The organism is Corynebacterium kozikiae, from assembly GCF_024580965.1.
In the GTDB taxonomy this organism is placed as follows: domain Bacteria; phylum Actinomycetota; class Actinomycetes; order Mycobacteriales; family Mycobacteriaceae; genus Corynebacterium; species Corynebacterium kozikiae.
Map to the genome: position 1 here is coordinate 1 of NZ_JANIKJ010000009.1, position 55,270 is coordinate 55,270.

General features: G+C 61.5%; 54 protein-coding genes and 3 pseudogenes (1 of these 57 cut by a window edge). 34 read left to right on the forward strand and 23 right to left on the reverse strand.

What is annotated here, in order from left to right; translation table 11 throughout:
- Positions 1 to 169: 169 nt before the first annotated feature.
- From NQ018_RS06850 to NQ018_RS06860, 3 genes and pseudogenes are all read right to left on the reverse strand, one after another.
- Positions 170 to 393 (reverse strand): annotated as a pseudogene (locus tag NQ018_RS06850) (IS6 family transposase); the annotation flags it as partial.
- Between the two features lie 70 nt (positions 394 to 463).
- Positions 464 to 1,078 (reverse strand): YdhK family protein, encoded by a 615-nt coding sequence (locus NQ018_RS06855; protein ID WP_257059870.1) that lies wholly within the window; start codon positions 1,076 to 1,078, stop codon positions 464 to 466.
- Between the two features lie 47 nt (positions 1,079 to 1,125).
- The gene (locus NQ018_RS06860) at positions 1,126 to 3,150 is read right to left on the reverse strand and encodes a copper-translocating P-type ATPase (protein ID WP_257059873.1); all 2,025 of its coding nucleotides are present in this window, start codon (positions 3,148 to 3,150) and stop codon (positions 1,126 to 1,128) included.
- A 9-nt stretch (positions 3,151 to 3,159) separates the two neighbouring features.
- Here NQ018_RS06860 and NQ018_RS06865 point away from each other — a divergent pair, with 9 nt between their 5' ends.
- A complete protein-coding gene (locus tag NQ018_RS06865; RefSeq protein WP_257059875.1) occupies positions 3,160 to 3,363 on the forward strand; it encodes a hypothetical protein in 204 nt (67 codons plus the stop codon).
- A gap of 48 nt (positions 3,364 to 3,411) precedes the next feature.
- On the opposite strand, the gene NQ018_RS06870 is transcribed toward NQ018_RS06865, so the two are convergent.
- The 3 genes from NQ018_RS06870 to copR all read right to left on the reverse strand — a co-directional run bounded on the left by NQ018_RS06870 (position 3,412) and on the right by copR (position 5,700).
- Positions 3,412 to 3,738, reverse strand: coding sequence for a heavy-metal-associated domain-containing protein (locus tag NQ018_RS06870; protein ID WP_257059878.1), 327 nt, complete (start codon positions 3,736 to 3,738; stop codon positions 3,412 to 3,414).
- A gap of 115 nt (positions 3,739 to 3,853) precedes the next feature.
- Positions 3,854 to 4,981, reverse strand: a complete 1,128-nt coding sequence (gene copS, locus NQ018_RS06875) for a two-component system sensor histidine kinase CopS (RefSeq protein ID WP_257059880.1) — start codon at positions 4,979 to 4,981, stop codon at positions 3,854 to 3,856.
- Positions 4,978 to 5,700, reverse strand: coding sequence for a two-component system response regulator CopR (gene copR, locus NQ018_RS06880; protein ID WP_257059883.1), 723 nt, complete (start codon positions 5,698 to 5,700; stop codon positions 4,978 to 4,980). Before copR ends, copS begins: the two co-directional genes overlap by 4 nt.
- A gap of 403 nt (positions 5,701 to 6,103) precedes the next feature.
- Between copR and NQ018_RS06885 the strand changes: the two genes are divergently transcribed.
- Positions 6,104 to 6,679 carry a CueP family metal-binding protein gene (locus NQ018_RS06885; RefSeq protein WP_257059888.1) on the forward strand — a complete coding sequence of 192 codons (576 nt, stop codon included), beginning with the start codon at positions 6,104 to 6,106 and terminating at the stop codon, positions 6,677 to 6,679.
- 71 nt (positions 6,680 to 6,750) lie between these two features.
- Positions 6,751 to 8,232 carry a multicopper oxidase family protein gene (locus NQ018_RS06890; RefSeq protein WP_257059891.1) on the forward strand — a complete coding sequence of 494 codons (1,482 nt, stop codon included), beginning with the start codon at positions 6,751 to 6,753 and terminating at the stop codon, positions 8,230 to 8,232.
- On the opposite strand, the gene NQ018_RS06895 is transcribed toward NQ018_RS06890, so the two are convergent.
- Positions 8,210 to 8,488: an exonuclease domain-containing protein gene (locus NQ018_RS06895; protein ID WP_257059893.1), complete on the reverse strand. Its 279-nt coding sequence runs from the start codon at positions 8,486 to 8,488 to the stop codon at positions 8,210 to 8,212. The genes NQ018_RS06890 and NQ018_RS06895 overlap by 23 nt on opposite strands.
- A gap of 221 nt (positions 8,489 to 8,709) precedes the next feature.
- On the opposite strand from NQ018_RS06895, the pseudogene NQ018_RS06900 reads away from it, so the two are divergent.
- Positions 8,710 to 9,959: pseudogene (locus NQ018_RS06900) on the forward strand (IS256 family transposase).
- Between the two features lie 252 nt (positions 9,960 to 10,211).
- On the opposite strand, the gene NQ018_RS06905 reads toward NQ018_RS06900, so the two are convergent.
- Positions 10,212 to 10,547 (reverse strand): hypothetical protein, encoded by a 336-nt coding sequence (locus NQ018_RS06905; RefSeq protein WP_257059896.1) that lies wholly within the window; start codon positions 10,545 to 10,547, stop codon positions 10,212 to 10,214.
- A 512-nt stretch (positions 10,548 to 11,059) separates the two neighbouring features.
- Here NQ018_RS06905 and NQ018_RS06910 point away from each other — a divergent pair.
- The 3 genes from NQ018_RS06910 to NQ018_RS06920 all read left to right on the forward strand — a co-directional run bounded on the left by NQ018_RS06910 (position 11,060) and on the right by NQ018_RS06920 (position 14,015).
- Positions 11,060 to 12,133, forward strand: coding sequence for an acyltransferase family protein (locus NQ018_RS06910; RefSeq protein ID WP_257059898.1), 1,074 nt, complete (start codon positions 11,060 to 11,062; stop codon positions 12,131 to 12,133).
- A 7-nt stretch (positions 12,134 to 12,140) separates the two neighbouring features.
- On the forward strand, positions 12,141 to 13,469 hold the full coding sequence (locus NQ018_RS06915) for a glycosyltransferase family 87 protein (protein WP_257059901.1): 1,329 nt from the start codon (positions 12,141 to 12,143) through the stop codon (positions 13,467 to 13,469).
- A gap of 72 nt (positions 13,470 to 13,541) precedes the next feature.
- Entirely contained in the window at positions 13,542 to 14,015 is a 474-nt protein-coding gene (locus NQ018_RS06920; protein WP_257059903.1) for a hypothetical protein, read from the forward strand.
- Here NQ018_RS06920 and NQ018_RS06925 read toward each other — a convergent pair.
- A complete protein-coding gene (locus tag NQ018_RS06925; RefSeq protein ID WP_257059904.1) occupies positions 14,012 to 15,373 on the reverse strand; it encodes a M20/M25/M40 family metallo-hydrolase in 1,362 nt (453 codons plus the stop codon). The genes NQ018_RS06920 and NQ018_RS06925 overlap by 4 nt on opposite strands.
- Before the next feature lie 135 nt (positions 15,374 to 15,508).
- On the opposite strand from NQ018_RS06925, the gene bioB reads away from it, so the two are divergent.
- From bioB to NQ018_RS11745, 5 genes and pseudogenes are all read left to right on the forward strand, one after another.
- Complete coding sequence (bioB, locus tag NQ018_RS06930; protein WP_257038579.1) at positions 15,509 to 16,504, forward strand: biotin synthase BioB; 996 nt, start codon at positions 15,509 to 15,511, stop codon at positions 16,502 to 16,504.
- An 83-nt stretch (positions 16,505 to 16,587) separates the two neighbouring features.
- Positions 16,588 to 16,842: a biotin synthase auxiliary protein BsaP gene (bsaP, locus tag NQ018_RS06935; RefSeq protein ID WP_257060041.1), complete on the forward strand. Its 255-nt coding sequence runs from the start codon at positions 16,588 to 16,590 to the stop codon at positions 16,840 to 16,842.
- 267 nt (positions 16,843 to 17,109) lie between these two features.
- Positions 17,110 to 17,271 carry a hypothetical protein gene (locus NQ018_RS06940; RefSeq protein WP_257059906.1) on the forward strand — a complete coding sequence of 54 codons (162 nt, stop codon included), beginning with the start codon at positions 17,110 to 17,112 and terminating at the stop codon, positions 17,269 to 17,271.
- 10 nt (positions 17,272 to 17,281) lie between these two features.
- Complete coding sequence (locus NQ018_RS06945) at positions 17,282 to 18,028, forward strand: hypothetical protein (RefSeq protein WP_257059908.1); 747 nt, start codon at positions 17,282 to 17,284, stop codon at positions 18,026 to 18,028.
- A gap of 114 nt (positions 18,029 to 18,142) precedes the next feature.
- Positions 18,143 to 18,214: pseudogene (locus tag NQ018_RS11745) on the forward strand (biotin synthase auxiliary protein BsaP); the annotation flags it as partial.
- Between the two features lie 32 nt (positions 18,215 to 18,246).
- On the opposite strand, the gene NQ018_RS06950 reads toward NQ018_RS11745, so the two are convergent.
- The gene (locus tag NQ018_RS06950; RefSeq protein ID WP_257059911.1) at positions 18,247 to 18,606 is read right to left on the reverse strand and encodes a hypothetical protein; all 360 of its coding nucleotides are present in this window, start codon (positions 18,604 to 18,606) and stop codon (positions 18,247 to 18,249) included.
- Between the two features lie 260 nt (positions 18,607 to 18,866).
- On the opposite strand from NQ018_RS06950, the gene NQ018_RS06955 reads away from it, so the two are divergent.
- The 3 genes from NQ018_RS06955 (at position 18,867) to amn (ending at position 22,814) form a co-directional block, all read left to right on the forward strand.
- Positions 18,867 to 19,787, forward strand: a complete 921-nt coding sequence (locus tag NQ018_RS06955) for a Sir2 family NAD-dependent protein deacetylase (RefSeq protein WP_257059914.1) — start codon at positions 18,867 to 18,869, stop codon at positions 19,785 to 19,787.
- A gap of 264 nt (positions 19,788 to 20,051) precedes the next feature.
- Positions 20,052 to 21,314, forward strand: a complete 1,263-nt coding sequence (locus NQ018_RS06960) for an ATP-binding protein (protein WP_257059916.1) — start codon at positions 20,052 to 20,054, stop codon at positions 21,312 to 21,314.
- Positions 21,315 to 21,419: 105 nt separating this feature from the next.
- The gene (gene amn, locus NQ018_RS06965; RefSeq protein WP_257059918.1) at positions 21,420 to 22,814 is read left to right on the forward strand and encodes an AMP nucleosidase; all 1,395 of its coding nucleotides are present in this window, start codon (positions 21,420 to 21,422) and stop codon (positions 22,812 to 22,814) included.
- A 42-nt stretch (positions 22,815 to 22,856) separates the two neighbouring features.
- On the opposite strand, the gene NQ018_RS06970 is transcribed toward amn, so the two are convergent.
- Together NQ018_RS06970 and NQ018_RS06975 are read right to left on the reverse strand one after the other, a co-directional pair.
- Positions 22,857 to 23,696, reverse strand: a complete 840-nt coding sequence (locus NQ018_RS06970) for a PhzF family phenazine biosynthesis protein (RefSeq protein WP_257059920.1) — start codon at positions 23,694 to 23,696, stop codon at positions 22,857 to 22,859.
- Between the two features lie 92 nt (positions 23,697 to 23,788).
- Positions 23,789 to 25,150 (reverse strand): dicarboxylate/amino acid:cation symporter, encoded by a 1,362-nt coding sequence (locus NQ018_RS06975; RefSeq protein WP_257059923.1) that lies wholly within the window; start codon positions 25,148 to 25,150, stop codon positions 23,789 to 23,791.
- A 292-nt stretch (positions 25,151 to 25,442) separates the two neighbouring features.
- Between NQ018_RS06975 and NQ018_RS06980 the strand changes: the two genes are divergently transcribed.
- From NQ018_RS06980 to NQ018_RS07000, 5 genes are read left to right on the forward strand one after another with little or no spacing between them, the layout of a single operon-like run.
- Positions 25,443 to 26,477, forward strand: a complete 1,035-nt coding sequence (locus NQ018_RS06980) for an iron-siderophore ABC transporter substrate-binding protein (RefSeq protein WP_257059926.1) — start codon at positions 25,443 to 25,445, stop codon at positions 26,475 to 26,477.
- Positions 26,440 to 27,468, forward strand: coding sequence for a FecCD family ABC transporter permease (locus NQ018_RS06985; protein ID WP_373566911.1), 1,029 nt, complete (start codon positions 26,440 to 26,442; stop codon positions 27,466 to 27,468). The genes NQ018_RS06980 and NQ018_RS06985 overlap by 38 nt, the downstream gene beginning before the upstream one ends.
- 35 nt (positions 27,469 to 27,503) lie before the next feature.
- Positions 27,504 to 28,478 carry a FecCD family ABC transporter permease gene (locus NQ018_RS06990; protein WP_257059929.1) on the forward strand — a complete coding sequence of 325 codons (975 nt, stop codon included), beginning with the start codon at positions 27,504 to 27,506 and terminating at the stop codon, positions 28,476 to 28,478.
- Positions 28,479 to 29,276: an ABC transporter ATP-binding protein gene (locus tag NQ018_RS06995; protein WP_257059931.1), complete on the forward strand. Its 798-nt coding sequence runs from the start codon at positions 28,479 to 28,481 to the stop codon at positions 29,274 to 29,276.
- Positions 29,254 to 30,096 carry a siderophore-interacting protein gene (locus NQ018_RS07000; RefSeq protein WP_257059933.1) on the forward strand — a complete coding sequence of 281 codons (843 nt, stop codon included), beginning with the start codon at positions 29,254 to 29,256 and terminating at the stop codon, positions 30,094 to 30,096. Before NQ018_RS06995 ends, NQ018_RS07000 begins: the two co-directional genes overlap by 23 nt.
- Before the next feature lie 39 nt (positions 30,097 to 30,135).
- On the opposite strand, the gene NQ018_RS07005 is transcribed toward NQ018_RS07000, so the two are convergent.
- Entirely contained in the window at positions 30,136 to 31,902 is a 1,767-nt protein-coding gene (locus NQ018_RS07005; RefSeq protein WP_257059935.1) for an NAD(P)-binding domain-containing protein, read from the reverse strand.
- Positions 31,903 to 32,044: 142 nt separating this feature from the next.
- Positions 32,045 to 33,115 (reverse strand): inositol-3-phosphate synthase, encoded by a 1,071-nt coding sequence (locus tag NQ018_RS07010; RefSeq protein ID WP_257059945.1) that lies wholly within the window; start codon positions 33,113 to 33,115, stop codon positions 32,045 to 32,047.
- A gap of 230 nt (positions 33,116 to 33,345) precedes the next feature.
- On the opposite strand from NQ018_RS07010, the gene NQ018_RS07015 reads away from it, so the two are divergent.
- Positions 33,346 to 34,764 (forward strand): hypothetical protein, encoded by a 1,419-nt coding sequence (locus NQ018_RS07015; RefSeq protein WP_257059947.1) that lies wholly within the window; start codon positions 33,346 to 33,348, stop codon positions 34,762 to 34,764.
- On the opposite strand, the gene NQ018_RS07020 is transcribed toward NQ018_RS07015, so the two are convergent.
- Positions 34,730 to 35,596: an esterase/lipase family protein gene (locus tag NQ018_RS07020; RefSeq protein ID WP_257054594.1), complete on the reverse strand. Its 867-nt coding sequence runs from the start codon at positions 35,594 to 35,596 to the stop codon at positions 34,730 to 34,732. The two genes, NQ018_RS07015 and NQ018_RS07020, sit on opposite strands and share 35 nt — an antisense overlap.
- Positions 35,597 to 35,659: 63 nt before the next feature.
- On the opposite strand from NQ018_RS07020, the gene NQ018_RS07025 reads away from it, so the two are divergent.
- The 4 genes from NQ018_RS07025 to NQ018_RS07040 all read left to right on the forward strand — a co-directional run bounded on the left by NQ018_RS07025 (position 35,660) and on the right by NQ018_RS07040 (position 38,190).
- Positions 35,660 to 36,325, forward strand: coding sequence for a DUF1801 domain-containing protein (locus NQ018_RS07025; RefSeq protein WP_257059949.1), 666 nt, complete (start codon positions 35,660 to 35,662; stop codon positions 36,323 to 36,325).
- A gap of 85 nt (positions 36,326 to 36,410) precedes the next feature.
- On the forward strand, positions 36,411 to 36,989 hold the full coding sequence (locus NQ018_RS07030) for a nitroreductase family protein (RefSeq protein ID WP_257038800.1): 579 nt from the start codon (positions 36,411 to 36,413) through the stop codon (positions 36,987 to 36,989).
- 40 nt (positions 36,990 to 37,029) lie between these two features.
- On the forward strand, positions 37,030 to 37,626 hold the full coding sequence (locus NQ018_RS07035; RefSeq protein WP_257059951.1) for an HAD family hydrolase: 597 nt from the start codon (positions 37,030 to 37,032) through the stop codon (positions 37,624 to 37,626).
- A gap of 9 nt (positions 37,627 to 37,635) precedes the next feature.
- A complete protein-coding gene (locus NQ018_RS07040; RefSeq protein WP_257038802.1) occupies positions 37,636 to 38,190 on the forward strand; it encodes a gamma carbonic anhydrase family protein in 555 nt (184 codons plus the stop codon).
- Here the strand turns inward: NQ018_RS07040 and NQ018_RS07045 are convergent.
- Entirely contained in the window at positions 38,187 to 39,242 is a 1,056-nt protein-coding gene (locus NQ018_RS07045) for an ROK family protein (protein WP_257059953.1), read from the reverse strand. The genes NQ018_RS07040 and NQ018_RS07045 overlap by 4 nt on opposite strands.
- 199 nt (positions 39,243 to 39,441) lie before the next feature.
- Between NQ018_RS07045 and NQ018_RS07050 the strand changes: the two genes are divergently transcribed.
- Together NQ018_RS07050 and NQ018_RS07055 are read left to right on the forward strand one after the other, a co-directional pair.
- Entirely contained in the window at positions 39,442 to 40,608 is a 1,167-nt protein-coding gene (locus tag NQ018_RS07050; protein WP_257059956.1) for a TIGR00730 family Rossman fold protein, read from the forward strand.
- A gap of 102 nt (positions 40,609 to 40,710) precedes the next feature.
- Positions 40,711 to 42,378, forward strand: a complete 1,668-nt coding sequence (locus NQ018_RS07055) for a DUF885 domain-containing protein (protein ID WP_257038805.1) — start codon at positions 40,711 to 40,713, stop codon at positions 42,376 to 42,378.
- Positions 42,379 to 42,396: 18 nt separating this feature from the next.
- Here NQ018_RS07055 and NQ018_RS07060 read toward each other — a convergent pair whose 3' ends face one another.
- On the reverse strand, positions 42,397 to 42,750 hold the full coding sequence (locus NQ018_RS07060) for a DUF1304 domain-containing protein (RefSeq protein ID WP_257038806.1): 354 nt from the start codon (positions 42,748 to 42,750) through the stop codon (positions 42,397 to 42,399).
- A 128-nt stretch (positions 42,751 to 42,878) separates the two neighbouring features.
- Here NQ018_RS07060 and NQ018_RS07065 point away from each other — a divergent pair, with 128 nt between their 5' ends.
- On the forward strand, positions 42,879 to 43,295 hold the full coding sequence (locus NQ018_RS07065) for a MarR family winged helix-turn-helix transcriptional regulator (protein WP_257059958.1): 417 nt from the start codon (positions 42,879 to 42,881) through the stop codon (positions 43,293 to 43,295).
- Positions 43,296 to 43,303: 8 nt separating this feature from the next.
- On the opposite strand, the gene NQ018_RS07070 is transcribed toward NQ018_RS07065, so the two are convergent.
- Entirely contained in the window at positions 43,304 to 44,380 is a 1,077-nt protein-coding gene (locus NQ018_RS07070) for an AbrB family transcriptional regulator (RefSeq protein WP_257059960.1), read from the reverse strand.
- A gap of 68 nt (positions 44,381 to 44,448) precedes the next feature.
- Here NQ018_RS07070 and NQ018_RS07075 point away from each other — a divergent pair, with 68 nt between their 5' ends.
- Complete coding sequence (locus NQ018_RS07075) at positions 44,449 to 45,243, forward strand: TSUP family transporter (RefSeq protein WP_257059962.1); 795 nt, start codon at positions 44,449 to 44,451, stop codon at positions 45,241 to 45,243.
- 10 nt (positions 45,244 to 45,253) lie between these two features.
- Here NQ018_RS07075 and NQ018_RS07080 read toward each other — a convergent pair whose 3' ends face one another.
- A complete protein-coding gene (locus tag NQ018_RS07080; protein ID WP_257059964.1) occupies positions 45,254 to 47,746 on the reverse strand; it encodes an ATP-dependent helicase C-terminal domain-containing protein in 2,493 nt (830 codons plus the stop codon).
- A 2-nt stretch (positions 47,747 to 47,748) separates the two neighbouring features.
- Entirely contained in the window at positions 47,749 to 48,447 is a 699-nt protein-coding gene (locus NQ018_RS07085; RefSeq protein ID WP_257059967.1) for a sugar O-acetyltransferase, read from the reverse strand.
- Between NQ018_RS07085 and NQ018_RS07090 the strand changes: the two genes are divergently transcribed.
- Positions 48,446 to 49,195: an alpha-ketoglutarate-dependent dioxygenase AlkB gene (locus NQ018_RS07090; protein WP_257059969.1), complete on the forward strand. Its 750-nt coding sequence runs from the start codon at positions 48,446 to 48,448 to the stop codon at positions 49,193 to 49,195. The genes NQ018_RS07085 and NQ018_RS07090 overlap by 2 nt on opposite strands.
- A gap of 100 nt (positions 49,196 to 49,295) precedes the next feature.
- On the forward strand, positions 49,296 to 49,979 hold the full coding sequence (locus tag NQ018_RS07095; protein ID WP_257059972.1) for a DNA-3-methyladenine glycosylase I: 684 nt from the start codon (positions 49,296 to 49,298) through the stop codon (positions 49,977 to 49,979).
- A gap of 3 nt (positions 49,980 to 49,982) precedes the next feature.
- Here NQ018_RS07095 and NQ018_RS07100 read toward each other — a convergent pair whose 3' ends face one another.
- Positions 49,983 to 50,423 carry an arsenate-mycothiol transferase ArsC gene (locus NQ018_RS07100; RefSeq protein ID WP_257059974.1) on the reverse strand — a complete coding sequence of 147 codons (441 nt, stop codon included), beginning with the start codon at positions 50,421 to 50,423 and terminating at the stop codon, positions 49,983 to 49,985.
- A gap of 82 nt (positions 50,424 to 50,505) precedes the next feature.
- Between NQ018_RS07100 and NQ018_RS07105 the strand changes: the two genes are divergently transcribed.
- The 3 genes from NQ018_RS07105 to NQ018_RS07115 all read left to right on the forward strand — a co-directional run bounded on the left by NQ018_RS07105 (position 50,506) and on the right by NQ018_RS07115 (position 52,443).
- The gene (locus NQ018_RS07105) at positions 50,506 to 51,228 is read left to right on the forward strand and encodes an SDR family oxidoreductase (protein WP_257059976.1); all 723 of its coding nucleotides are present in this window, start codon (positions 50,506 to 50,508) and stop codon (positions 51,226 to 51,228) included.
- 67 nt (positions 51,229 to 51,295) lie between these two features.
- On the forward strand, positions 51,296 to 51,589 hold the full coding sequence (locus NQ018_RS07110; RefSeq protein ID WP_257038816.1) for an RNA-binding S4 domain-containing protein: 294 nt from the start codon (positions 51,296 to 51,298) through the stop codon (positions 51,587 to 51,589).
- Positions 51,589 to 52,443, forward strand: a complete 855-nt coding sequence (locus tag NQ018_RS07115; protein WP_257059980.1) for a VOC family protein — start codon at positions 51,589 to 51,591, stop codon at positions 52,441 to 52,443. The genes NQ018_RS07110 and NQ018_RS07115 overlap by 1 nt, the downstream gene beginning before the upstream one ends.
- Here NQ018_RS07115 and NQ018_RS07120 read toward each other — a convergent pair.
- Together NQ018_RS07120 and NQ018_RS07125 are read right to left on the reverse strand one after the other, a co-directional pair.
- Positions 52,440 to 53,324, reverse strand: a complete 885-nt coding sequence (locus NQ018_RS07120; RefSeq protein ID WP_373566912.1) for an alpha/beta hydrolase — start codon at positions 53,322 to 53,324, stop codon at positions 52,440 to 52,442. The two genes, NQ018_RS07115 and NQ018_RS07120, sit on opposite strands and share 4 nt — an antisense overlap.
- Positions 53,325 to 53,387: 63 nt before the next feature.
- Positions 53,388 to 55,270, reverse strand: partial view of a M13 family metallopeptidase gene (locus NQ018_RS07125; protein ID WP_257059985.1) — the 3' portion only. 64 nt of this gene lie beyond the right edge of the window; only the last 1,883 of its 1,947 coding nucleotides appear in the window; its start codon lies beyond the right edge, outside the window; its stop codon occupies positions 53,388 to 53,390.

Consider the following 55,270-nt stretch of genomic DNA (forward strand, 5'->3'; position numbering starts at 1 on the left):
AAGCCGTAGACCACCCAGCGCCTAAAACCTGTCCACAAACCCCTTGGACTCCCCGTCCAACAAGAAGCTAGACTCCCTGTCCAACAAGTCTATGGACTCCGTGCCCAAAAACCCCATGGACATAACATTGCTAGGTGTTGGAGGCGGCGACCCTGCCAAAGACACAGACTCTGGCCTGCCAGTCAGGTACCTGCCGGTACCACCGTGTTTGCTTGTCCAGCTCAGGGACGTATTTCTGGACCCAGCGGTGAGAATCGTGGTGTGATCAACCGGCACGCCCCGCTGAAGTCATCATTTACTCCAGATCGCGGTAGCTCACCCCGTAGCGGCAGTACCACCGCACCGCCCACAGAATGATGTCACGGGGAAATGACGACCCGAGAAGATACCCATGGCTGTGATTATTTCACGTCGCTCTTCCTACTGCCCCAACTTTGCAACAGCACCGTTCAGGGTGGGCGGACTATTCGGCGGGTTGGATCTCGCTCTCGGTGACCCACTTGTGGTTGGTCATCGTCATCCCGTCGACGGTGAGATCAACCATGTAGACCGTCTCCTCGGTGGAGTAATCGATGGTGGCCTCAGCACCCTTCATGCCGGACATGTGCTCGGCATCCAGGACAACGCTAGCCCCGTCGGGCAGGGGGGCCTGACCCGGATCGACGAGCTCCTCATGGACGACCCAGCGATGGTCGGTAACCGGGGCCCCACCGTCAGTCGGGGTGTAGCTGACCGAGTAGGTGGTGGTGTCGAACGCCCCGGAAATGGTGGCGGTAGCCCCGTCCATGCCGGGCATGTGGTCAGCGGTGAGGATGACCTCGGTGCCCACCGGGTACGTGGGATTCTCGGCCTCTTCAATGCCTGCCGGCGGTGCCCCGCCGTCGACAGGGTGGTCGTGCCCGCCGTGCTCTTCGTGGGAAGTGGTGGTGTCTTCCTGGTGGGTCTCGTTGGACTCTGTGGTTGCCGTCGTGGTGCTGGTGGTGTCGGCATCGTCGGAGTTGTCGGTGGCGTCGCTGCAGGCGGTCAGCGCCAGGGTGGAGGTCAATACCAAGGCGGCGAGGGTAATGCTGCGTTTCATGAGCGTGCCTTTCAAAGGTGGTGTGAGTTAGGGGTCGAGAGACAAGGTCAGTCAGTAACGGTTACGGGGGATATCGACCCGCTGTGTTCCTCCTTCGACTCGGTCGGAGCCAGGTGAGCCGGCTCCAGATCAATGCGGCGCAACAGCTGGGCGTTCAGGGCCACCACGATGGTCGAGGCAGACATCAAGATCGCGCCCACGGCCGGGGACAGCACGAACCCGATCGAGGCGAGCACTCCGGCGGCCAGCGGCACGGCGAGGATGTTGTAGCCAGAGGCCCAGATCAGGTTCTGGATCATCTTGCGGTAGCTGGCCCGCGAGAGCTCAATCATTGACAACACCGCCCGGGGATCGTCACTGGCCAGGACCACTCCGGCGGATTCCATCGCCACATCCGTGCCGGCCCCGATGGCGATACCGACCTCGGCGCGGGCCAGGGCCGGGGCGTCGTTGACACCGTCGCCGACCATGGCCACGCTCAAACCCCGATCCTGCAGCTGCGTGACCTTGGTGTCCTTGTCCTGGGGCAGGACCTCGGCGAAGACCTCATCGATCCCCAGGTCCTGGCCAACCGCCTGGGCCACCTGCTGCGCGTCACCGGTGATCATCGCGACCTTCACCCCGCGGTCCTGCAGGGCTTTCACGGCGGCGCGGGATTCGGGGCGGATCTTGTCCTCGACGGCCACCGCACCGATGATCTGACCGTCGCGGACAATATGGAGCACACCGGCCCCACGCCCGGTCCAGGCGCTGGTGGTGTCGGTGAGCTCGGCCGGGGTAGTGAGGTTGAACTCGCGCAGCATGTTCGGCCCGCCCACGCGGATCTCAGCGCCATCGACAGTGGCCCGGATCCCGCGGCCGGAGGCGGCGGTGAAACCGGTTGCGCGCAGTGGGCGGCGTGAGGCCTCCGGGTGTGCGGCCGCGGCAGCCACGATGGCGCGGGCCACGGGGTGTTCACTATCGGCCTCGGCGGCGGCGGCCAGGGCCAGCAGGTGCCCTTCCGAAGTACCGGGCACCGGGGCGACACCGGTAACCGCGTGCGCACCCTCGGTCAGGGTGCCGGTTTTGTCGAAGAGCACCACGTCGATGGTGCGCATCCGCTCGAGCGCCATCCGGTCCTTGATGAGCACCCCGGATTTCGCGGCCCGCTCGCTGGAGATCGCAATGACCAGCGGAATCGCCAGGCCCAAAGCGTGCGGACAGGCGATGACCAGCACCGTGACCGTGCGCACCACGGCATCGTCCGGGCTGCCGATGATGGTCCACACCACCGCGGTGATCAGAGCGGAGATCAGCGCGAACCAGAACAACAACGCCGCCGCGCGATCCGCCAGGGCCTGGGCCCGGGAGGAGGACTCCTGGGCGTCGGCAACCATGCGTTGGATCCCGGCCAGGGTGGTGTCCCCGCCGGTAGCCTCCACACGGATGCGGACGGAGTTGTCGGTGGCCACGGTACCGGCGACCACCTTGTCACCGGTGTCGCGGAAGACGGGACGGGATTCGCCGGTGATCATCGCCTCATCGAATTCGGCGGCTCCGTCGAGGATGGTTCCGTCGGCCGGCACCCGGGCACCGGCCCTCACCAGCACGACGTCGTCGACGACCAGCTCGGAGATGGCCACGGTGCGGGTGGTCCCGTCGATGACTTTCTCGGCCTCATCCGGCAGCAGGGCAGCCAGCGCGTCAAGCGCGGAGGACGCGGCCCCGAGAGCGCGCATCTCCAGCCAGTGGCCCAGCAGCATGATGGTCACCAGCAGGGCCAGCTCCCACCAGAAGTCCAGGTCAAAACCGCCCAGGCCCAGAGTGGTGACCCAGGAGGCGACAAACGCCACGGTGATGGCCATGGCGATCAGGAGCATCATCCCGGGTTGGCGGGATTTCAGTTCTTTCCATCCGCCCTTGAGGAAAGGCGTTCCGCCGTAGACGAAGATAATCGTGCCCAGTACCGGGGGGATCCAGGTGGATCCGGGGAATGCCGGGAGGTGGTAGCCGAGCAGGTGGGCGACCATGGGGCTGAAAATAACGACGGGAATGGACAGAATCAGCGACCACCAGAAGCGGTCCCGAAACATTGCGGTGCTGTGCCCGGCGTGTTCGCCGTGACCATGAACGTGGTGGTCTTCGTCCGGGACGGAGTGCGGGTGATCGTGGGGCATCGCCTGGCCATGGGTGTCGGCATCTGCGTGGTGTTCGTGGCTGGCATAATCCGGGTGGTGGGTGTGGTCTGTTTCCGGAGCGGGGTGATCACCATGGTGATTGCCGGAATGGTGGGGAGTGTTCATTAGGTTCCTTCCGCTCAACCCGGTAGGGGTTGAGGTGATTGGTAAAATTGATCAGGATAAGACGGTGTAGCCGGCCTCCTCGATGGCCCGGCGAACGATCTCCGGAGGTACGACTCCGGTGACCGTGACGGTGGAAACCCCACCAGCAGCGAGATCAACCTGGACGTCGTCGACCTGGGGAAGGGCCTGAAGGGCCTGGGTCACGCTTTTCGCGCAGTGCCCGCAGGTCAGGCCGGTGACCTGGTAGCTAGGGGAGGACCCTCCTACTGACGAGTCGCTGGCGGCAGGGGTGGAGGCGGTGTCGGTACGTGAGGCAGGTCTGCAACAGCTGTAGCCGTGGGAGGCCATCGGCAAGAGGCAGGGCGGGGAGGTGATCATGGGAAAGCTCCTACGGGTCGGCGGGATGCGGCGATGCTCCTCTCTAGGAGATACCCCTCCGGGGGTATATTTTCAATGGGTGGAGGGCACGGCCCTTACGCGGGGCAGGGTGCGGTCACCGAGCAGCCTCCTCACTGTCGGGAGGGGACAGCGGGAGGCGGAGGGTAAACACCGCTCCGCGACCGGGTCCGGGGGAGGTGGCGGTGAGAGTGCCGCCGTGGGCCTCGATCAATGCCTTGGAGATGGTCAGACCGATACCGGCCCCGCCGTTGTCCCGGCTACGGGCGGCATCCCCCCGGTAGAAGCGTTCGAAGATGTGTCCGAGCTGGCCAGGTGGGATGCCCTCGCCGTCATCGGCGACGTGGATGAGCGCGGTGGACGCCCCCTGTCGGTGGACGCTGATCCGGACCTGCCCGCCGGCCGGAGTGTGCCGTAGCGCGTTCGACAGGAGATTGCTCATCACCTGGCCGAAGCGTTGCCGGTCCACGAGCACCCGCGCGGTGTCCGTAATGGTCTCGACCTGTAAATCGACGCCTTTGTCAGCATAAGCTTCCCCCGCGGCAGCAGCGGCGGTATGGAGCAGATCCCCGAGCCCTTCCTCCACCAGGTCCAAATCGATCCGGTGTTCCTGGGCCCGGGAGACATCGTCGATGTCTTCCATCAACCGGGTCAGGCGGGCGAGTTGATCAGCCATGATCGTGTGGGTGGCATTATTGCAGTCCACAACCCCGTCCTGGAGACCATCGAGGTAGACCGTGAGCACCGATAAGGGGGTGCCCATTTCGTGGGCCAGATCAGAGAGCATCTGGCGGCGGACCTGTTCGGTGTGTTCCAGCCGGTCGGCCATGGTGTTGAAGGCATGCGCCAGGGTGGTGACCTCGGGGCCTGCTTCTCCGGCGGACACGCGGATACGGTAGTTGCCGGCCGTCAGGCTGGTAGCGGCGCGGGTGAGATTCTGCAGGGGGGTGCGCAGGCGACGCGACAACCACAGGCTGGCCAGCAGGGCGCTGATCAAGGCGGTGGGCAGGGCGACGGCCAGGGTGATCAGGCTGGCGTCCCGGTAGGCCTGCTCGGCATGGAACAGCTCCAGCGAGGGGTCCTCCTGGTCGGTCATCAACAAATGATCATGGAACAGGGTCGGGCCCACCATCGTGGCCACGGCCGCGGCCACCAGCAGGCTAATCACCACGACCAACACCTGGGCGGCCAGGAAGCGGAAGGTCAGGCCGGGTCCGTGATTCATGGCTGCCCCACCCGGTAGCCCACGCCACGCACGGTGTCGATAAACCCCCGGCCCCGGGTGTCGGTGCCGAGCTTGCGACGCAAGTTGCCGATGTGGACATCGACGATGCGTTCATCACCGACCCAGGTGGTGTCCCATACCTCGGTGACCAGGTCGTGGCGGGTCAGCACCTGGCCGGGGCGCAGAGCCAGGGCAACCAGCAGCTCGAACTCCGTGCGGGTGAGCTCCACGGTCGTCTCCCCCACCCGCACCTGATGGGCGACGGGGTCAAGGATGAGGTCACCAACGATCAAGGGGGTGGTCACCTGCGGTGGGGTGGTGCTGGTGCGCGGGCGGCGCAGCATCGCATGCACCCGGGTCACCAGTTCCCGGATGCTAAAAGGTTTGGTGATGTATTCATCCGCCCCCAGGGTCAAACCGCTGATCTTGTCGTCCTCGCTGCCACGCGCGGTGAGCATGAGGATGTAGCAGTCCGAGAAGGTGCGAATCCGTCGGCACACCTCCAAGCCGTCGAGTTCGGGTAGCCCCAGATCCAGCACCACAACATCGGGGGAAAAGCTACGGGCCTTGTCCACGGCCTGGGTGCCGGTGTGCGCTTGGAGGGTATCGAAGCCGGCCCGGATGAGGTAGGAGGCCACCATCTGAGCCAGGGGTTGTTCATCATCGACGACCAGCACTCGCCTCGGGGGCGTGGCGGTGGTCGGTATGCGGTCAGCCATAGACCCTAGTATCGCTCCGGCCAGGGGGGAATACCACCCTCGCCCAGTGCCCGGCGGGAAATCTTCATCAAATCTTCAAACATCACCCTTCGACCGCCGTCACCCCTGTGCCCCACCCCGGGCCAGCGGCATCGCCTCCCCTGGTCAGCTCAGCAGGCGCCACCAGGGATTTCACTGCCTGCACCGTATACCCGGGGCGGGTAGATGGACATCGCCCACGGCTGTGGGGTGGTGTCCCGGTGGTGACCCAGCCCACCGGAGTCACCCCCTTTTCGCCCTGTTATATGGCTGCGAGCAGGGTTTTTAATTTCTGGGCCTTCAGGAACCCGTGCTAGATAAAGGTATGGCATCGACCTTGAGGCGGTGTCTTCTCACCGTCTTACTACGATCCAAGGAGATTGACGTGAAACGAGCAGCGAGCGTAGCCGCCGCCCTTGCCCTCGCCCTCACGGGGTGTTCGGCCACCGACCCGGAACCCACCGCGGACGGGACGGTGTCCCAGGATACATTCCTGACTACCCATGGCCTGGCCGCCATGGACGCGGTGGAGATCATTGATCACCTCGACCGGCAGAAGGTCACTGAGCGTCCCACGGATCTGATCGCCTCCGTGCGTGCCGATGAACTGCTGCTCTCGAGCGATGACCAGGAAGTCGTGGTCGATCTTCCCGACAATCAGACGTATGTCTCGATCGCACCCTATCTCACCTCCACCCACGACTGCTTCTATCACAGCCTCACGACCTGCCTGGGGGAACTCGACAATGAGGACATCCAGGTCACGATCACCGATGAGGCGACCGGTGAGGTGCTGGTGGACGAGGCGACAACCACCTTCGACAATGGGTTTATTGGCTTCTGGCTTCCCGATGATGTCACCGGCCTGATTGAGGTCAGCTACCAGGGGCGTACCGGCACCACGGAGTTTTCCACCGCCGACGACGGTGCCACCTGTGTCACAGACCTGCACCTGACGTGATGGCTCAGCAGGGTCCTCACCTGCGCCTGTCTCCCGTAGCACTGAAATCTAACACCAAGGAAGGTTAAATCATGATAAACGGATTTTCCCGACGACAGTTTCTGCTCGGCGGGCTCGTCCTCGCCGGCACCGGGGCCGTGGCCGCCTGCACCAGCGACCTTGGACCCGCTGCCTCGGCACCAGGTTCCTCCCTTCGCCCCACTCCCACCCCCACTGCGCTCGGTGAGCCGACGGTGCGCCGGACACTGACCGCCCGGCCCCTCTCTCTGGATATCGGCGGCATCGAAGCCAAGACGTGGGGATACGTCTCTGACACCGGGGATGCGGCCATTGAGGCCACCGTCGGCGATGTCCTCCAGGTCGATATCACCAATGAACTGCCTGAGAGCACCTCCATCCACTGGCATGGCATCGCACTCCATAACGCAGCCGACGGTGTGCCCGGCATGACCCAGAACCCTATTGAACCTGGTGAGTCTTTCTCCTATGTTTTTGAAGTCCCCCACGGTGGCACCTACTTCTACCATTCCCACACCGGCCTGCAGCTTGATCGCGGCCTCCACGCCCCACTGATCATCCGTGACCCGCAAGACGCTGAGGACCAGGACGTCGAGTGGACCATCGTGCTCGACGACTGGGTCGATGGCATTCGGGGCACTCCCGACGATGAGCTCGATAAGCTCACCGGAATGGGTTCGGGCGACCATAACGGGGGGATGGGAATGGGAGGTCACGACCAGATGGTGCACGGCACCCCGGACCAGGTACTGGGCGGGGATGCCGGCGATGTGATGTATCCGCACTACCTCATCAACGGACGTATCCCCCGTGCTCACCGGACTTTCAAGGCTCGCCCGGGCGACAAGGCCCGCCTGCGGTTTATCAACTCCGGCGGTGACACCATCTTCAAGGTGGCCCTCGGTGGTCACCGCATGACCGTCACCCACACCGACGGCTTCCCTGTCCAGCCCTGGGAGACCGAATCGATCTACCTGTCCATGGGCGAGCGTGTCGACGTCGAGGTCATCCTCGGCGACGGCGTCTTCCCGCTCACGGCTTTGGCGGTGGGTAAGGACGACCGCGCCTTCGCCGTCATCCGCACCGCCGGCGGCCAGGCCCCCCGCCCCGATGTCGACTTCCCCGAGTTGTCGTCCACCGGACTGCTTCTGTCCTCCCTGAAGCCAGCAGACCGTGCACTCCTGCCCGAGGGCACACCAGACCGAGAAGTCAGCATCGACCTGGGCGGGCAGATGATGCCATATGAATGGCGCATTCTCACCGACGGCCAATCCTCCTCCGCGACCGTGCAGGAGGGCCAGCGCCTGCGGATGGTCATGCGCAACAGGACCATGATGCCCCATCCCATGCACATCCACGGCCACACGTGGGCGTTGCCCGGCAGCGGTGGACTACGCAAGGATACCGTCCTTCTCCGCCACGGTGAAACCATGATCGCCGACCTGATCGCTGACAACCCCGGGGAGTGGGCATTTCACTGCCATAACGCCTATCACATGGAAACCGGGATGGTCAGCTCGCTTCGCTACGAGTAACCCCCACAGCAGGGTTGAGTGCCGAGGTGGGCGGGGGTGTCCCCCGAGTAGTGGACACGGCGTTGGTGTCAGGGTTGAGCAGTGCGTGCCAAGAGTCGACGGGTTTGAAGTATGCATCAGCGCGCACGGCAGCAAGTTCAATGATGTGGTCGTAGCGCTTGTTAAAGCCGGTGGTTTCGGTATCAATGACCGCAAAGACCGGCGTGCCCGATGTGCGCGGGGTGTAGCGGTTGAGGAGGTTTTCTAAAAGGCCCATGGCCTTAAGCCTAGAGGCCCATACCGACATGCCCGCCTAAACGCTATCGAACACTGCAACCAACGTGGATTTCTGTGGATAACCACACTGGCCCCGGTTGCGTCCGCTGGTGTGGTGTATCTGTAGCCCGCGGTAGGCCTTGTGCCGGTGCACAATGAGGCGACCATCGCGGGTACCTTTCGAATCAACTCTTACCTATCCTCGAAAGGACCAACCCCACAATGGCCGCTGGCCCTCATTCTATCGACCCCACCGCCTATCTCGACGAATTGCTGTCCCAAGCCTGCCCGGACTTGGTTGCGGTAGATGCTCGAGGGCTTCATTAACCAGATTCTCTCGGCCCAGGCTGACACCGTCTGTGGCGCCGAGTACGGCACGACCAGCGATACCCGCGTCAACCTGCGCAACGGGTACCGTCACCGGCCACTGGACACCCGAGTCGGCACCATCGATGTTGCTATCCCGAAACTACGCCATGGTTCTTTCTTCCCTGACTGGCTTCTTGAGCGACGCACCAGGGTCGAACGCGTCCTGACGACCGTGATTGCCACCTGTTATCTCAAAGGTGTCTCCACCCGGCGCATGAATGACCTCGTTGCTACGCTCGGCATCACCAACTTGTCGAAATCACAGGTCAGTGACATGGCCAAAGAACTAGACGCGATGGTTGAAGACTTCAGGACCCGACCCCTGGATTCCGGGCCGTACTTATTCGTCTCGTGTGATGCGCTGACGATGAAAGTCCGGGAAGGTGGCCGTGTGGTCAAAAATAGTGTCCTGCTAGCGACCGGTGTCAATGCTGACGGCTACCGAGAACTTCTCGGCATGCCCGTAGCTACAGCTGAATCGACCGCGTCGTGGACGGGGTTCTTCCGCGACTTGAAAGCCCGTGGCCTGGGGGATGTCTACTTGGTGACCAGTGATGCCCACTTGGGTATTCAGGGCGCAGTCGGTGATGTACTACCGAATGCGTCCTGGCAACGCTGTCGCACGCACTTGTCCAAGAACCTGTCATCCATGGTGCCCAAGACCCAGTGGCCGACTCTGTCGGCGATGTTTCAAACCATCTTCCAACAACCCGATGCCGACGCGGTGTGGGCACAGGCTCGGGAGGTGGTGGAGTTTTGTCAATCCAAGTTCCCTCATGTGGCCGACTACCTGGAAGAACATCTTGATGATGTGTTGGCGTTTACCCAGACACCACAGTCGGTATGGACGAAAGTCTGGTCTAACAACCCGACCGAGCGGTTTAATCGCGAGATCCGCAGGCGCAGGGTCGTGGGGATCTTCCCCAACCGTGATGCCGTCGTCCGTCTCGTCGCAGCGGTACTGTCTGAGCAGCATGACGACTGGATTCAGCAGAAAGCGCTACATGTCCTTGACAAGTCTCGAACAGACCAAGGCACTGATGGCTGCCAACTTCATCGATTCCGGAGAAACCACACCATCCCACAAGGAAGTTGCAGCCTAATGCGCCACCCTCACCGGGACCGAGCCGGCCCTCAACACAGCTGTCAGTTCTTCTTTGATCCGGAAGAACTCATACACCACTCAAACGGACTTGACCCAACACATGTGCTGAAGAGTTTTGTGAAGTCGATCATTTATGCTTTCCTATCACGTGGGAAATGAAATAATCGCCGGTAGCTGGAACTAATACTATTTGGTTCCAGCTACCGGCGACTCCTCAGCGATGCTGAGAGCTCCGTCTTGGTGGTCCTGGTTAGGGTTGCAGGGCGATTGCTTCGTTGCGGAATCCGTCTGTGCCCCAGTATGCCCGATCCCACCAGGTGATTGATTCCCCGAGTTCGATGGTTACGAAGTCGTTCGGAAGGATAATGTACTCAGATTGAGCGATGACCTCGACCCCTTGGTGCCTGAGCCCAGCCAAGAATTGTGCTTTGGCATTGGGTCCGCAGTTGAGGTCAAGACCTAGGAATGTATCAGTGATGGGGAGGTCAAGATAAGCCCCAGCACCACTATCCGTAAGCCCCAGTATCAACTTGGCAATCCAGTTTGCCTTCGGTGAATAGATCGACCCCTCCTGTAGGTGCCTCACTTCCTCCATTTGGGAGTGGGGCGGGTCAATTATTACTTTTGTCTTTTGGTATTTGTATTATTCTGACCGCCGGATGTTGACCGTCGAGGTGGAGTCCCATCATTGCTGCTCAAGTGTTCCTTTGGCGCTCGACTACAGGCCTTACCACCTTTTTACAACTAAATTGGAAAAGCCGTAGGACGGGAGCCTCGGGTTGTTTGTGTGAGCCCCACAAACAACCTCTTTCGAAAAATCGCCTGTCAAGTGTCAGCGGCGTTTTCCGGATAAAAGTTGTCCATGAGGTCATGAATCCAGACCGTGCTGTTCATCCAATAGTGCTACCCCTTCCAGGAACCAAACCGGTAGTCGCCCGTTTGGACAATGGTGTCGGATAAGCTCAGCGACCAATGGTGCTTGTGGTTCTCCTGTGAATCCAGTAAACTTTTGAGCGTTTTTGAATCGAAGCTCACCCGTTTTCACAGCTCATGAGGCCTGCCACCTTACAGCCCAAGGAAGGACCAAGGACCTCCGTAATGCAGCACAGCCCTACCCAGAGGCTCGCGTGGCCGGACGTTGCAAAAGGCATCAGCATATTAGGCGTTATTTTGTTGCATGCCACGATTTCCGTGCCTGGCGATGAGGAAACTCTGTTCACCCTCATCAATGACTTCCTCTACCCACTGCGCATGCCACTCTTCTTCATGGTCAGCGGCATCTTTTCGGTGAAGGTACTGCAGATGACCTTCGCGGAGCTCTACTGCCGCAGGTTGTGGTTCCTGATTGTGCCCTATGTGGTGTGGGCGCCAATTGAGATGTTCACCTACCGCTACGAACTCCACTTGGCGTTGGAAACCCGCATGCCAGAGGCGAAGCACTATCTCACCAAGATGTTCTACGCCACCAACATGTACTGGTTCTTGTGGTTGCTGGTGGTATTCACGGTGGTGCTGTGGGCTACCAAGTTCATTCCCGAGCGATTCCGGCCAATCGCCCTGCTCGTGGTGCTGGCGCTGAGTACCGTGGCGGTGCAGGGTGAGACTTCCTGGCGGATCTTTGAATATCTGCCCTGCTTCCTCTTTGGTGCCTACTTCAGGGTTCTGCTGTTGGAGGTAGGTAAGCGCGCCACCTCCTGGCAAATGCTGAGCCTTGCGGCGCTGGCTGCGTTGGTGGGCTGGACGCTGCGCGGTGTCGTCACGCCTGATGCCCTTCTTACTGCCCGCGATGCGCTGAGCTCGATGTTGCTGATTGTGCCGATGGTGGTGGCGTCGGTGTATCTTGCTGTGCTGCCTGGGATTGGGTGGCTGCTGCAATGGGTGGGGCGCAACACACTGGCGCTGTATATCAGCCATGCGCTGACCATCACGTTCCTGTTCAAAATGCCGTTTGGCCTGGAACTTTTCAAGGGCACGTTGCCGCCGTCGCTCATGGAGCTGCCCACTGAGGCGTGGATTGGATACATAGTGTTGGCGTGCCTGGCCGTAGGATGGGTAACCACTTGGGTGATGAAACTGCCGGTTATCGGTTGGACGTTCCACCCGCCGGCGCTACTGCCACAAAAGCAGCCAACCCAGGCAGCGCTGAAGCGCCAAGCCGTGCGAGCTTCCTAGGAGAACATTGACAACACAGCCCACCCAACCCGCCCAGCCAATTCAACCCACAGCCAAGGCCCTTGCGCTCGTGCTCACCTTGGTGGGGCTCTTTGAGGGCGTGCGTGCCACCGTGGCACAGATCCTGGCTTCCCAATACCCGCTGGATATGGTGATTTACCGGGAGGGGGTGCGTGCGTTCCTGGAGGGGCGGGCCATGTACTCCGAGCCGATGCCGGCCGGTGACATCGCGTTGCCGTTCATCTACCCGCCGTTCGGCGCGTTGGTGATGGTGCCGCTTTCTGGGCAGGGCCTGAGCCACGATGCCGCCGGCAACATCATGATCGTGCTGTCCAATCTTTTGTTGTTCCTGTGCTTGTGGCTGATCGTGCGGGCGTTGAGCGCGCCCCGCGGCACCCAGGCCTGGTACACGCACTTTTCGCGCCAGTGGGTGTGGGCGGCGTCTGCGCTGGCGTGGGGCGTGGTGTGCAACATCGAACCGGTGCGGTTGAATAACTCATTTGCGCAGATCAACATGGTGATCATGGCGCTTGTGGTGCTCGACCTCGTGCCGCGCAAGCGCACGCTGCCCCAGGGCTGGTTGATTGGCGTGGCGGCTGCCATCAAACTTTCGCCGCTGGCGATGCTGCTGTATTTCCTTCTGCGCAAGGATTTCAAGGCGATTGTCACCGCGGGCGTCTCGGCAGTGATTGCCACTGCGATTGCGGCCCTGGTGCGCTGGGACGCCACTTGGGAGTTCTTCAGCGTGAAGCTGCTCAGCATGGGCGGCGGCGGTGAGATTGGTGTGAACACTTCTTATCAGTCGAACAGTTCCATCAAGGCCGTGATTCAGCGCGCGTTTGGCTCGCAGGAGGTGCTGGATGCCTCGAGCACCCTGGTCAATGTGCTGTGGCTGGTGCTGGCGCTGGCAACGATTGCCGCGGGTTCCTGGTTGATGCTGCGCCTGATCCGCCAGGATCTGCACATCGAGGCCTGGCTGGTGGGCTCCATGGTGATGCTGCTGATCTCCCCAATTTCGTGGTCGCATCACTGGGTGTGGCTCGCGTTGATTCTGCCGGTGTTCTTGTACCGCGCCTACCAGTGGCGTCCCTACACCTCATGGGCAAATGTGCTACTCGGGGTGCTGGTGGTCTGGTTGGTGCTGGTGCTGGCGGTGCCGCCAAAGTGGTGGTTCGGCGATTCCATCGACATCTTTGCCAAAGCCTTTTGGGTGAAATTCTTGGTCAGCGACTTCGTCTGGTTCGCCGCCGCGACCTTCGCCCTGCTCGGGGCGTGCGTGAGCAAGCTGCCAGCGCCCCCAGCGCCCCCAGCGCCGAAGCAATCCAGCGCTTCCTAGGGTGTCACCGTAGGATAGTGAACATGGTTGCTGCTATCCCTCGGCTGATCCCTCTCGTGGCGCGGGGCTGACATGACGCGCAAGGTGCTGGCGCAGTTCCAAGCGCGCCTGAACGGCCCCATTTTTTGGCTGGCATTCGTGGCCATGGGGGCGGTGGCGATCAGCACCATTCCTACGTTTGCCGGCGCGCCCCTGGGGCAGAAGTTCGTTGTGGTGGCCTTTATGGCCTTGGGCATCGCATTGATGTTCATGAACGTGCGCCTCACGCTGTACCCGGAGCATCTGGAAATCAGGATGCTCGGCAACCTCATCCAAGAGGACGTGCCGTATCGGCGCATTAAATCCGTAGGCATTGGCCCGATCACGGGTATCCGCTTTGGTGCGGGTCTTCGCGTCCTGCCTAAGGGTGGGATCGGTTACCTGGTGGGAGGCCCTAGCATTGAGCTGCACACTGCTGCGGGTAAGCTGCTCGTCTCTGTTCCGGATGCCCAGGAGGCGAAGCTGGCTATCCTGCGCGCCAGGCGTTCAGCTACTGGGGCGCATTAGGCGTAGAAGTTGCGCAGCAGGGCAAGGTAGCCCTGGACTGTGAGCTTAAAGTCTTCCAGGTAAAGGTGCTCGTCGTGTGCGTGGAGCTGGGAGAACACCTCACCTAGGGTGCGGCTGGGAGCGTGGACTGCAAAGCCGTAGCCCACCCCGCCGGCGCGCCGGGCAAAGCGCAGGTCAGAGCCTCCAGAGGAGAGGATAGGCACGGCGGTGGAGTTGGGGAATGCTTCGCGGAGGGTGGCTTCTATGGCGCGGTACAGGCGGTGATCGGTGGGGGAGACGCTGGCTGGCTCCGAGATCAGGTGCTCGATTTCCACTTCGCCCGCGAGCTCGCCGAGCGCGGCGGTGATGAGGGCATCCACGTCTTCGTCGCTTTGCCCAGGCAGGGTTCGGATGTCACATTCCAGGTAGGCGTGGCTGGGCAGCACATTGATGGCTTTGCCCGCGCGCAGCACGGTTTGGGCGATCGTGAGGTGGGAAACGGCATGTCCGTAGCCCGCGAGCTCGCCGAGGTGCTCGTAGCCCTCCCCGCGCAGCAGGGCAGCCTCAGTATCAGGGTCAAAGCGGAACGCGCCGACGAAGCCGCCCCAGATCGGGTCCCGGGTCACTTCCGGTGCGGCCTGGGCTAACCGACGTGCAACCTCCCCGATTTTCACCACCGCGGAGTCCTTGCCATAGGGAGCTGAGCCGTGGCCGGCACTGCCGTGGACGTGCAGGCGGCGTTGAGCCGCGCCCTTTTCGCCCACGGTGATGGTCACGCTGTCATGGCCGTCTTGGCCGTGGATGTGCGCACCACCGGTTTCGGAGACGCAGTTTTCCCAAGAGAATGCGTCCGGTGCGTGGTCGCGCAGCCACTTGGCTCCCAGGCCGCCGCGTGCCTCCTCATCAGCAAGCGCCACGAACGTCACCTCGCCGTGCCGCGGTGCGGGGGCTGGGGGGTTGGCGGCGTCGGAAATGCGAGCGAGCTGCCTGAGTGCCGTGGCCATGGCGGCGGTGATGAAGAGCATGTCTATGGTGCCGCGGCCGTAGATTTTGCCGTCTTCGATGTGGGCGTCGAAGGCGGGGCGGGTCCATTTGGAGGGGTCAATGGGGACTACGTCCGTGTGGCCGAGGAAGGTCAGCGGTGCTTCCGGTGCGTTGGCGGGGAGGGTAAACGCAATGCTCACGCGGCCCGGGTGCGGTTCAAAGCGCGTGGCTCGGATGAGGCCAGCTTGAATTTCTGCGTGGAAGAAACGCTCCAGAGTATTTGCGTTGCGGACCTCTTGGCCGGAGTTCGCGGTGAGGTCATTCACACAGGCGTTGCGCACGAGTTCTTTGAGCAGGCCCAGGGCGTCTGCGTGGAGGTCTTTGCTGGCGTGCATGGGGTTAAGTGTAGCCCCGGTTTCCCTTAACAGTGTTCAAGATGTGGTTAGAATGCTGTATTGACCACTTGAACACTGTTTAGATTTGCGCTGCTCTCGCTCGCTGCGAGGGCTGGCGCAAACGGATGGAGAACCATGACGGACATTCTTGAACTCGCCCGCGAAAAAGTCCTGGGCCGTGGCATTGGCTTGGACAAGGATGAAGTGCTGGCGGTGCTCCAGCTCGAGGAGGAGCGGATCCCCGAACTGCTCGAGCTTGCCCATGAGGTGCGTGTGAAGTGGTGCGGTGAGGAGATTGAGGTAGAGGGCATCATTTCCCTGAAAACCGGCGGCTGCCCAGAGGACTGCCACTTCTGCTCCCAGTCCGGGTTGTTTGAATCTCCGGTTCGCTCCGCATGGCTGGACATCGCGGGCCTCGTGGAAGCGGCGAAGCAGACGCAGAAATCCGGCGCTACGGAGTTTTGCATCGTTGCGGCTGTGAAGGGCCCAGACGAGCGCCTCATGAGCCAGCTTGAGGAAGCCGTGGCGGCTATTAAGGCTGAGGTAGATATCGAGGTGGCGGCGTCGGTAGGCATCCTGACCCAGGAGCAAGTGGACCGCCTTAAGGCTGCCGGTGTGCACCGTTACAACCACAACCTGGAAACCGCACGATCCTATTTCCCGAACGTGGTGACCACCCACACCTGGGAGTCGCGGCGTGAGACGCTGCGGATGATTGGCGAGGCCGGCATGGAAGTATGCTCCGGCGGCATCCTCGGCATGGGGGAGAGCCTGGAGCAACGCGCAGAGTTTGCCACAGACCTTGCCGAGCTCAACCCCACCGAGGTGCCCATGAACTTCCTTGACCCGCGCCCCGGCACACCATTTGCCGACCGCGAAGTGATGGAAACCAAAGATGCGCTGCGGGCCATCGGTGCGTTCCGCCTGGCGCTGCCCAAGACCATCCTGCGCTTCGCCGGTGGGCGCGAGCTGACCCTAGGCGACCTCGGCACCGAACAAGGCCTGCTCGGTGGCATTAACGCTGTGATCGTGGGCAACTACCTGACCACCCTGGGCCGGCCAATGGAACAAGACCTGGACATGCTGGGCAAACTGCGCCTGCCAATTAAAGCACTGAATACGAGCGTGTGATGGGCACCGAATCCCGTGGAGTGGCTGGGGCGCGCCGTGGGGTGGCTGGCGAGCGCCGTGCAGTGGGCGCCGAATCCCGTGGGGTGGGCGCCGAATCTCAAGAGCTCCTCGCCGTAATCCTGGCTGGTGAGGCACCTATTTTCCACCCCAACACCGGGCAAGAAATCGCGGCCGGGGAAGCAATTCATCTCTCGCCATCCGCGCGCGCCGGGCTGGAGGCGCCCCGCTATTGCCAGCTCTGTGGCCGGCGGATGGTTGTGCAAGTGCGCCCCGACGGCTGGGAGGCAACCTGCTCCCGGCACGGGGTGGTGGATTCCGTGTACCTGGGGCGGCGGTAGTTGTTAGCGGTGGTCTTACGAACTATTTTCTGGCCCGTAGCGTTTGCCCGGCACTCGGTGTGCCGGGTATGTATTTTCGACTTTTCGGAGGATGCTGCTGACCGGTAATCCCCCAGCATGTGCCACTATGGCACGAGTTTTCGAACAATGTATTCCGTTATGTCTTGAGGGCCATCTATTGTGGATTTACAGCAATGAGAGGAGAGAGATGTGGCACTTAAGATCGACAGGAAAAATTCTGAGCAGCTCCGTCGGCGTGGGCGTGAATTGTCTGATGAACTGATCAGCCGCTATTCCGAGATCGAAGGAGCACCGATTACGCGAAAGGACTTGAGTGATCTCGCAGACATGGGTTGCCTTTCGGCTGATGAGCGGGATCTCTATGACGAGCTCCGGCGAGTGGAGATGCTGCTTAACGTAGACGAATGAGCGATGCCTCATGAGCGGCGGAAAGATTTCTCGAGACTTAAGCGAAGATTCAGTACGGAGTTTCTATGAGGAAATCCAGGAGATTCTGCTTTCAGCTTTGCCCATTGATGAGGCTGCTATCGATGCCGATCTAACGATTAATCAGGACTCGGACATCTACCTATTAAATTATAAGGTTCCGCTCTATTACGGGCGGGGAACCCTGGAGCCTGAGGAATTCGATGCAGCTACAAGGAGTGAGCTTTACCGTCTCTATCTCGAATTTAAGCTGTCTTGGGATCGCACGGGATGTTTTTTAGCAGTGGAGAAGAGCTCATACCAGATTCGCGTACACACAAGTCCTGGGGTGAGATTTGAGTATGAGAGGAATAAATACAACGCCCCTGCTGCTCACATTCATTTTTCAGGTGTCGAAGGGTTGTTGAGCCCTGCGCTTATGAAGAATGGTCCTACGCGGAAGGGGGATTCCCGGAAGCAAGGTCAGCTTGGCGCTCTCCATATTCCGGTAGGCGGTCACAGGTTTAGGATATCAGTAGAGGATTTTCTTTATTTCGTTATTCAGGAGTGTGGTTTTGCTGGTCGCACTGGGTGGGAGAACAAGTTAAAAGTGTCACGTGACACGTGGTTTGACATTCAACTTCAAGCCGCTGTGCGGGATAATCCAAATATTGCAGCGCAACAACTTCGTGAGCTTGGATTCGAAGTGACTGAACCCTCTACTGGTTGCCCGCCGCGCAAACGCCATCAATCGTGGTAAACCCGGGCTGTGGGATTAATCTAGTCCCAACTGTGAGCTCTCGGTAGGAGAATGCAACAGCGCTTATAGCGTTTCTCTCGGATCTCACGGGAACACAATGACTGCCTCACCGCGCGCCCCGACGGCTGGGAGGCAACCTGCTCCCGGCACGGGGTGGTTGATTCCGTGTACCTGGGGCAGCGGTAGGCGTGAGCGGTAGATGTTAGGGGCGGTTGGCGTTAGGGGCGGTTGAGTTCGCCTTTTCTGAATTTCCTCAAGATAGTGAGGCCCAGCAACGCCGTAAGGCCACCCGCGATCAAGAGAAACGACCAGCCACCCCAATAGAATGCTGTCACCGCGAGGATGAGCACAATGGCCAGAGCGATGATTCCCAATTTTGCTGCTAGTGAGCCAAAGGCTTGGTTCACTGAGTAGACCAAGGCTAGGAAGCTCAGAAGCAGGAATAGTCCAAACAGGATGCTATCGGAGCCGGCTATCAGCCCTTCGGCATCGCGCAGCCGACTGGACGAAGCCCCCAAGGCACCCCAAAACAGCCATGGAGCTGCGACAATAATGAACTGTGAACCAGGACTGCACATGGGCTCATCCTCCTGATTGGGTGGCCTGGATTTCGGGGGTTAGTGGGCTTGAATGCGTTAGTCGATAGCTCAAAGTCGATAGGACGCGATTTTCCCCAAATCCCGGTCTCCTATCGACCAACGCAACGGCCTATCGACTTTAAGCCATCGACCAACGCCCAAAACGCCCCTGCGAACCAGACCAAACCCCTGAGCATGGACACACAGCTTCGGCAAGCACCCACTTGCGCTTTGCTCACCCCGGGTAAACAATGTCCAGCATGGAAGATCCGGCCGTTGCTATGGCGCATGCCTCTGCGCTGCGCTCGATTGCGCGCGTGGTGGAGGAAAAGGTGGATCCAACGCCTGCGGACGTCGCCAAGGCCCGCATCACCGAGCAAGTAGCGCGAGGCAAGGTGCTGGTGCTTTCAGGGGCGGGCGTGTCCACTGACTCAGGCATCCCGGATTACCGTGGTCCGCGCGGTTCGCTTTCGCGGCATCGGCCGATGACCTACCAGGAGTTTCGCCACGATCCGGCGGCGTTGCACCGCTATTGGGCACGCAGCTTCGTCGGTTGGCGTCACATGGATGCCGCTGCCCCGAACCGTGTGCACGAGCTGTTTGCCAAGTGGGAGGTAAATGGCCTGGTCAGCGGGGTTGTCACACAGAATGTCGATGGGTTGCATCAAGCCGCCGGGTCCCGCAACGTGGTAGCGCTCCACGGCGATCTGGCTACCGTGGTGTGCCTGAATTGCGGGCGGAGGGAGGATCGCCACTCCTTTGACGCACGCCTTGAAGCGGCTAATCCTGGCTACCTCGAGTCGATTCGCGTTGAAGTGGACATGGTGAACCCGGACGGCGACGTGACCTTGAACGAATCCGATGTCTCCCGATTCAACCTTCTCGGTTGCCTCAGCTGCGGCTCACCCCTGCTCAAGCCCGACGTGGTCTACTTTGGCGAGCCAGTGCCAGCCGCACGCAAAGCCCAGGTAGCGGAGTTGCTTGAGCGATCGCAGTCTGTGTTGGTGGCGGGCAGTTCGTTGGCGGTGATGAGTGGCATGCGCATCGTATTGGATGCGATAAAGCAGGGCAAAGAGGTCGCGGTGATCAATGGAGGGCCAGGGCGTGCCGACGATCGCGTGGGCACCGTGTGGCGCACCCAGCTTCGCCCAGCGCTCGAAGCCATCGACGCGCAACTGTAGCGCTCCGGCGCGCCCTCGCGCCTGCCCGAAGCCCCGAAGCCCTGAAGCCCCGAAGCTCTGAAGCCCCGAAGCCCGCCGCAGTAGACCGAGCGAGGCCTGGTATCCGTGCCGTACCGGGGGAGTACCTTTGGTTGGGTTAGCGGTTCCTATGGGTGAGCTGAGGGTGGGATTTGTACATTAAAAAGGGTGGGATTTGTATACTAAAAAGGGTGTTATTTGCCCATTAGAGCATCTAGATAGCCATTTTTAAGTATGCTGCAAAGTGTGTCTGGAATCTACGTGCGTCGAGTGATAGATGACTTGCTTGATAACTACATGGAGCACCTCCCTGCAATTGCCATTGAAGGGCCAAAAGGTGTTGGCAAGACGGCAACGGCTTTACAGCGGGCTGCTGCCGATTTTCGCCTTGATAACCCTGGTGTCAAAGAACTACTGGAGGCAAGGCCGGAACTCATCAGTGAGAGCGAAGGGACGCTGCTGCTGGATGAATGGCAGCGATATACCCCCTCATGGGATTTGGTGCGACGTGCGGTAGATGATGGGGCAAAGCCTGGCTCGTACCTTCTCACAGGTAGTGCGTTTCCACCGGTGGGAAGCCAAATCCATTCAGGTGCGGCGCGCATCGATACAATTCGGATGCGGCCGTTTGCCGTCCAAGAACGATCCATCGCCCAACGGTTGGTCGGCTTGATTGATTTCTTTTCTGGCAACACGGATTCAGTGCAAGCCCAAGAAATCGATGCCTCTATCGAGGATTATGCAACCGAGGTCTGCAGATCAGGACTGCCAGGGATCATGGACCTGCCGGAAATGCTCCGCACCCGGAGGCTGGATTCTTATATTCAGTTGCTTGCGACCCATGAATTTCCACAGCTGGGTCTCAATGTGCGCAACCCAGGCGCGCTAACCCGCTGGTTGCGGGCATACGCAATGGCGACCTCTCAAACAACCAGCTACACGGAGATTCTGGATTCTGCCACCCCTGGTGAGTCGGAGAAGCCTTCGCGCGGAGCTGCAGAGGCGTACCGCAACCTGCTCGAGCAGCTCATGATTTTGGAACCACTTCCGGCTTGGTCACCTGTGCAGGCAAAGTTTCCAAGGACCATAAAATCCCCGAAACACCATCTCTGCGATCCAGCGTTGGCCGCCCGCCTCCTTGGCGAAAATCCGCGCAGCCTGCTGAGTGGGGATCCAAAGCAAGCGCAATTGTTTGCGCAACTATTTGAATCCTTAGTGGTGCTGAGCGTACGAGTGGCTGCTGAAGCGCTCAATGCCAAGTGTTGGCACCTGCGCACGCAAAAGGGAGACAGGGAAATAGACGTCGTTGTGGAAGATGAAAACCAGCGGATTGTCGGCATCGAGGTGAAGGTCTCTCCTGTGGTCAAAGATGACGACGTGAAGCACCTGCTCTGGCTGAAGGAAACAATTGGGCCAAAGTTCGCGGCTGGGGTAGTAGTGCACGCCGGGAAGCAGTTGTATCGTCGAGCCGATGGCATTTGGGTGGTTCCGCTCGCGGCGTTGTATTAGCGTCGCCGGCCCCTGGTACGAGGCCGCGGAGCCACCACCGGGCGGGATCCACGCAGCACCATTAAGCTCGAGGAGAAAGTGAACGCGCGGGGTGAGGGAGGAATCATGGACGTTGGAACCGCAGTAGAGCGATTGGTGGAGATCTACGAGGAATCCACCCAGATCGCCCGCGAGGTCTTTGAGAACGGCGACTACGCGCGCTACGCCGAGGTGGTCTACCCAAAGTTGATCGTCACGGTGAAAAGCTGGCACCCCATCGACCGCACCCAGGCCTACGGCTATGTGGATGAGGCCGGCGTCTACTCGGCGGTGCTTTCCCGTCCCAAGCTGATGCGCCAGTACCTCTTCTCCCAACTTGAGCGCCTGAGCAGCAACTATGACTGTGAAATTGACGTTGTGCGCTCGGATGTGCGCATTCCGCCGGAATACATCGACGGCATTGAGGGCCTCACCGAGGCGCGCCGGGTAGGCGATACGGGCGAGTTCGTGCCCAGGCCCACGCTCGATGACGTGGACGACGCCATCATCGACGGCGACTGGGAAGCCTTCCACGGCCCCGAAAAACCCCTCTTCCACTTCACTCCACAGCGCTTCGACATCGCCTGCGCTCGCATCAGCCATTACACCGGCATCGCTCCCGACTCAGTCCAGCGCTACATCCTGTTCACCAACTACGCTATGCACACCCGCGAGTTCCTCCGCTTCGCTCTCGCCGAGCTGTCCCGCGAAGGCTCCAGGTATCAGGGACTCATGCTTTCCGACGGCCACCGCATTGACCGCAACGCCGCATCGGCAGCAGACGCGATTGACCTCACAACCGGCCACCAGATGCCGCGTTTGGATCTGTTGGCAGAGGACAACATGGGGATCACCATGATCAACATTGGTGTTGGCCCTTCGAACGCGAAAACTATCACTGACTGCCTGGCGGTGCTTCGCCCGGAGGCGTGGGTGATGATTGGCCACTGCGCGGGCTTGGACGGACGCATGCGAATCGGCGACCTCATCCTGGGCAACGCCTACCAGCGGGAAGACCACCTCCTGGATGGGCACATCCCCCTGGAGCTGCCGATTCCTGCCGTGCCCGAAGTGCAAAAGGCGCTGGAGAAGTCCGTGCGCACCATCTACGGCGAGGACCTGCAGCTCATGCGCACCGGCACGGTGCTCTCCACCGATGACCGGAACTGGGAATGGCACACCCCGAAGAAACTCTGGGAGTTACTGCGCGGTTCCACCGCCGCTGCGTGTGACATGGAATCGGCAACCCTCGCTGCCAACGGATATCGCTATCGCATTCCATACGGTACCTTGCTGAGCGTGTCTGACCTGCCGCTGCACGCGGTCCCTAAGCTCCCGGCAGCGGCGCAAACCTTTTATGCCAATTCAAAGGAAGCGCATGTGATGTGCGCGGTACGAGCGGTGGAGGAACTGGCCCTCGACCCGGAAAAGCTGCGCACCAGGAAGTTGCGCCGCACCATCGGCGAGGTACCCTTCCGCTAGAAACGCCTATGTTTCACGTGAAACATTGATTTTTCTGCGCGGCTAGAAGGCAACGCTGCCTTCGATCAGCTTCTGGCAACGACCCCCGATCCAATACTCACCATCTTCACTGCTCACCCGCACTTCACCCCGGCGTCCCACCATGGTCCCCTGGCGCACAGTCATGGTGTCAGGAAGCCGGCCTGTGCCGCCCAACCACTTCGCAAAACCAGCGTTCAATGAGCCCGTCACCGGGTCTTCCCCGAGGCCGGGAATAAGCGCACGGACTTCGGCATCGAACGCCTCATCTTGAGCAAAGGAGAATAGGCCAATTCCCGTGCCCGCCACCTCGGCCAACAGGCCGTAATCCGGCTTGACCGCGCGCAGGGTATCTACGCTGTCAAGAAGGATGCCTAAGAACTCGGGGCCGTTGACGAGCCAGTGGGCATCGCGCACCTGCGAACGATGAAGCCCTAGTCCACGCAGTGCTTGCCGAAGCTCGTCCGCCGTAGGGTCCCGCTCTTCAATGAGCTCTGGGGCTTTGAACGCAAATACAGGTTCTTCATTGGCGGAATCAACGCGGACTTCTACCAGCCCAATTTCACATTCTTGAACAAGACGCTTGGCGCGGCTCCCCGTCTCTTGCTGGTGTGCGTATGCGGACCCAAGGGTGGGGTGTCCTGCGAAGGGCAGTTCGAAATGCGGTGTAAAGATCCGCACCCGATAGTCCGCGTCTGGGTGCGTGGGGTTCAAGAGGAATGTTGTTTCGCTGAGGTTGGTCCAGTTTGCAAAAGATTGCATCTGTTCATCGTTCAATCCATCGGCGTTGTGGACAACGGCTAGAGGATTGCCGGTGCACGGGCCGGTGTGAAACACATCAACTTGGGAAAACTTGAGGCGCATAGTGGCAATGGTAGCCCTGTGGCCGGCGGTGGTAGCGGTGGACGTCGGTACGAAAAAAGGCACCGCGAGTGGGTGCCTTCTTCCTGTTGCTGTTATACGCGAACGGAGGTGCGCTCGCTTACTGTGGCTACCTCGGCGGATTCATCCAAGGGGCGTTCGTTGGCCTCCCACACGGAGGCGTCCCAAATACCTGCGCGCTTTGCCACGATCAGGGCACTGAGCGACTGACCGGTGACGTTCACGGCGGTGCGGCCCATGTCGATGATTGGCTCGATGGCAAGCAGCAGGCCTACACCCGCGAGTGGCAAACCAAGGGTGGAAAGCGTGAGCGTGAGCATCACGGTTGCGCCAGTAGTACCGGCTGTTGCTGCGGAGCCGATCACGGAAACGAAGATGATCAGCAGGTAGTGGGTGAAATTAAGGTCGATTCCGTAGAACTGCGCAACGAAGATCGCGGCGATCGCGGGGTACACCGCTGCGCAGCCGTCCATCTTGGTGGTTGCACCGAGCGGGATGGCAAAGGAAGCGTATTCACGTGGAACGCCCATGGATTCCGTGACGCGCTGGTTAACCGGCATGACGCCCATGGAGGAGCGGGTCACGAAGCCCAGGGAGGTCACCGGCCACACGCGCTTGTAGAAGCCAAGCACTGGGATCTTGTGTGCGGCGAGTACGGCGGGGTAGATGAGGCCAACCACAATCGCGAGGCCAACGTAAATAGCGAGCACAAACTTGCCCAAGCTACCCAAAGCCTCCCAACCATAGGTGGAAACGGCGCGGCCGATGAGCGCTGCAGTGCCGATTGGGGCCAGGCGGATGATCCACCACAGGATCACCTGCACCACCTTCAAAACAGATTCGGCGAAAGTGATGAACGGCTCGGCGGACTTGCCGGCCTTGACCGCCGCGATGCCGAGCGCAAAGGCGATCACCAGCAGTTGCAGCACGTTGAAGCTCAAGGAGATGCTGCCGCTCTGGCTGGTGGAGGCGCCGAGGCCCAAAATGTTTTGGGGCACGATCGAGTTGATGAAGCCCAGCCAAGAACCAGTGGTGGAGGGCTCCGCTGCGGTGGATGGGTCGATGCTGGTGTTCTCACCTGGGCGCATCACGAGCGCCACCACGATGCCGGCAATCACGGAGAAGAACGCCGTGATTGCGAACCACACCAGGGTGCTCACAGCGAGCTTTGCTGCGCCAGTGACCTTGCGCAGGTTGGCAACGGAAGTAATCACCGCGGCGAGGATCAGCGGCGGGATCATCACTTTCAGCAATTGGACATAGGTGGAACCAACCCAGCTCAGGATGTTCGTGAGCCAGCTTGTCTCCTCAGCGGTGTCGAGGCTCCGGGCGATCAAGCCCAGGATGAGACCCACGATGAGGCCCAGCGTCACTTGCGCGCCGAAGCCAGTGGCCCAGCCAGGCAGACGCCTCGTGGTGGAGGTGTTGGTGGACATGTTGCTCCTTGTTCATGAGGATGCAAACAATTGCAAGACCGATCAGTCTATTTTGCCCTTGTTTGCCTTATTGTTGTTCGGCCAATTAAACACCAAGGTCAAGGAATTATTCAACTCTGGTGGCGCGGATAACATAGACCAGTTTGTCTAGAAATGTTCATGAGTGGTGCAACAAGGCTGCCGCAGGGCTTATTCCCATGCGCGTGAGCTGACAACATAGCCAAAGAATTAGGGTTCCCTAACCCTTGGGGTGATAGCGTTTCCAACGATTGCAGAACTTGAAAGGACCCCAATGAAACTTCGTACCGGCGCACTGGCGGCCGCACTCGCCTTGAGCTTGGCAGCCTGCACCACCGATGCTCCCCAGGAACCTGCCGCCGCGGGAACGTCGACAAGCGATGCCTCTTTCCAGCCCGTGACCATCGAGCATGTGTACGGCGAGACCACCATTACTGAACAGCCGGAACGCATTGCAACTGTGGCTTGGGCGAACCACGAGGTGCCGCTGGCCCTTGGCGTGGTGCCGGTGGGCATGGCCAAGGTTACCTGGGGCGATGACGATTCCGACGGCGTGCTGCCCTGGGTTTCCGAAAAGCTCGAAGAGCTCGGCGCGGGCGAGGTAGCGCTGTTTGATGAGACCGACTCCATCGACTTTGAGGCCGTTGCTGCCACCGAGCCAGACGTGATTTTTGCTTCCTACTCCGGCATCACGCAGGAGGACTACGATCAGCTGAGCAAGATCGCCCCGACCATCGCCTACCCAGAGCAAGCCTGGTCCACGCCGCTGGCGGAAAACATTGAGATCATCTCTCAGGCAATGGGCAAGGAAGCGGAAGGAAAGACCCTTGTTGAGGACCTCAATGCCCAGGTTGCCAGCGCTTTTGCCGCGCACCCGGAGTTTGAAGGCACCAACGTGCTGTTCACGGCATTCGGCGGGGAGAGCGACCTTTCCAAGATCGGCTTCTACACCACCGCCGATCCACGCGCGGGCTTTCTCCAGCAGGCGGGCTTCGGCGTGCCCAAGACCGTGGCGCAGTACAGCGAAACCTCTGAATCCTTCTGGGAAGAGGTCTCCGCGGAGCAGCCAGAGCTGTTCGATGACGTGGATTTGATCGTGACCTACGGCTCCGATGACCCCGCCGAAAACGAAGCCCTGCTGAAGAAGTTGCAGGAAGACCCACTGTGGAGCAAGATCCCAGCCATCGCAGAGGGCAACGTGGCGTTCCTGGGCAATGGCCCGCTCGCAGCAAGCACCAACCCAACCCCACTTTCCATCCCGTGGGGCATCAATGACTACTTTGACCAGCTTGCAGAAGCGCTCAACTAGTCCTGGGCTGGGGGCGAAGCAGGCGGTCCTGCTCGTCGGGTTGCTGCTCATGTTGGCCGCGGCGCTGGCCTCGCTGATGTTCGGTGCGCGCTCAGTGCCGCCGGAAGCAGTGTGGCAGGCGCTCAGTGGCCACGGCGAAACCACGGACCAAGCCGCAGTGCTCACGCGCATCCCGCGCACACTTGCCGCGCTGCTGGTGGGCGCGGCACTCGCCGTATCTGGGCTCGGAATGCAGGCGGTGACGCGCAACCCGCTGGCAGAGCCCGGAATTTTCGGCGTGCTCGCCGGCGCGAGCCTGTTCGTGGTGGTGGGGATCGCATTCTTTGACCTTTCCGGCACGCTTACCACAATGCTCGTGGCGATCTGCGGCTCAACCACAGCCGCCCTGTTTGTCTACGCGGTTGGTTCCATCGGCGGCGCCACACCGTTAAAGCTCGCGCTCGCAGGTGCAGCAACCGCCGCGGCCTTGAGTTCCATGGTCAGCGCCGTATTGCTGCCCAGAGTTGAAGTGATGGATGTGTTCCGCTTTTGGCAGATTGGCAGTGTAGGCGGCACCTCATGGGAACAACTGCGCTGGGCTGCACCTGCTGTCGCCGTGGGCATGGTCCTTGCGGCGGCGACGGTGATGGGCATGAATCTCCTCGCGCTTGGCGACGACCTGGCGGCAGGGCTCGGCGCGAGCGTGAGCGCGCAGCGCGCCCTCATCGCGGCCTCTGCTGTGATCCTGGCCGGTGCTGCTACCAGTGTGGCTGGGCCCGTGGCGTTTGTGGGGCTGATCGTTCCCCACGTGTTACGTCTGCTGATGGGGATTGATCATCGCTGGCTGCTGCCCGCGTGTGCACTCTACGGGGCGGCCTTGCTCGCAACTGCCGACGTCGTAGGACGCCTCGTGGCAAGACCCGAGGAAGTAGCTGTAGGTGTGCTGCTCCCGCTGATCGGTGCTCCAGTATTTATTTGGATTGTGCGGCGTCAAAGGGTGCGTGAGCTGTGACTCTTCGGAATCTTCGATCATTGCAGGCGGCGGCTGTGCGAAGGAACGTCAGCATCGTCGGTACGCTTCTGCTCCTGCTTTTGGTGTGCTTTGCGGCTTCGTTGATGGTTGGTGAGCGCACCTACTCCCTCATGGAAGTGCTGCGGGTGCTTGCTGGTGAGCAGGTGAAATCGGCCAGCTATGCGGTGGGGGAGCTGCGGCTACCTCGCGCAATTCTTGCTGTTGTAGGCGGCAGTTGCTTTGGTATTGCGGGGCTGACGTTTCAGACGCTACTGCGTAATCAATTAGCCTCGCCGGACATCGTGGGTATTTCCTCAGGCGCCAGCGCGTTTGGCGTGGTGGCTTTGGTGACGTTTGGTGCGGGCCAGACCGCCACTTCTCTTGCGGCGCTCGCGGGGGCTCTCATCACCGCGGCGGCGATTTACCTGCTCGCCATACGCGGCACCTTCTCTGGTACGCGGCTGATCCTCATCGGCATTGGTATTTCTTCCATGCTCATGAGCGTGGTGACCTACGTGCTTTCCCAGGCCGCGGCGTGGGATTTGGCTGCGGCTTCACGCTGGCTCACCGGCTCGATCAACGGTGCCTCATGGGATCGCGTGCTGCCTCTGGTGGCCACCTGGGCGGTGGGTGTGCCGGTGTTGCTGCTCGCGCGCCGTGAGCTGGCCATGCTGCAGCTCGGGCAGGATCTAGCGGCGGGCCTTGGCGTGCACACGGGCCGAGCACGGGTGGTGTTGATCGCTGCCTCCGTGACGTTGATTGCTGCCGCAACTGCCGCGTGCGGCCCGGTGAGTTTTGTGGCTTTCATGTCTGGGCCCATTGCCATGCGTTTGGGAAGGCGGTGGCCGCTGCTCACCGCTGCCCTGGTGGGCGCGCTGATTATGCTGCTCGCAGACTTTGCTGGCCAGCATCTTTTGGGTACGCGCTACCCGGTGGGTGTGGTCACTGGCATGCTTGGCGCACCATTTTTGCTGTACTTGCTTGTCCGTGCTCAGAAAGGGGCGGCATAAATGAATCAAGGTTTGGCGGCGCACAAGGTCACCCTTGCCTATGAGCAACGCGTGATAGCCCGCGACCTCAGCGTGGCGATCCCCGAAGGGGAGATCACCTCCATTATCGGGCCCAATGGCTGCGGGAAATCCACGTTGCTGCGGGCGCTATCCGGACTGCTGGAGCCTACGGAGGGCGAGGTCACGTTCGGTGGCGTGCCTTTGAAGCGTATTCCAAGGAAGCGTTTTGCAACCCAGGTGGGCCTATTGCCGCAGACTCCAATTGCACCTGCAGGGATTACCGTTGCCGATCTTGTGGGCCGCGGGCGCTATCCGCACCAGGGGATGTTTGGGCGCTGGGCGCAAGAGGATTACGAGGCTGTGGCGCACGCCCTGGAGGTGACGCAGCTCAGTGGGCTTGCTGAGCGTGTGGTTGATGAACTTTCGGGTGGGCAGCGCCAACGCGTGTGGGTGGCCATGGCATTGGCACAGCGTGCGGGCACGTTGCTGTTGGATGAGCCCACCACCTATCTGGATGTGGCAAACCAGCTCGAGGTGTTGGATCTACTCGTTGAGCTGGAGGGCACCACGATTGCAATGGTGCTGCATGATATGAACCTGGCTGCCCGCTACAGCGGCCACATTATCGCTATGAAAAACGGTGCGATCGTTGCCCAAGGCTCGCCCGAAGAGGTGGTCACGGAGGCCATCATGGGGGAAGTGTTTGGTATTCGTTGCCGTGTTGAATCAGATCCTGTGACCGCCTCACCGGTTGTTCACCCTTATGGAAGGCATCATGTATCTCCCAATGCTCGCTGAAGTCCGCGAAGTTGAATCTCTGAGCCCACATCTTGTCCGGGTTGTGTTCGGCGGTGAAGCTTTGCAGCAGTGCACGCCCGCTGACCCAGTGTTTGACCAGCGGATTAAGTTCATTTTTGGTCTGGACCCCCGCACGGATCTGGGTGCGGACTGGTACGCCGGATGGCAGGAGCTTGGCCAAGGTGTGATGCGCACTTACACCATCCGCGAGGTGAGCTGGCGCAACGGGGAACAGCAGATTGCGGTGGATTTTGTGTTGCATCCGGGTGGGCCTGCGGCGCAGTGGGCGCAAGAGGTTGCCGTCGGTGATGAACTTTTGTTTGTGGGCCCCACTATCCCTGGTGACTGGGGCGTGGATTTTCTTCCCGGTGCGGCGCGCAATGTGGTGCTTGCCGGCGATGAAACCGCCCTCCCCGCCATCGCCTCCATCCTGAGCGGATTGGGTGAGGAGTTTAGTGGCCGTGCATTTATTGAGGTTCCTACAGCGCAAGATGTGCTTTCCGACGTGCGCCACCCGAACTTTGAGGTGCGGTGGCTGGCGCGCGAAGGGGCCGCACATGGCGAGCTGCTCACCCAGGAAATGCTGGGGGAGAGCGTGGAGGTTGGGGATGAGCCGGAAACGCTTTTGTGGGAAACGCCGACTTTTTCCACCGAGGGGGCTGAACTTGAGGACCGCGACCCGAACGCGCAGATGTATTACTGGATCGCTGGGGAGTCCAAGATGGTTACTGGCATCCGCAGGGTTTTGGTGCGTGAGCGGGAAGTGCCGAGGTCGCAGGTGTCCTTTATGGGCTACTGGCGGCAGGGGAAGGCTAGCTAGAGAAAAAGGCGATGTTTCACGTGAAACATCGCCCTTTTGCTAGCCCTGGTGGTGTACCTCAGCGAGCTTGTGCACTGGGGTGTCCAAGCCCTCATAGCGGGCCTTGAGCTGCAGCGCGAGGTAGCGAGAGTAGTGGCGGGATTGGTGCAGGTTTCCGCCATGCAGCCACAATTGCTGCACCTGCGTTGGCTTCCACATGTTGCGCAGTTCACCTTCCCATGGGCCGGGGTCCTTGGTGGTGTCCGAACCCAAGCCCCAGACCAGGCCCAAGGTGGCGGCAGTTTCAGGGTTGATGAGTTGTGCAACCCAGCCGCTCATTGAGCCGTAGCCGGTGGCCAAGATGATGGTTTCTGCGGGGATCTCGGTGCCATCCGTAAGGATCACCGAACGCTCCTTGACTTCCTGGATGCTCACGTTGGAGTAGACGGGGATGGAGCCGTCCGCCACCAGTTCTGAGGCGCCCACGTTGATGTAGTAGCCAGAGCCGCGGCGCAGGTACTTCATGAATAGGCCGGAATCGTCGTCGCCAAAGTCCAGCAAGAAGCCCGCCTGTTCCAGCTTGTCGTAAAAGGCTTTGTCGCGGACCCTGATGCGGTCAAAGACTTCTTTTTGCACCTCAGGGAGCACCTTGTAGGGGATGGAGGCAAAGAGGAGGTCGGCGGAGTCGGTGTCCAGGCCCGCCTCCACGGCGTCCTCGGAATACAGCGGCCCAAAGACTTCTTCCATGAGGGTGTCCGATTGCACGATGTGCGTGGAGGAACGCTGCACCATTACAGGTTTCGCGCCATTTGCATACAGGTCCGCAGCAATGTCATGCGCCGAGTTGTTCGCGCCGAGGATGACCACGTGCTTGCCTGCGTCGGCACTGCCCCCGGGGTGCTCACTGGAGTGGCGGATCTCGCCAGCGAAGGTGTCTTGGCCGGGGAGCGTGGGCTTGTTGGGGACGCCGCTCATGCCGGTGGCAAAGACCAGTTGGGTGGGCCGGAGCGTGAGTTCCTCGCCCGCGCGGTTGACGCGCACTTCCCAGGTGCCGTCGGTGAAGCGCGCGTTGAGGCACTCGGTCTGGGTCCAGTAGTCCAGGTCCATGATGCCTACGTAGTGCTCGAGCCAGTCGCCCATTTGGTCTTTCGGGGTGAACACGGGCCAGTGGTCGGGGAATGGCAGGTAGGGGAGGTGGTCGTACCAGACGGGGTCGTGGAGGCACAGGGAGTGGTAGCGGCCGCGCCATTGGTCGCCGGGGCGCTCGGCCTTGTCGATCACCAGAGTTGGCACGCCTTGGCGCTTGAGGCGCGCGGCGAGTGCGATGCCACCCTGGCCACCGCCGATGATCAGCACATATGGCTGCTCGGTAATGCCGAGTGTGGCGCGGCGCTTCGCACGGCGGTCTGCCCAATTTTCGCCGTCGCCTGCTTGGCCGTGGATTGCGCCGCGTGGACGATTCCTGCCGCTTGGCTCCGGGAAGTCCACAAGGTCGCGTGCAGAGGTGAGTAGGGTCCAGCACTTGCCCTCGCGCAGGCGCGCGATCGCCTTGGCGTTGAAGACCGGGGTGGTGAAGTCAAAATGGACGCGGGTGACGCCACCTGGCTCCTCCGCGGTATCCGTGATCACCGAGTGTTGGATGGGTGCATCCATGTGAGCGAGCAGCTCCGCGATTTCCTGTGTTCCCTCCGCAGTGTGCAGATTCCACGTTTGGGTGAGGAAATCCCGCCAAAAACCGCCGGGCTCAAACACTGCTTCGATCTGTTCGGCTGTTGGATCCGAGGTTTGGGTGAGTGCGTTGAAGTCCTGTAACCATTGCTCAGACATGTGGCTCCTTATGGAAACGTAGGAAGCAATTGTGATGCAGGTTACATGAAATTGTTGTGCAATGGTTTGTTTTATAAAAGTATTTTTCTGCCCCAAGAAAAATGGCGATGTTTCACGTGAAACATCGCCCAAATGCCCAGTATTACCCCTGGATAAATTCCTCCAGTGCCGCCCGTGCGGCCTCATCCCGCATTTGCTGCGGCGGTGACTTCATCAGATATGCCGAGGCCGGAAGCACTGGGCCGCCGAGCCCGCGATCGAGCGCGATCTTTGCCGCCCGGAGCGCGTCGATAATGATACCTGCGGAGTTGGGGGAGTCCCACACCTCGAGCTTGTACTCCAGGTTGAGCGGGACATCGCCGAATGCGCGCCCTTCGAGGCGGACGTAGGCCCATTTGCGGTCGTCGAGCCAGCCAACGTAGTCGGAGGGGCCAATGTGAACGTTGCGGTCCTCGATTTCCTGGTCCAAGTTGGAGGTCACGGCCTGCGTCTTGGAGATTTTCTTTGATTCAAGGCGCTCGCGCTCAAGCATGTTCTTGAAATCCATGTTGCCGCCCACATTGAGCTGCATCGTGCGGTCCACGGTGACCCCGCGGTCCTCAAAAAGCTTGGCGAGTACGCGGTGGGTGATCGTGGCGCCTACTTGGCTCTTGATGTCGTCACCAACAATCGGCACGCCCGCAGCTTCAAACTTGGCGGCCCACTCGGGGTCGGAAGCGATGAACACTGGCAGCGCGTTGACGAATGCCACACCGGCATCAATCGCGCACTGGGCGTAGAACTTGTCTGCCTCCTCAGATCCCACAGGCAGGTATGAAATCAGCACATCTACCTGGGCATCTTTGAGCGCTTGCACCACGTCCACCGGCTCGGCGGAAGACTCCTCAATGGTCTGCAGGTAGTACTTGCCCAGCCCATCCAGCGTGGGGCCTCGCTGCACGCTCACCCCGGTGGTGGGGACGTCGCAGATCTTGATGGTGTTGTTTTCTGAGGCATTGATGGCCTCGGCGAGATCGAGTCCCACCTTGGCGGCGTCTACGTCAAAGGCGGCAACAAACTCGATGTCGCCCACATGGTAGTCACCGAACTGCACATGCATGAGTCCCGGCACTAAGGTTTCCGGGCTTGCGTCTTTGTAATAGTGCACGCCTTGCACCAGTGAGCTGGCGCAGTTGCCGACGCCTGCGATTGCTACGCGAATTTTCCCAGCCATTTGCCTCATCTTTCTGGTTGATGGAACGTTCCACAGCGTAGGCGCGAATTTGGGCCGTGACCTTAGCTCTTAACAGCAAAGTGGATCGCTTCAGATTCTCTGATGTGGCAAAAGAACTGCAGGCAAAGCAGTATAAGTAGCCCTTAATGGGGGTAGGGAAGGGCGGGCGTGTCCGGGGGTCTGGGTAGTGTCCATGCTCGCAAGCCCCTCCACTAAAAAAGGACGCACATATGTTCAGCACCGCACTGCCGCGTGGCATCGCCTGCACGCTGGTTGCTGCTTTTGCCGCTGCCCTCGCCGCCTGCACCCCCTCGGGAAGCGATGAGCCACAGGACGCGCTCGAACACACCCAATTCTTTGGCCCTCAAGAAACCCCTGCTCTGATCACGTTGGCTTCCAGCATGTTGCCGAAAGAGCATAAACCCTCCGCAGTTCTGGTTGCGCAGCAAGACCAGGCGGTAGCCGCCGCGGCGCAGGCGATTGCTGAGGGGATGCCTCTGCTCGTGGATCCAACCCCGGAAGATGCGCAGGCACTTGCAGATGAACTTGGGGCAAGCCTGGAAACATACTCCGAAAACTCGGGCCAGACCACCAACCAGTCGGATCCGGATCCCGACCCGCTCACCCTCACCCCTTCCTTCCGGCAGGAACAGGACTTCGCGGTGCTCGCTACGCCGGATACCCCGCTGGAGCAGCTCGCTAGCGTCCGGGCACTGGGCCTCGATGTGGAGGTGGTGAATGACCCAAGGGAAAGCCAGCGGGTGATGGCCAATCCTCAGGCACCTGCACTGGTGCTCACCGACCAAGCACAGGGCACCATTGCGCAAGCCTTGGCGCTAGCCGGAGCAGGTGAGGTGCCTGGTGGCGGAGGCGTGGTATTCCCGGGACGGCGGATGGTGGCCCTTTATGGCCATCCTTCTGGGCCAGCGCTGGGCGTACTAGGCGAACAAGGTCCGCAAGAAGCGGTGCAAAGGGTCCAAGATCTGGTGGAACAGTACAAGGACGCGGCCCCCGAGGAACATATCGTGCCGGCTTTTGAAATCATTGCCACCGTTGCTACCGCAGGCGCCGGGCCTGATGGGGACTACTCCAATGAAACTGCCGTTGAGGACCTGCGCCCGTATGTGGACGCTATCGGTCGCGCCGGGGGCTACGCCATCTTGGATTTGCAGCCTGGCCAGGCAAGGTTCCTTGACCAAGCGAAGCGTTATGAGGAGCTGCTGGAGCTGCCGCACGTCGGCTTGGCCTTGGACCCTGAGTGGCGGATCCAGCCGCACGAAAAACCCATGCAGCGCATCGGTAGCGTGGATGCCGCAGAGGTCAATGAGGTAGCAACGTGGCTCGCGGACTTCACAAAAGAGCGCAACCTGCCTCAGAAAGTGCTGGTGGTACACCAATTCCAACTGGGCATGCTGGAGCGCCGCGAAGCCATTGACACCTCACGCCCTGAATTGGCGTGGGTGCTGCACGCGGACGGCCACGGCAATCCCGGCGACAAGCTGGGCACCTGGGACACCTTGCGCCAAGACCTTCAGCCGGGGTTCTACCTCGCGTGGAAGAACTTTATTGATGAGGACGCGCCTACCTTCAGCCCGGTGCAAACCTACAGCGAAGTCACTCCTCGTCCGTGGTTTGTGAGCTATCAATAGGAGGCAGCCCAGGATTCACTCGGTCAATTTCCTCCAGCACGAGTGCGCGCACGCGTTTGTCGCGGGGCATGTCTTCGTGGAGAACCAGGGCGCGGCGGTCGATGTCCTGGATGAACATGTTGCGCACGCCCTCGCCCTCCAAAAAGCAGGATTCCACCGGGGAAATGAGGGAGTCCGCGTGGGTGGCAATGCAGGTGTAATACACCCCGGGCAGCGTTTCTCCGTGCTCGTTGAGCTGCGCAATCACGGAAGATTCCTCCAGCATGTCCGGTCCCGCAGGCCCGAAGAATCCTTGGATCATGTTCCCCATCAATGCCTGCGCACGTTGGGTACGCAGTAACGACGCCGCCACGCCGCCGCTGGTGGTGCCGTGGTTGGGCGTGGAAAGGCAGATTAATTGATGGGTTTTGTCTCCGCCGCCGAGCAGTTGCATCCAGTAGCGCGCCAACACCCCGCCCTGAGAGTGGCCAACCAGCACCACCTTCTCCGCGCCGGTGACGGTGAGCACGGCGTGGATGTAGGCGCTAATTTGGTTGGCAGACTCCACCACGGGGGCCGTTGCGCGTAGCCCAAAATCGGGGGCAAACACGGCGTAGCCCGCGGTGCGTAGGTCTGCGCCCATTTCCATCCAGTCACCTTTGGTCACCCCAGTGCCGTGAATCAGGATCACAGGGTGGGGGTGCGCCTTCGTGGGGCGCACGCGCCAGTCGTCCTCAAAAATTCTCCTGGAAGGAATGCGAGCTGAAAGCGGCAGTTCGGCCAGCTTATTGATCACCGTGTATTCCAGCGCCTCGGCTGGAAGTGGGTCGCCTTGCGAGCGGTTTTCCTCCATTGCACCTTCCTCCCTCTCGCTTCAGGGCACCTAGTTTATAGAAAGGTCTATAGACTTTCCGCCATGAACATTGAAAACGGCACCGCCCTGGATTCGATTAAGGGCTTAGGTGCGCCAGCCCGCGGCGCGCTTGTCGCCGCGGGCTACACCTGTCTGGAGCAGCTCGACGGTGCGCAGTACGAACAGTTGTTGGCACTGCATGGCGTCGGAAAGCGTGGCCTGGAACGTTTGCACGCTGCACTGGGGGAGCGCGGAATGGGGCTCGCCGGCGAGATCCCCAAGCCGGAGCCGTTGGGGCACAAAGTCGCCCGCGGGCATACCGGCGAGGTGGCAAAAGACATCAAAACCCGCCCCACTGAGGAATCCCCGGCGGATCATGTGGCCGCGCTGCCATGGGAACGCAGAGTCCATGAGGGGGAGGTGCTGCTGGAATTGTTTGAGCGCGCCACCGGGGAACCGGCCGTGATGTGGGGCACCGGGATGGTGGGTTTTGGGGCGACGCACTATGAGTCCACGTCGGGGCGCCACGGCGACTGGTTCCTGGTGGGGTTCCGGCTGGCCAAGGCCAAGATTTCGCTCTATGGGCTGAAGGATTTTCCCGACCTGTTGGAGAAAATGGGCAAGCATTCCACTGGGGTGAGCTGCGTGTATGTGAACAAGTTGGAGGACATTTCCCTGGAGGTGCTGGAGGAGCTTGTTCGCAGGGAGGCCAGCCGCGAACTCAAATAGAAGTTGCAAGCCTCCCACCAAAAGTGTATTTGTTGTTACATCAACTATAGCCGCATGTGCTTAAACCAAGAAGAAGGGAATCGCAATGTCTTTGACTGTTGCTGAAGCAATCGCAACCCGCCGCGCAACCAGGCAGTACTCCGACCAAGAGGTCACCAACGAGGTCCTGGACCGCGTGGTAGCCCAGGCCCTGGAAGCGCCCACCGCGTTCAACGCGCAGCGCGCCGACCTGGTGGTGGTTCGTGATCAGGAGGTCAAGGATGCCCTGTTTGAGGCCTCAGGCCAGGCCCAACTGCGTGACGCACCCGTAGTTTTCGTGGCCGTCGCGCGTACCGACGTACCCACTGACCTCAAGGACATTCTTGGTGATGAGCGCGGCGAGTGGGTGGAGAACTTCTTCGCTGGCCTCGATGCGGCGAAATTGCGTGAGTCGGCTATTAAGGATGCCACCTTGGTGGCTGGCTTCCTGCTTCTCGCAGCCCAGGGTGAGGGTTTGGCTACCTCCCCGACCACTGGCTGGGATGAGGAATTGGTGCTCAAGGCAGTGGGCCTGCCAGGTGGTGAGCGCCATGCAGTGGCGTTGGTTGTTGCTGCCGGCTACCCAGGTGAGCACCCGTCGCACCCGGGCCGTGAGGCAAATCGTCGCGTAAACGACCGCTACTAAACATTCGCACCCCAGCGCCAGGGGGGACTAGACTCGCATCATGGCAGCGATACTCTTTGACCTCTATGGCGTGATTATGAAGGTGCCCTCAGACAAGGACTTAGCGCGTCTGCAGGGGGCTGCCGGGGCCACGGACTCACGCAGCTTCCTTGAGGCCTACACCCGCCTGCGCCCGGATTTTGATGCGGGCCTGATGAGCCCCCACTCTTTCTGGCACCAAATGCAGGCGGCCCTGGGCTTGGGGGAAATGGGTACTGGAGAGTTGGACTGGGCTGACCTGCACCAAATAGATATTTCCATTGCCATGACGCCCGATCAGGAAATGGCGGCCCGCGTGGGGGAGCTTATTGATGAGGGGATCAAAGTTGGTCTGCTGAGTAACATCCCAAAGGACTTCGTGGCGCCTGCGCGTGCCAAGCTTCCAGTGTTGGAGCGTTTCCATGCGGTGTGCATGTCTGCGGAAATCGGTTTGGTCAAGCCCGATCCGCGCGCCTTTGAGTACGCCGCACAAGCCTTGGGTGAGCCCCCTGAGAACATTGTGTTTTTTGACGACAGCCCGATCAACGTCGCCGCCGCCGAGCGCTTGGGGTTTGATGCGAGGTTGTTTACCTCCATCAGCCAACTCGAACCCTTCTAGGAGCCCCTCATGAACACACCAACCATCATCGCTATTAACGGCAAGACCCCGCGCATCCACGAAACGGCATTCATCGCTCCCGGTGCAACGATCATCGGCGACGTCACAATCGGCGCACACTCCTCAGTGTTTTATGGCTGCGTCCTGCGCGGCGACATCAACACCATCACCGTGGGCGAGCGCACAAACATCCAGGACAACGCGGTGCTGCATGTGGATGCCGACGCCCCCTGCACTCTAGGCAACGACGTCACCGTGGGACACCAGGCCCTAGTGCATGGGTCCACAGTGGGCGATGGCACCCTGGTGGGCATGCAGTCTGCGCTGCTGTCACGTTCTACGGTGGGCGCTGGCAGTCTCATCGCCGCGGGTGCCGTGGTGCTGGAGGGGCAGGAGATCCCCGCGAAGTCTCTGGCCGCAGGTGTGCCGGCAAAGGTACGCCGAGAGCTTTCCGACGAACAATCGGCCGCGTTCATCCCGCACGCCGGGCGCTATGTGCAGACCGCACAGGCACACAAGGACACTGCGGAGCAGGTCAGCCTGGAGTCCGTGCGTTTCAGTTAGCGCCCGAACCCAGGCTGGGGGCGGCGTTTTGCTCCCGTTCCTAGCCCGGAAACCGCGCCTGCTGCCGGAGCGGAAGACGCGCTGGCCAGGCGCTTTGCCAGGCCGAGGGGATCATCGATGAGGCGATCCAACGCCACGGCCCTCGCGGCGGCACGCGCGTTGTCCAGGTGGGTGGGGATCACGCGGATTTCGGCGTCGCCGGCCACTTGGCGCAGTGCCCGACCCACCGCACGGGCAGTGGTGGGAACCTCAAAAGCGCTGCCAGCAAGCACGATCTCGGCGGGATTTACCTTGGCGGCCAGGTTGGTTGCGGAATCCTCCAGGCTGCGCAGGTGGCGCACCGGGAGCAGTTGCACGCCCTCGGGGGAGGCCACGGCGGCACCGATGGAGTCGTCGGCGTAGAACACCAGCACTCGAGCGGGGCGCGCCGGGGATTGAGCCTGCTGTTCCGCACCAGCGATTGCGGTGATCACGCTGGTCACGGTGATGGGAACGTGGATGCGGCGGCGCAGCCTGCTCACTACATCGGTGTTTTCCCAGCCAAGGTTGGGCGCGGTGACCATACCCGTATCCGTGACTACGCCGGAGGTGGTCATGCCAAAGTTGGCAATGGGCAGCTCGCTGAACTTAGCCAAGTTGTTGGTGTGGGTGGCCACGATTTCAATGAATTCATCCACGGTGATGGCAGACGGGGTGACGTCGATCATCTGCTCGCGCAGCACTGCGCCGCGCGAATTTACCGCGCCGATGTAGGTGGCCTTGGTGCCTACGGCCACGCCGATTTGGATCCAAGGGGAGGTGGCCAACTCAAGGGGGATCGTGGGGCGCCCAGGACCGGTGGGGGTGGAGAGGTCTGGGCGTTCGCGGACCAGGTCAGCACCGATGAGCGCGGAGACGGCCCTGGTCACGGTGGGTTGGGAGCGTCCGGTGCCCTCGATGAGGGTGGAGCGCATGACGGGTTGGAAATGTCGGATGAGGTGCAAACATGCTGCCGCGGGTGAGGAGGGTCTGGTAAATGACGGGGCGGTGCGTAAGCGTGCCGAGCTTTCCATGCGCAACACCATACACACAGATAGACCGCATTGTCTAATAAAAATAATAACCGCGGCATATATTATATATTTCTATAGACAGAACGGTACGGAATTATTTCATCCGCACACTCCAATAGTTCCCAGAACACAACACCAAAACCCCAAGGCCCCAACCAACTCTGAGCAACCACCAAAGCTGTATAGGATCACACACATCATGAACAACCAGCACACCGCGGCTCCTAGCCACTCGCATTTCCCAGCCCGCACCCCATTTCCGGTGGAGGGCCTTCAATACCGCCTCATGCGCGCCGATGACCTGCCGCTGCGCGCACATGCCATGCTCACCAACACGAACCGCTTTGCCCAGGTGCTCAGCCCGGAAGGGTTGGAAACGCCGCCATACAACGCCTACATGCACTTCGATCCGACCCGCGGCGACGTTGGCTTGGTCCTAGAAACACCCCAGGGCCAGCCAGTGGGCGTTGCGTGGGTGGTGTTTGCCCAGGCTCTCGGCTTTGTGGCGCCGCAAGCCCCAGAACTGGTGATGAACGTGGATGCACAGTGGCAGGGCAAGGGCATTGGCGGCTGGCTCATCGAGGAGCTCGCCGGCTATGGCTCGCGCCACGGTTGGAGCGGCATTTCGTTGCTGGTGGAAGACGCCAACCCGGCCCGCAGGCTTTACGCTCGCCACGGGTTCGTGACCCAACCGCGCCCGCCGGTGGAAGTGGGTGCCAGCCAGGGCACGGTGATGGTGCGCGGCCTCAGCCCAACCATCAGCTCGGTCGCGGTGTATTGCGGCTCCACCTTTGGTGATCGCCGCGCGTTTTCCGACGCAGCCAGGGCCCTCGGTGAGCAGCTCGCCGCGCGCGGAATCCGGCTTGTCTACGGCGGTGGCAGCGTCGGTTTGATGGGGGAGCTTGCCTCAGCTTGCCTTGCGGCGGGTGGGGAAGTGGTGGGCGTGATCCCGCGTTCCCTCGTGGACTTGGAGTTGGCGCAGCCGGGGCTGAGCGAGCTGATTGTGACCGAAGGCATGGCACAGCGCAAGGCCAAAATGGAGGAGCTCGCGGATGCGTTCATCGCGCTGCCCGGCGGAATGGGCACCTTAGAGGAGCTGTTTGAGGTGCTGGTGCGCCAGCAACTTGGTCCTTACACCGGCCCGGTGGCACTGCTGAACACGGATAAATACTGGACTCCCTTGGTGCGCACCCTGGAACACATGAGTGAGGAGGGCTTCATTGATCAGCGGTATTTGGACTCGATCATCGTGAGTGAGGATATCGACTCGCTGTTTGCCTCCTTTGATCGGTGGACCTACCCAGGGTTGAAATGGCATTCAGTTGCAGCATCCCAAGGTGCGGGGCTTAAAGAAAATCCCAGGTAGTGCCGCTTGAGGTTACTCGCCGCGCCGCCGAAGCTCAGCAGAGAATCCCAGGAGAGGGGCAAAGGTGGTGGTGGTGCGTGCAAGTGGCTAGACTAGCGGGCTATGACTTCAGTCAATCCTGAATCTCGTACCCCCTCTTTGCTCGACGCATCCTGTGAGGACTACGTGTATGACCTCGCGCGGATCTCGCCCACCAACGCAACTGCGTGGGGCATCGAGGGCTTTGAAGGCGAACTCCAAGACTTTTCCCCCGCATACTGGGAGGAATTGATGGACCGCCACCGCGAGCTGCTTGCCGACGTAGACGCCTTTGACGATGGCACCGATGACAACGATGACGAAGAGGACTTCGACGACGTAGACATCGTCACCGCAGAGGTGCTCCGCGACCGCCTCTGCCTGGACCTCGCACTGCACCACCACGATGAGTTCACGGGCCAGCTCAACAACCTGGCCTCCCCGGTTCAGGAAATCCGCGATACGTTCCTGCTGATGCCGCAGGACACCGCTGAGCAACGCGATGCCATCGCATCACGCCTTTCTCAGGTGGGCGCCGCACTCGCGGGATATCGAGAGTCTTTGGCCTTGGCCGCGTCGCACGGCCGCGTAGCCCCCATTCGCCAGGTAGACGCGGTCTCGCGTCAATGTGAGGAGCTTGCTCAGTCTGACTCACTCCTAGAAAACCTGGGTGTGGACCCGGAGTCCGCACCTGTCCAGGAGGCAAAGGCCGCGTTCGGTGCGATGTCAGAGTGGCTGACGGACCAGCTCGCGCCGCACGCTCCCGACGCAGACGCCGTGGGCCGCGAACGCTACCAGCGCTTTAGCCACCTCTTTGTGGGTGACATCGTTGATCTTGACGACGCCTACGCCTGGGGCCTCGAGCAACTCCAGGAGATCGTTGCGCAGCAGCAAGTGATCGCTTCGAAGCTGTACGGCGAGGGCACCAACGTGCGTGACGCTATGCGCAAGCTCAATAATGAGGAGCGCTACACCATCAAGGGTGTGGACGCGCTGCGCGAGTGGATGCAGACCAAGGCCGATGAGGCGATCGCAGACCTCAACGGCACGCACTTTGACATCCCCACCCCGGTACAAACCATCGAAGCCAAGATTGACCCAGCCGGCAGCGGCGGGATCTTTTATACCCCACCATCTGATGATTTCAGCCGCCCAGGGCGCATGTGGTGGTCTGTTCCTGCAGGCCAGGAGACTTTCCACACCTGGCAAGAACTCACCACCGTGTACCACGAGTCCGTTCCGGGGCACCATCTACAGTGCGGCCAGGCCACCTGTGAGCGCGGCAACCTGAATCTGTGGCGCCGCTCGGTGTGTTGGAACTCCGGGCACGGCGAGGGTTGGGCGTTGTATGCCGAACAGCTCATGGATGAGCTGGGCTACCACGAGGACCTGGGCACTCGTATGGGAATGCTGGACGCGCAGCGTCTGCGCGCGGCCCGCGTGGTGCTGGACATCGGTGTTCACCTGGGCAAGACGGTTCCCGAGGGAACCGGTGTGTGGGACGCTGGATACGCGCGCCACTTCCTGCGGGAAAACTCTGCGATGGATGACGCCAATCTTTCCTTCGAGCTCACCCGCTACCTCGGGTGGCCTGGCCAGGCGCCTTCCTACGCGCTGGGGCAGCGCCTGTGGCAGAACCTGCGCGCAGAAGCTGCCGAGCGCGGCATGAGCACCAAGCAGTTCCATTCAAAGGCGCTGGCGTTGGGTTCCATTCCTATGTCAATCCTGCGCGAGCAGGTGCTTGAGGGCTAGCAAAGCGCCAACTGAGGCTTAGCTCAAGGCAAGCAGCAGCACGCTGAGCAGGGGGAATACTCCCTGCTTGGCTGCCGCGCCGCGCTTGTCGGGGGAGGTGAGTGCAAGCACCAGCGCTGCCGCGAGCATGGAGCCGGTGCCCGCGTAGATCAACGCATGGTTGTGTAACGCGATGCCCACAGCGGCGATGATCGCCAAAAACAAGTTGTAAAAACCCTGGTTGAATGCCATTTCCTTGGTGTTTGCGGCTTCTTGTTCAGTTGTGCCGAACACCTTGCGGGCGCGGGTGGTCCAGGCAAAAGATTCCAGGTAGAAGATGAATACGTGAAGCGCTGCTGCCGCGGCTGCTGCCAGGTAGGCGGCTGTGAGCATGATGGAGGTCCCTTCGGTCGGGCGGTGATGGAAAGCAGTGAGCGAACAGCAGTGCGGCACGCTCATGCTGGAAGCAAGCCTGTGCCACCACTTGAGTCATTTACATTGTGTGCAATATAATTACGCGCATGTCTGAGCGTTTGCAACTTCAACACCACCTCTGCTTCAAGCTTTATACGGGCTCGCGGCTGATGCAACGCATCTACCGGCCGTATTTTGAGCAGTGGGGCATCACCTACCCCCAGTACCTCGTGCTGGTGTGCCTCTGGCAGCGCGACGGCCTCAGCGTCGGCGAGCTTGCCGACCCCTTAGACCTGGACTCCGGCACCCTCTCGCCGCTGCTCAAGCGCATGGAGGAGCGCGGCTTTGTGCGCAAAGAGCACGTGGATAGCGACTTCCGCAAGGTCCACGTTTTCCTCACAGACAAGGGTGCTGAGCTGCGCCCCAAGGCCCTGGTGATGCAGGAAACCCTCAAGCATGAGCTGGGGCTCGCCGCCGATGATCTGGAATCACTCGAGCGCATCATGGCAAAGCTCACCAGCTAGCCCACCAGCTAGCCCCGTATCCGCTGTAGGAACTTGGGCAGCAGTCCTGCGGTGAGCAGGATGCACACCAGGCGCACTATTTGGATGGCCACCACTGAGGGCCCCGCGTTGCCCTCAGAAGCAAGTGCCAGCACGGTTTCCAATGCGCCTGGGGTGGTGGCAAGATAGGCCTCGAAGTAGGAAATCCCAAGCCAAGCCGTAAGAGGCCAGGCACTGAGTGCGCAGCCGCCGATCAGTACCACGATGAAGGTGACGGTCGCAGGAAGTTGCGCCGCAAAACGCCGAAGCGCGGGCACACTCAGGGCACCGCCGCACATCCAGCCGATGCACAAAAAGGCGAACACCTGCATGCCCGTGGGTGGAATGAGTACCTGTGGGTCGGGCAGCAGCAGGCCCACGCCTACCGTGGCAAGCATCGGCCCAAACACCTGCGCAACGGGAATCCGCAAGAAGGTGGCAACATGTGGCGCGATGAGTACGATCGCCACCAGAAGCACCACCGCCCACCAGTGAATCTCCGTCGGTGCGAGGCTCGGGTGCTCACCCATGCCGGGCGGGGCAAAAAGGTGTGTGAGCAGCGGCAAACTCACACTCACCGCGAGTAGGCGCAGGTATTGACTCAGCGCGACGTAGGAATAATCCGCACCCAAATCTTTTGCCAGCGCAGGCATCATTGAGGCCCCGCCGGCAAGCAGCGAAAGGACGCCCGTCTCCGTGGAAATCTCCCGCCTGGTCCGCGCCAGGGCCAGACCGCCCGCCAGGCAAATCGCCAGTGTCCACACGCTCACTGCCAGCCCCGGCAGTAGAAAGTGGCTCAGCGTTCTCACGTCCGAGTTCAGTAGCGGCAGCGCGGCAATGACACCAATCAGACCGCGGCCCAGGTTGAACACATGACGGTTCACCTCCAGCTCGCGGCCACTGGAAAGCGCCACCGCACCCGAAGCCAAAATCGCCCCCACAATCCACGCCGCTGGCACCCCAAGCAGGCTCAAGCCCCAGCCCAGGAGTACCGACGCCGGCAGCACCACAGCCCACCTCCGCCACTGCGGGGTGTCAGGTACAGCGGGAGCGGGAATCGTGGGCACGAGGGCTTCTCCTTGGACGTGATGCTGACGGGGCGAGATGCCGATATGCCTACGGTACGCTAGCACGCATGGCTGAGTTGTTCAGTGAGTTGTTCGGCGTAGACATTGCGGGTACAGGCTGGGCCCTGCTGGTTGGGGCGGCGATGCTTGCTGGCTGGGTGGATGCCGTAATCGGCGGCGGCGGCCTCATCCTGATCCCTGTGCTCATGGCCGTGGCTCCCGGGCTGAGTCCGGCGAGCGTGCTCGCCACCAACAAACTCGCCGCGGTTTCCGGGACGGCGTCTGCGGCGTGGGCGCTCATCCGCAAAATTGGGGTGGATGTGAGCCTCGCCGTGCGCTTCGTGCCTGTTGCCGCGCTGTGTTCTGGAGTGGGTGCGGTGCTGGCGGCGTCGTTAAGTAAAGATGTGATGCGCCCGGCGGTGATTGTGCTGCTGCTCGCCGCTGGTACGTTTGTGGCGCTGCGGCCGCAGTTCGGGCAGCAAGCCAGTCCGGGGGCGCCGCGCAGGAAGCTGTTGGCACTGCTGGCAGTGGCGCTCATCGCGTTCTATGACGGCATCTTTGGCCCAGGTACCGGCATGTTTTTGATCATGGCGTTCACCGCGTTGCTCAGCGAGGACCTGCTGCGGGCCTCGGCGCTGACGAAGGTGGTGAACACCTCCACGAACCTTGGTGCGCTCGCGATGTTCATCGCCGGTGGGCATGTGCTGTGGCTGCTTGGAATCGTGTTGGCGCTGGCCAACGTTGCCGGGGCGCAGTTGGGAGCGCGCACGGTGCTCGCTGGCGGCACTAAGTTCCTGCGCTTTGCTCTGCTCACACTGGTGGTGGTGATGAGCATCTACCTCAGCATTCAGCAATTCGCCTAAGAAAATCTGCTTAAGCGCGGCGGGTGTTTGTGCGCGCCGTGGCCTGCGCGGTGGTGGGGTCCTCCGGCCACGGGTGCTTAGGGTAGCGCCCGCGCATTTCCGCCCGCACCGCCTGGTAGCCGCTGGCCCAAAAACTGGCGAGGTCCGCGGTCACCGCAAGCGGGCGCCCAGCGGGGGAGAGCAGGTGAAACAGCACCGGCACACCAACAATTTCCGGCGAGGCAGCAAGCCCGAAGCACTCCTGCAGCTTCACTGCGAGGGTGGGTTGTTCCCCGGAATAATCGACGCGCACAGCGCGCCCACTGGGCACTGTGATGCTTGGCGGGGCGAGGTTGTCCAGGCGTGCGGCCTCCGGCCACGGTAGCAGGCGCTGCACCGCTGGCAACAATGCGATCCCTGCGGCCTTCTCACCCCGCGCAACCTGGCGAAACTCCGGCTCCAGCCAGTCCAATTGTTGTGCAAGTTTCCTAGGGCTGGTGTTCGGCCAGGGTTCACCCACATGCTTATTCAGAAACGCCAGGCGTTCCAAAAGGTGGCGGGCCTCGGGTTCCGGGGTGAGCAGGGGAGTGTTGGGGTTGTTGCGCTGGTGTTCCATGAGTGCCCGAGTGAGCTCGTCCTCAGAAAGCCCCAGGTCTGTGGCAGAAACTGAAGTTGGGGTTCGGGAGAGCTCAATGTTCCCAGCCTTCTTTACGCGCACTGCACGCATCCTGCCTTCCTCCACCCACGCCTCATGGGTTTCATGCACCCCTATGAGTTCCAGCGCCTCGGACTCACTGATGGGCGCGCCGTTGATTGCGCGGATGGTGTGTGCCGAGCCCCCTCCGCCGCCGGTAGTGTTGCCACTGTTCCGCGCTGCGCCGACTGCGTACCATGGTTCACCGTGGGAAAAAGGCACCTCAATCCTCGTGCCCGAAGCACTGAGGTAGATGTGCTGCTTGGCATCTTTGGAAACATTGCGCGCAATAAAATCTGGGTAGGCGCTGCCTACCACTACGCCCGCGGAAACCGGGCCGAGGTCATTTACCAATGCTGCGAGCCTGCGGGCTTGCTTGCTCAGGTCTGCGCGGTTGGAATAGGCAGCTTGGCCCTGAGTGCCTGGCGCGCCGGGAGATCCAACGCCGGGAGATCCAGAGCGTGCACCAGTGAGGGTTCCGGGCACCTCCTCACTGAGCGCGGTAACCGTCCATGCGGCCTGCGATCCGCAGCGGAGTAACGCCGCACCCAGGCGCGGATCCACCGGCAACGTCACGAGCTCACGGCCAAATGCGGTAGCCTCACCCGAATCAGTGCAGGCCCCGAGGGCGGCCAAGGTGGTGTATGCCTGGTGCAAGGCCGCTGTGCTTGGCGGTGAGAGCAGCGGGAAGCCCTTGGCCCAGGGCGTGCCCCAGCAACTTAGTGCCAACGCCGCAAAAGTGAGGTCCGCGGAGGCGATCTCCGGGGTGATGTCCGGCTGAAAGTGCTGGTATTCCTCCTCACGGTAACAACGCACCACCTTGCCTGGGCCTTCACGTCCCGCGCGTCCGGCGCGCTGATCAGCGGCGGCTTTGCTGGCAGATACCGTGACCAAACCTTGCACACCGCGGGCGACATCCCGTTTGGGGGTGCGTGCCAAACCTGCATCCACCACCACGCGCACTCCAGGGACGGTAAGCGAGCTTTCCGCAATCGCCGTGGCCACCACAATCCGGGAACCACCCTGAAACGCCTCGTCTTGAATGGAGCTTTCCAACCTGCCGTGCAACGGCCGGGCGTCTGCGCCAATGAGTTGGCACAGCACCTCCACATCGCGCACACCAGGCACAAACACCAACACCGCCTGGCCATCCGGTAGAGCCGCGAGTTCACGCTTGGCAATACGGGCAAGGCCTGCCGCGTAATCCCGGGTGAGCGGGAAGCGGCCAGCCAGCGGCTCATAATGAATGCTCAGTGGGTGCAAGGCGGCCTCGGTGCGCACCACCGGAGCCGGAATTTGGTCTGGGGAATCACCACCGCCACCAAGCAGCTCCGCGAAACGTACAGTGTCCACCGTTGCACTCATAGCAACCAAAAGCAGCTCGGGGCGCAGTTCGCGCAGTTCGATGAGCATGCCCAGCAGGAGGTCGGTATCCACTTGGCGTTCGTGCACCTCATCAACAATTACCGCATCCACGCCGGCGAGCTCGGGGTCCGTGAGCAACCTACGCAGCAGCACCCCTGGGGTGACAAACTCCACCTGATTGCCTGGGGTATGCTCGCCGCGGATACTCACACCCACAGCCTCAGGGGCACCGCTGAGTTGCCGAAGCCGCCTGGCGGCGGCGCGCACCGCAACTCGCCTAGGCGCAACCACCACAGTGGTGCCCCGTACCTGGTTGGCAACTACCGCCGGTGCCAAGGTGGTTTTGCCCGTGCCCGGTGGGGCCTCAATCACCAGGCAGCCGCGTTCCTGCAAGGCGGCAGCCCACGCATCGGCCTGCGCCAAAACTGGCAGGCCGTGGCCTATGCGCTCAACATCAAAGCGCACGGTTAGCCCTGCTGCGGGTGCAGCGGAACATCGCCAAGCTGTGCCAGTTCCTCTTGTGCGCGCTGTTCATCGAGCGCACGCACAACCTTTGCGGGAACCCCCAGGGCAAGGGTGCGCGGAGGGATGTCCTTGCTTACCACCGCGCCTGAGCCCACCACGGCGCCTTCACCGATAGTCACGCCGGGCAACACCGTTACCCCAGCACCGAGCCACACGTCCTGCTCAATGGTGATCGGCTTGGCAATCTCCCACCATGCAGCGCGCATCTCCACCGAATCCACGGGGTGGCCCACCGTGATGAGCTGGCAGTTTGGCCCGATCAGCACCCGTTCACCAATGCGCACCTCAGCCGTATCCAAAATGGTGGCACCAAAGTTCAGGAACGAACCCTGCCCAATCGTGGTGTTGATCCCGTATTCCACCATGAATGGCTGCTGCACCACGCACTCGCCAGATGCGGGGTTCAAAATCTCCTTGAGCAGGGCAGTTCGAGCCTCCCGCTCACTCGGTGCAAGCTGATTGTAGGCATGCACTTTGTCCAAATTGGTGCTGATCTGCTGAGAAATTTCCTCAGTCATCGGGATGTGCCACTTGCCAGCGCGCTGGTCGGCCAGGGTTGCATGTTCCGCGGCCGTGCTGCGCGGTTCGGTGTGGGCGCTGGGCTCGTCGGAAATGCGGGAAGTGTGCTCTGCTTGGCTCATGCCGCCCGATTATACTGGCGGACCTATGGCCGCCCTGTTCCCCGCATCCGAGATCCTCCCCGAGCGCGAAAGTCAGCGGATCGCGCCGGGAATTGTGCTGCTTGCACACAGGATTGGGCTCCGCGAGCAGGCGGAGTTGCTTACTGGTGCACGTGAGCAGGCACGGCGCCTGGCGGGTACACCGCTGCGGATGCATCAGCCGCGGTGGGCGGGCGGCACGATGAGCGCGTTCATGATGAGTGTGGGCATGCACTGGGACCCGCGCACTCGTGGATACGTCCGCGAACTCGAAGGCCAAGCGGTTCCGCCCCTGCCGGAGGTGTTGCGTGGTCTGGCGGTGACGTCGGTACGCGAAGCCGCGGAGCTCTGCCAGGAGCTGCAGCCGTGGGCGGGCGAAGGCGCGTTTGTGCCGCAAACAGCCCTGATCAATTACTACAGCGACACCGCCGGCATGGGCATGCACCAAGACCTCTTTGAGGCCTCAAAAGCGCCGGTGGTGAGCATTTCCCTGGGCAACGCCACCAGGTTTCGCGTGGGCAACACTGAACACCGCGGCAAACCTTGGCAAGACATCGTGCTGTGCAGCGGCGACGTCCTCATCTTCGGCGGCCCCGCCCGTGACATCTTCCACGGCGTCATGGAAATCCTCCCCGACACCAGCCCCGAGGGCCTTGACCTGCGCGAAGGGCGCATCAACATCACAGTGCGGCAGGTGGAACTGCGCCCGGAAATGCAGGGGCAGCGCTGAGTAAGAGGAGCAGCTGCCGACGCCCCCAAGCCCCGCACCTATCACCGCAGCTCGGGGAGGCCAGGGAACCATGCGGAGAGAATTGGAGTCTAAAGAAGGTATGAACTCACAACAGATTGCACAACACCAAGAAACCGCACAGGCGCCGGTGCAGGCTGCGGCTGACACCACTGGGTTAATCATTGGGCCTGATGGCCGCGCGCGCCCCAAGTGGGCGGCGGAAGATGAGCTGCTCAGGCAGTATTATGACCACGAGTGGGGCGCGGAAATCCGAGACGAACACGGCCTGTTTGAACGCCTCTGCTTGGAGGGTTTTCAAGCCGGGCTGAGCTGGAAAATCGTGCTGACCCGCCGTGAAGCGCTGCGGGAAGCCTTTGCGGGATTCTCCCCAGACACCCTGGCGCAGTGGGGTGAGCCAGAGGTGCAAAGCCTTATGGAAAACCCAAAAATCCTGCGCAACCGCCGCAAGATCGAGGCCGTGCTCAGCAATGCCCGCGCCACGGTGGCGCTGCGAGAACACGGTGGGGAGCACGGCGGGGAACGCGGAGGGGAACGCGGTGGCTTAGCCGAGCTGCTGTGGAGCTTCGCCCCGGAGCAGCACAGCCGCCCGGCGCATGTGGAACAAACCCCGAGCACCTCGGAGGAATCCCACGCCATGGCCAAGCAGCTCAAGAAGTTGGGCTTTCGCTTTGTGGGACCCACCACCTGCTATGCCCTCATGCAGGCGGTGGGTATGGTCGATGATCGCCCGCTTGGCGCCGCCGGGCTGGTGTCTGAGTCTTAAGAGCTAGCTGTGGTGCAGTTCGCGAAGCAGCGCCTTGACCCGCTCGTGCAGGTCGGCGGTGAGCAGCTCCATGCGCTCAGAGCCTTCGATGCCGCGGAGGGAGGGCTCGTCGGGAAGCCACCGTTCGATAGTGGCACGCATGCCTTCCACCGGCTCAAGCTGTGCCTCGGGGCCAATGAGGATCACTCGGTCGGCGTTCAGGAGTAGCCCAGGATCAATGGCCTTGGGGCGCTCGCCTGCGAACGTGGCGCCGAGCTTCTCCACGGCGTTTCGGGAGTCCTCGTTGAGCGCTTTACCTGGGGTGGTGCCGGCGGAGTAAATCTCCGTGTGTGGGCCACCCGCTGCTTCCAGCTTGGCTACTTCCATCCGGGCGAGTGATGCGGCCATTTGGCTTTTACCTGCGTTCTTCACGCACACGAATAGCACCGAAGGTGTGTGATTCATGGACTCATCCTAAGCCGCGCCCTAGGATCTTGCAGGTACACACTTACATCCAGCGGCAAGAAACCAGTGGAGGCTTAAGCACATGAGTGAGCAGAAAATTGCGGTGGTCACAGGAGGTTCCTCGGGGATCGGTGAGGCAAGCGCCCGGGCACTGGCACAGGACGGCTGGAAGGTTGTGGTTGCGGCAAGGCGGATGGATCGCCTTGAGGTGATCGCAAAGGAAATCGGCGGCCTCGCCGTGGAGCTCGACGTTACCGACGACACCTCGGTGGCCACTTTCGCCCAGACCATCGAACGCGAACTCGGGCACTGCCACCTCCTGGTGAACAACGCCGGCGGCGCCCACGGCCTGGACCCAATTGAACAGTCAAACGTGGAGGACTGGCAGTGGATGTATGACACCAACGTGCTGGGCACCCTGCGCGTCACCAAAGCGCTGCTGGACATGCTGGTGCGCGATCAGGGGCAGATCATCAACATGAGTTCCGTCGCCGGCTTCAACGCCTACGCGGGAGGCGCGGGCTACAACGCTGCAAAGTTCGGCGTGACTGCGATCAACAAGGTGATGCGCATCGAGTTCCAAGACCGCCCCGTGCGCATCACGGAAATCAACCCAGGCCGCGTACAAACCGACTTCTCCCTCATCAGGTTCCGCGGGGATGAAGCTGCTGCGAACGCCGTCTATGAGGGCAAACTCAACCTCACTGCACAGGACATCGCAGAGAGCGTGCGCTGGGTAGCCAGCCTGCCAGAGCACATGAACGTTGACCGCATTGTGATCACCCCGCGCGACCAAGTGATTTAGCGCGCCGTGCTCAACTCGATTTGAGGGAGCGTGAGTGCCTGCGGTGCAAGCGGATAGACTGGCACGCATGCAACCCCAAGATGTCCACATAAGGGACCAAGAAATTAAGCTCGGCCAGTTCATCAAGTTGGCGAACCTCGTGGAAACCGGCGGCGCCGCGAAAGAGGCCATTGCCCAGGGCGAGGTTACGGTCAATGGAGAGGTGGACACCCGCCGCGGCAAGACCCTGCGCGGCGGCGAGGTGGTCTGCGTTGGCGGCGTGTGCGCCCGCGTGGTGGTGGGTGCTCATGAGGAGGACGACTTCTTTGACGAGGCCACCGCAAACGATGACTTTGATCCAGAAGTTTGGAGGAACATGTAATGCCCGCGTTCCAAGCACTGCCCGGCATGCCTTACTGGGTAGACCTGGCAAGCTCTGACCTGCGTAAATCAACGCACTTCTACGCCCAGGTGGCCGGCTGGGAGATCGAGGAACTCGGCTCCGGCTATCACATCGCCCGCATCCAGGGCCTGCCCGTGGCAGGTTTCGTGGCGCGTCCCGAGGAGCAACCCTACCCAGACACTTGGGCCACCTATTTCCTCACCGAGTCCATGGAAGCCACCATCACCGAGGCCGAACAGGCAGGTGGGCGCGTGCTGGCGCAGCCGATGGAGGCACGGCTGGGCAGGATGGCGTTGCTTGTCGACGCCGCCGGGGCGATCTTCGGGCTGATCGAACCCGCGGGGGAGGAAGCGTTCATCGCGGCAGGGGAACCCGGTACACCGGTATGGCACGAGCTGACCTGCACCACCGCAAACGGCTACCGTGAGGCCCGCGAGTTCTACCCGCAGGTGTTCGGTTGGATGACCTCCACCATGGATTCAGACACAGACTTTGAATACACCACCGCGTTGGCCGAGGGCGCCCCATTTGCGGGGATCTTTAACGCCGCGGGCCAATTCCCTCCGCAGGTGCCGAGCTTCTGGCAAACCTACATCGGTGTGGCCAACGTTGATGAGGCAGCACAAAAAGCAGTGGAGTTGGGTGGTGAGCTGATCCGCGAGCCGTGGGATTCCCCCTTTGGCCGTATGGTGCTGCTCGCCGACTCCACCGGCGCCACCGTGGTGTTCTGCGAGGTAGAGCCCCCAGTGGAGGAAGGCCGGGAGTCCGACCCCTTGGAGGGCATCGACCTCACCGACTTCACCGCCCCTCCTAAACCCAACGCCCCTTCCTAAGCGGAGGCCTGTGCGCGGAAAAACTCCGCCACATCCTCCACCCGCTGGCGCGCCACTGCCGGGGTGCTCACGCGGTGCTCTGAGCAGTATTCGCGCACTTTAACGTTCGCCCCTGCCTGCGCCCATTCGTAGGTGCCCGCGATGGCGTCATTGCTGGCAAGCTGCATCAGCGTTGGCGGGAAGGTGTCCGCGCCGGGAAAGTCCACGCCTTCGCGGAGCTCGGCGGGCAGCATGGAAAGATCCAGGTGGGGGAAGGTGAGCGCCTGGGCGTCAAACAGTTCGCTGCACAGCACCGCGAGCGCACCACCGGAGGAGTAGCCCCACGCAAACACTTTGCTCGCGCCCTGGGCACGTGCCCACTGCGCTGCCTGCTCCACCGCCCGCATCACCTCAGCAACGGTTGCGCCGGGCAGCAGCGGGTAGTCCAGGTCCACCATGGTGGTGCCGGAGAGGTTGGCCACCGCAGCCACCTCGGGGCGCCAGGCATTTTCCATGGCCACGCCGCCGCCTTTCCACCAACCACCTGGGTGCAAGGAAATGGCGTAGGTGCCGTTTGGGTTGCGCGGGTGGAACACCTGCGCGTTGATCCCATCAGCATTGGAGGTGGTCACACCCTCAATGAAGGCCACGCCGGGCATGGAATGGTCCAGCCCGGAGCCCAGCATGAGCATCGCGGCGTGCGTGAGCCGGTCAGGCATGCGGGCGTCAAAGGTGTCTGCGGGCAGCGGGTCGCTGGGTTCTGCAGACCACGGCGGGTTCTTTGCCGGTGCCTCGTAGGTGGCGTGGAAGTAGGAGGCCAGTTGCTCGAGCTGCTCAGGTTCGCTGAGCTCGCGGTCCTGGCCGCCTACTTGGAATTGTTCGCGCATGGTGTGTTCATCCATGCACACCATCCTAGAAGGCTCGCGGCAATCACGGCGCGCGGTCGATGCGCAGCGCGAACGACGCTACCAAATGGTAATGCGCTCGCTCGGCTCAATAAACATCTCGCTGTCCTCCGGCACCTCAAAGGCCTGGTAGAACTCAGCGATGTTCGCGGCAATCACATTGCAGCGGAACTCCGCAGGTGAGTGTGGATCCATTGCGAGGTACTGTGCGGCCAGTTCTGGGCGGATGGCCGTGCGCCATACCAAGGCCCAGGCAAAGAACAGCCGTTGCAGCCCACTCCACTCCTGCTGCGCAACCGCGGGGTCAGAGCCTTCGGCGGGGAAGGAGCCCATGGGGGAGGCGTCCAAGCTCAAGCCCTGATCCGCAAGGTAGTTGCGGTAGGCCACCACGGCGATGCCCAACCCGCCGAGGTCGCCGATGTTTTCCCCAAGGGTGAACTTGCCATTTACGCCCGGTGCGTTCTCCTGCTCGCGCAGGACTTGCGGCACGAGGCCCTCGAACTGTGCCACCAGCTTGTCAGTGAGCTCGCTGAAGGCGGCGCGGTCCTCGTCGGTCCACCAGGATTTGAGGTTGCCCTCGCCGTCGTACTGCGAGCCTTGGTCATCAAAGCCGTGGCCGATCTCGTGGCCAATCACGGCGCCGATTGCGCCAAAGTTTTGTGCGGCGTCGTTTTCCGGGCTGTAGAAGGGGCTGCGCAGGATGGCAGCGGGGAAGGTGATGTCATTGACCACGGGGTGGTAGAAGGCGTTCACGGTTTGTGGGGTGCACACCCACTCGTTGCGGTCCACAGGCTTGCCCACCTTGGCAAGCTCGCGGTCGTGGGCCGCGGTGGCGCCACGGCGCACGTTCTCCACCAGGTCCGCGCCGGAGGTGTCAAAGGTGAGTTCGCCGTAGTCGCGCCAGGTATCGGGGTAGCCGATCTTTGCCCGGAATTTGGAAAGCTTCTCCAGGGCGCGTTCGCGGGTGGCGGGGGTCATCCACTCGAGGTTGCTGATTCGCTCCTCGTAGGCGCGGGTGAGGTAACCTACCAGCTCCTCCATCTCCGCCTTGGAGGAGGCGGGGAAGTGGCGCGCCACGTACTCCTGGCCAATTTCCTCACCAACCAGGCGTTCTGCCAGCTCAACGCCGCGCTTCCAGCGGTCTTTCTGCTCGGTGGCGCCGGTGAGCTTGGTGCCGTAGAACGCAAAATCGGCCAGGCTGATCTCATGAGGGAGCAGGCCGGCTCGGGAGTGCAGCACCCGCCAGGTGCTCAGCAGGCGGAAGTCGCGCAGCTCCTTCTGGTCAAGCAGCTCGCCGAGGTGGGTGAAGAAGCTCGGCATCATCACCACCACTTTGTGCTCTGGGGCGCCCGCGGCTTGAAGGAGGTTGCGCACGTATTCGGGGAGTTCGGCAAACTCGGTGGGGTTGTAGGTGGCAACGGCATCCCGTGAGGCCACCACATCCCAGTGACCAGCCGCGATGGCTTTCTCCAGTTCCACGATCGCCTCCGCGGCCTCGGCGGGGCTCAGGCTCAGAAGCTGGGCCTCCGGGAGGTAGGCGAGCATCGTTGCTACATGCTCCTGGTAGGCGCGCAGCGTCTCCTCATGGGCTGGCTCGCGGTAGTAGGCCTCATCCGGTAGGCCCAGGCCTCCTTGGTAGAGGTACAGCAGGGCGTCTTCACCTGCGGAATCCTTTTCCACCCAGAAGCCCAGAAGCCCAGGCACGCCTACGCGATCCAATGCGCCGAGCGCCGCAACGTAGGCCTCCACCGAGTCCACGTCCAGCAGTGCAAGGTCCGCGTCTATAGCGGCGATGCCTTGTTGCTCAATGCCTTCGGTATCCATAAACGAGGCGTACAGCTTGCCTGCTCGCGTGCCACGCTCTTGCTCAAGGATCTCACGCACTGCCTGTTGAGCGTCGTCACGCAACTTGTGGAAGGCACCGTCCACGCCGCGGTCGGCGG

Excerpts from the sequence above, each read along its gene's own strand:
- NQ018_RS06855 (WP_257059870.1), bottom strand. The coding sequence starts at position 1,078 with ATGAAACGCAGCATTACCCTCGCCGCCTTGGTATTGACCTCCACCCTG.
- NQ018_RS06860 (WP_257059873.1), bottom strand. The coding sequence starts at position 3,150 with ATGTTTCGGGACCGCTTCTGGTGGTCGCTGATTCTGTCCATTCCCGTC.
- NQ018_RS06870 (WP_257059878.1), bottom strand. The coding sequence starts at position 3,738 with ATGATCACCTCCCCGCCCTGCCTCTTGCCGATGGCCTCCCACGGCTAC.
- copS (WP_257059880.1), bottom strand. The coding sequence starts at position 4,981 with ATGAATCACGGACCCGGCCTGACCTTCCGCTTCCTGGCCGCCCAGGTG.
- copR (WP_257059883.1), bottom strand. The coding sequence starts at position 5,700 with ATGGCTGACCGCATACCGACCACCGCCACGCCCCCGAGGCGAGTGCTG.
- NQ018_RS06890 (WP_257059891.1), top strand. The coding sequence starts at position 6,751 with ATGATAAACGGATTTTCCCGACGACAGTTTCTGCTCGGCGGGCTCGTC.
- NQ018_RS06895 (WP_257059893.1), bottom strand. The coding sequence starts at position 8,488 with ATGGGCCTTTTAGAAAACCTCCTCAACCGCTACACCCCGCGCACATCG.
- NQ018_RS06910 (WP_257059898.1), top strand. The coding sequence starts at position 11,060 with ATGCAGCACAGCCCTACCCAGAGGCTCGCGTGGCCGGACGTTGCAAAA.
- NQ018_RS06920 (WP_257059903.1), top strand. The coding sequence starts at position 13,542 with ATGACGCGCAAGGTGCTGGCGCAGTTCCAAGCGCGCCTGAACGGCCCC.
- NQ018_RS06925 (WP_257059904.1), bottom strand. The coding sequence starts at position 15,373 with ATGCACGCCAGCAAAGACCTCCACGCAGACGCCCTGGGCCTGCTCAAA.
- bioB (WP_257038579.1), top strand. The coding sequence starts at position 15,509 with ATGACGGACATTCTTGAACTCGCCCGCGAAAAAGTCCTGGGCCGTGGC.
- NQ018_RS06945 (WP_257059908.1), top strand. The coding sequence starts at position 17,282 with ATGAGCGGCGGAAAGATTTCTCGAGACTTAAGCGAAGATTCAGTACGG.
- NQ018_RS06950 (WP_257059911.1), bottom strand. The coding sequence starts at position 18,606 with ATGTGCAGTCCTGGTTCACAGTTCATTATTGTCGCAGCTCCATGGCTG.
- NQ018_RS06955 (WP_257059914.1), top strand. The coding sequence starts at position 18,867 with ATGGAAGATCCGGCCGTTGCTATGGCGCATGCCTCTGCGCTGCGCTCG.
- amn (WP_257059918.1), top strand. The coding sequence starts at position 21,420 with ATGGACGTTGGAACCGCAGTAGAGCGATTGGTGGAGATCTACGAGGAA.
- NQ018_RS06970 (WP_257059920.1), bottom strand. The coding sequence starts at position 23,696 with ATGCGCCTCAAGTTTTCCCAAGTTGATGTGTTTCACACCGGCCCGTGC.
- NQ018_RS06975 (WP_257059923.1), bottom strand. The coding sequence starts at position 25,150 with ATGTCCACCAACACCTCCACCACGAGGCGTCTGCCTGGCTGGGCCACT.
- NQ018_RS06980 (WP_257059926.1), top strand. The coding sequence starts at position 25,443 with ATGAAACTTCGTACCGGCGCACTGGCGGCCGCACTCGCCTTGAGCTTG.
- NQ018_RS06985 (WP_373566911.1), top strand. The coding sequence starts at position 26,440 with ATGACTACTTTGACCAGCTTGCAGAAGCGCTCAACTAGTCCTGGGCTG.
- NQ018_RS06995 (WP_257059931.1), top strand. The coding sequence starts at position 28,479 with ATGAATCAAGGTTTGGCGGCGCACAAGGTCACCCTTGCCTATGAGCAA.
- NQ018_RS07000 (WP_257059933.1), top strand. The coding sequence starts at position 29,254 with ATGTATCTCCCAATGCTCGCTGAAGTCCGCGAAGTTGAATCTCTGAGC.
- NQ018_RS07005 (WP_257059935.1), bottom strand. The coding sequence starts at position 31,902 with ATGTCTGAGCAATGGTTACAGGACTTCAACGCACTCACCCAAACCTCG.
- NQ018_RS07010 (WP_257059945.1), bottom strand. The coding sequence starts at position 33,115 with ATGGCTGGGAAAATTCGCGTAGCAATCGCAGGCGTCGGCAACTGCGCC.
- NQ018_RS07015 (WP_257059947.1), top strand. The coding sequence starts at position 33,346 with ATGTTCAGCACCGCACTGCCGCGTGGCATCGCCTGCACGCTGGTTGCT.
- NQ018_RS07020 (WP_257054594.1), bottom strand. The coding sequence starts at position 35,596 with ATGGAGGAAAACCGCTCGCAAGGCGACCCACTTCCAGCCGAGGCGCTG.
- NQ018_RS07025 (WP_257059949.1), top strand. The coding sequence starts at position 35,660 with ATGAACATTGAAAACGGCACCGCCCTGGATTCGATTAAGGGCTTAGGT.
- NQ018_RS07030 (WP_257038800.1), top strand. The coding sequence starts at position 36,411 with ATGTCTTTGACTGTTGCTGAAGCAATCGCAACCCGCCGCGCAACCAGG.
- NQ018_RS07035 (WP_257059951.1), top strand. The coding sequence starts at position 37,030 with ATGGCAGCGATACTCTTTGACCTCTATGGCGTGATTATGAAGGTGCCC.
- NQ018_RS07040 (WP_257038802.1), top strand. The coding sequence starts at position 37,636 with ATGAACACACCAACCATCATCGCTATTAACGGCAAGACCCCGCGCATC.
- NQ018_RS07045 (WP_257059953.1), bottom strand. The coding sequence starts at position 39,242 with ATGGAAAGCTCGGCACGCTTACGCACCGCCCCGTCATTTACCAGACCC.
- NQ018_RS07050 (WP_257059956.1), top strand. The coding sequence starts at position 39,442 with ATGAACAACCAGCACACCGCGGCTCCTAGCCACTCGCATTTCCCAGCC.
- NQ018_RS07055 (WP_257038805.1), top strand. The coding sequence starts at position 40,711 with ATGACTTCAGTCAATCCTGAATCTCGTACCCCCTCTTTGCTCGACGCA.
- NQ018_RS07060 (WP_257038806.1), bottom strand. The coding sequence starts at position 42,750 with ATGCTCACAGCCGCCTACCTGGCAGCAGCCGCGGCAGCAGCGCTTCAC.
- NQ018_RS07065 (WP_257059958.1), top strand. The coding sequence starts at position 42,879 with ATGTCTGAGCGTTTGCAACTTCAACACCACCTCTGCTTCAAGCTTTAT.
- NQ018_RS07075 (WP_257059962.1), top strand. The coding sequence starts at position 44,449 with ATGGCTGAGTTGTTCAGTGAGTTGTTCGGCGTAGACATTGCGGGTACA.
- NQ018_RS07090 (WP_257059969.1), top strand. The coding sequence starts at position 48,446 with ATGCCGCCCGATTATACTGGCGGACCTATGGCCGCCCTGTTCCCCGCA.
- NQ018_RS07085 (WP_257059967.1), bottom strand. The coding sequence starts at position 48,447 with ATGAGCCAAGCAGAGCACACTTCCCGCATTTCCGACGAGCCCAGCGCC.
- NQ018_RS07095 (WP_257059972.1), top strand. The coding sequence starts at position 49,296 with ATGAACTCACAACAGATTGCACAACACCAAGAAACCGCACAGGCGCCG.
- NQ018_RS07100 (WP_257059974.1), bottom strand. The coding sequence starts at position 50,423 with ATGAATCACACACCTTCGGTGCTATTCGTGTGCGTGAAGAACGCAGGT.
- NQ018_RS07105 (WP_257059976.1), top strand. The coding sequence starts at position 50,506 with ATGAGTGAGCAGAAAATTGCGGTGGTCACAGGAGGTTCCTCGGGGATC.
- NQ018_RS07110 (WP_257038816.1), top strand. The coding sequence starts at position 51,296 with ATGCAACCCCAAGATGTCCACATAAGGGACCAAGAAATTAAGCTCGGC.
- NQ018_RS07115 (WP_257059980.1), top strand. The coding sequence starts at position 51,589 with ATGCCCGCGTTCCAAGCACTGCCCGGCATGCCTTACTGGGTAGACCTG.
- NQ018_RS07120 (WP_373566912.1), bottom strand. The coding sequence starts at position 53,324 with ATGGATGAACACACCATGCGCGAACAATTCCAAGTAGGCGGCCAGGAC.